Origin of the sequence: Streptomyces sp. NBC_00057 (assembly GCF_045041165.1) — a bacterium.
Lineage (GTDB): Bacteria > Actinomycetota > Actinomycetes > Streptomycetales > Streptomycetaceae > Streptomyces.
This window is the reverse complement of sequence record NZ_CP108256.1, coordinates 9044404-9101724: the sequence shown is the minus strand read 5'-3', so window position 1 is coordinate 9101724 and position 57321 is coordinate 9044404. Positions and strand designations below refer to the sequence as shown.

Here is a 57321-nt window from a genome sequence, read left to right as displayed (position 1 = left end):
ACGGCCACCTGCCCCACATCGACCCCGGCGTCGTCTTCGACGGCGACGACATCGGACGATGGCTCACGCGGCAAAAGCAGCCTGGCAACTGGGCGCAGCTCTCCACCGAACAGCAGGAACGACTGACCAAGCTGGGCGTACAGCCCACTGAGGCCCCCTCTCCCAGCCCAACGGCCACGCATGCGACGACGGGCCCGAGCAAGGCACAGCAGGCGTTCCGCCGCGGCCTGACGGCCCTCGCGCAGTGGGTGGAGCGGGAAGGCGTAGGCCAACCGGTACCCCGGAAGGCGGTGGAGACCTCGCCCGACGGAAGCGAGACCAAGCTCGGCATCTGGTACAGCAACACCAAGTCCAGGCGAGACAAACTCACCGCCGAACAACTCGACGCACTACGGAAGCTCGGGGTGGAGTGGGCCGTGTAGCGTCCGGTGCTGGTTTCCATAGCAAGTCGCTTCCGCATCGGCAGACAACACCCTCGGAGAGCAGGTGCACATGAGAGAAGTGCGCAAGAGAATCATGGCCCTATCCGGAATGCTGGCGGCTGTCGTCCAGGACGGCTTCAAGTTCCCGGCAGGAGTGGGCCCTCGGTGATACCTCAGATCCAGAGGGCGCGTTCGGGTGGACAGTGGCTCGGGACAAGGGCTGCCCTCCGCGTTCCCGTCGTACTGATAACTCTCGTCGCCGGCGCGGTGGGAACCGCCTCCTGTGGCCAGGACAGCCCCGGCGTGGCATCGCCACAAGCGCCGAGGACAGTGGCACCTCGTCCCAAGCCGTCCGCAACACAGACCCTGCCGCATGCCTCCGATCTGCCCAAGCATGCGGTGACCAGGGCCACGCTTAGCCCGGGCAGGACGATGGCCACGGGATACACCGGGAACGATTTCCTCACCGGACTGGCGAAGGACTGGAAGGTCCGCCTCGAAAAGCCCGTCGAGCAGGAGATGCCCGACGGGAAAATGAGGACGTACGTTCACGGGCGCGGCAAGAACGGGATGACCGTGTCGGCCGGCTACGCCGATCACAAGAACATGTCCTCCCTGCTGTGCGCCGCGGGTACGAAGGCACCAGGCGATTTCGAGTTCCTGGCTTCCTGCACAGGTCTCGACGTCGCCGGAATCGACCATGACAAGGCGTCCTCGTGGCTCGACCGGGCGAAGAAGGAGACCGACTCCCTGTACGAGAAGCAGGTGACCAAGACGGGAATCGAACGGGAGTACGTTGTCAGCGGAGTGTTGGTCTCGGGCCCCGTGAGGATGGTTCTGCACCGCACATACGAGAGGTACTCACTGAGGATCCTCGGAGGCGCAGCGGTGTAGAGGCATCAGCAGGATTCCAGGGTCAAGGCCCCTCGTCGACCTCGGATTGGAGTGGGCAGCGCAGGACCCGGAGCGCGCGGCGCAGCTCACCGCTATCGACCCGGACTGGAACTGCCCCTGGCCGCTGGACTGGCAGCGCCACCACCGCGTCCTCGCCGACCTGGCCGATGCCGATGGCCAGCTGCCCGGCATCACACCCGGCGTCCTCATGGCCGGAGACGACATCGGACTGTAACTGGAGCAGCAGAAGCGGCCGGGCACCTGGGCGCGGCTCCTGTCCGAGCAGCAGGAGCGGCTGACCGTGCTGGGCATCAAGCCCGCCCAGTCGCCGTCTCCTGGCCCTGCGGGCGGCCTTGCGACAAAGAGCCCGAACAAGGCGCAGCAGGCGTTCCAGTGCGGGCCGACGGCACTCGCGCAGTGGGTGCACGCACAACCATGGCATGCACCTCAGCACTTTGCTCGTTGCCCTGTTGCGTACCCAAAGACGCCCACGCAGCACTGACAATCGGCGGGTCGAACCGGGGCGCTCTGCCCTCGGTCCGTCACCGTCCCTGTCTCCCGTTCTGCGTCTATAGCCCAGGTTTGCCCATCGTGTGCCCTGTACGGCGGATCTCGATCGTGGGTGGCCGCGTCTGTGGGAGGTATGGCAGCTCAGATAGCCATAGGGGTCAAGCGCCGGGGAGAGAGTCGTGGGGGAGATCAGTGACGGAATTGAGCGAGCGCTGCTGACACGCCCGGTACCTACAGGCGCCTCGGCATTGCGTTTCCTTATGAGGTCCGAGAAGGGCTCCACGAGGAAGGTGGCACGCCTTCTGGGCGTTTCACAGCGCACCGTGCAGCGGTGGGTGACAAAGAAGTCCGGAGCACGTCGTCCGCCGGGTCCGCAGCATGTCCAGGCGATCGAGGAAGCGGTCCTGGCTCGGTGGCAGCCCCGGATACGGGCCCGTCGGCGTGCCCAGGCCGAGGCGGAAGGCTTCGTCTTCCATACCAGGGCGCGATTCGGGTTTGCCGCGCCGGCAGGGTCTTCGGACGATCCGCGGGTGCGATGGATCACCCAGGACCTGCCGGGAGAGGTAGCCCGGGAACTGTTCGCCGCTCGGGATGCCGGCGCGGGCGAGCAGCAGCAGACGGTCATTCTCGCCCGTGCGCTGGGGCACTCCTACTTTCGCGAATGGGGCCGCCGGGCCCACGGTCTGCATATCGCTTTCAGCGACATCGAGTTCGCCAACTTCTCGATCGGCTGAGCCTGCCTCGTCGCGTGACCGCGTCAGGGTGTTCAGCGTCGCGAGGACCTGACGCGACTGGTCGGCATCGCTTCGTACCTCTCGGCTTCCTGCCGCTCGCCCCAGTCCCACTCCACGCGGCCGGCCGGGCCTTGGCGGCGGGCTGCGGGCGGCTGGGGCGGGCGCAGTCTGGTCGTCTCCGCCATGCGCAGCAGGTGTCCGCGGTCGCCTGGCGCGGCGAGCAGTTCCTGGTCCTCGCCGGATCCGAGCCGGGTGAAGCAGGCCGCGGCCCGTAGGAAGACGCCCGCCCAGTCGGGTACGGGGTAGGCGGCGCAGCCGTCGGTGTAGCGGGCGCGGTCGTGCAGGGCGAGCGTGGCCGCGGCGTCGTCGTAGTCGCGGGGGCGGGCGGTGGCGAGTTGCTGGAGGGATGCGCCGGTGAACAGTGCGGCAGCGACGGCCGCAGCCAGGCGAGGATGCGCGGTCGCCGCGTGCAGCCGGTGGGCGACTCGCTGGGCGGTGTGCGTGGTGAGAGGCACGGGCGGTGGGCGGTGCCGCCAGGCAATCGGCGGCGGCATGCACGGGACGGAGCAGGGGCGCGGGCTGTCGTAGGAGACGAGGCGTTCCAGTGCGGGCAAGGTGAGCCATCGGCTGGCCGGCCCGGCGGGCTCGTCTGCAGGCGGGGGTTCGGCGATAGGTGTGCCGTAGTAGTGGCGGCGGGCTGCCTCGAAGTCGGCGGTGACGGAGTAGTCGGCCGTCCGCAGGGCCTGGTGCAGAGCAGCGGGAAGGTGAGGGCGGTGGCAGACCAGAGTCAGCTGGATACCGGTGAGGGCCTGTAGCTGCAGGAGGCGCATCACACGGCGGGCGGTGAGGCGGTGGGCGCGCAGGACGGTCAGCCGGGTGACGGGCAGGGCGGCCGTCCAGGAAGTGGCTGCTTCCCAGGCGGGCTGACGGCCGCCGGGAAAGCGGCCCGGGAGCAGAGGCGGTTTTCCCAAGGCGGCGAGAAGGTCGTGCGCGAGGCCGGTCTCGCTAGTGGTGCCTGGGCCGGGGTGCAGGGTGATCCGGCCGGACGGCAGGTGGTGGGCGGCCAGGGCGGTGTGGGTGTGAATCACGTCGTCGCCTGGATCGAGGACCACAGTGACGGACGGCGGTGGCACGGTGAGCGGCATGGCGGTGGGGTGGTCAGGCGAGGCGGCTGAAGGCCCAGCGCAGCAGTTCCTGGTCCACGCGGGGACGGCCGGTGCGTGCCAGGGCGGTGCGGGTATGGGCAGTCAGCTGGGCCCAGGCGCGGAAGTTGCCGTGTGCGGCGTGGCTGTCGGCGAAGGTGATGTCCTTGGGATCGGCGTCGGCCCAGATCGGATGGAATAGCGGGATGGCCTCGAGGACCTCGCTGGGAGTGAGGCGGGTGAAGTGCTGCCAGATGAAGATGCGGGAGGAGAGCATCGGTTCGCGGCGCAGCACGGTGTGGCAGCCCTCGCCGCCGACGAAGATGATCGCGAGCTGGGTTGAGGGTTCGTCCCACAGGTAGCGGAAGTATTCGAACGCCTCCCCGTTGAGCCACTGGGCCTCGTCGACAAGGAAGGTGCGGGGGCGTTCAGCCAGAGCGGTCTTCAGCAGGCGGTCGAACTCGCTGGGGTGGCGCGGTGGCTCGCCGGCCAGGTCGAGCGCGGTGAACAGCTCGTAGCGCACCGCGCGGGCGGTGGGCCGGGCCCGGAAAGTGATCTTGCGGACGTCCTCGTGCGGTTCGAGTTCCCGCAGGCAGGTGTTGACGGCGAGGGTCTTGCCGAAACCGGCGCCGCCGTGGATGCACATCATCGCGCGGGCGGCGACGGTGTCGGCGATGTTCTCCCGGGCGGTGAGCAGGGCGCGGGTGGTGACCACGGACGCATCAGGCAGGTCGACGTACTGGTAGGTGGCCGCGGTCACGAGGCATCTCCGTCTTCGTCGGTGGTGAGACGTGCGGCCCGCCCGCCCAGGCCATCGGGGGCGGGAGTGGAATCACGGCCGGGCAGGACCGGTGCGGGCCGGCCTGGCGTGGTCAGCGCGGCCAGGGAAGCAGGAGTGCGCCACCCGGCCGGAGGCGCAGCGGGCGGGATGAGGTCCGGCATCGCGAGATCCGACAGGTCGGTATCACTGGCTTGGGCGAGCTCGGCCTCAGCCTGCACAGCGGTCAGCGCGCCGAGCCGCTGCGGAGCCTCGGGCTGGGTGGCGGCGGCGTAGCGCTCGCGCTGGGAAGCCTCCAGGTCCTTCTTCAGGCGGCGGGTGCGGGCGGCCCGCACCCGCCGTACCGCTCTGACCTGTTCCTCGGTGGCCTGGTCGGCCAGGTCCGCAGGACCGAGGTAGCGGCCGGTGGCCGCGTGGTAGACCTCGATGCAGTGGTCGTGGTGAGGCATGAAGCGGATGCGGACGTGGATCCCGGCCTGGCCGGTCATCCACGCCCCGACGTAGTCGCGTTTACGGAAGCGGACTCCGCGGGTGGTCAGCGTGCGGGTACCGGCGTCCTCCAGGGTGAACGTCCACAGATCCGCCGCCGACACGTCCTGCAGCGGGGTGGGGTCGTCCTGCCACGCCTCAAGCGGAGTCCTACCCCGCAACGGCGCGGGGCGGTGCTCGGTGTTCCACCACCGTGTCCAGGCCAGCAGCCGGGCGGTGAAATCCTCGAAGCCGAGCAGCATCTCGTCCTTCGGGCGGGAAGGCCGTTTGCCGGGGCGGGGCTGGCGGGCGTAGCCGGGCAGCGCGGCCAGGAACATGCCCTCCACAGCACGGTTCAGGCCCTCCACAGTGCCCTTGAGGTGAGGGGTGTAGGCGGGCAGGTCCTCCACCGTCACATCCAGGAGATCGAACGCGGCCGTCACCGTCCTGGACAAGAAGTCCTTGCCCCGGTCCACCCGCACCGTCTCCGGCAGACCGCCGAACGGGCCGTAAGGGTCCTCACGCAGGACCGCGGAGCGCAGCGCCGCGAGCACCGACTCCCGCGACGGATGCACCGGCGTGACCACGACACCGGTAATCGCGTTCGTCGCGCAGTCGGTGAACCACGTGATCCACGGCCTGCGCGCGGTCCCCTCGACATCGACCAGCACAGGGGCCTGCACATGGTCGCTCTCCCACACCTGGTTCCGCCAGCCCCGCGGCCGGGCCAGGAACACATCATGCTTACGCGCCGCCCGCTCCCCACCCACAAGCCCCGCCCGCTCACCCGGCGACAGATCACGCCGAATCGCCCGGTGCAGCGTCGTCAGTGACGGCGCTGCACCGGGCGGGGACTGGCGAGCCGCCCGGACCGTCAATTCCCGGTGGACCGCCCGTACGTTCCCCTTCCACAACGCCAGCAGACCGCGCACCTCCGGGGTGATCGTGAACCTCACACCGACACGGCCACGGTCCGCCGGAGCGGCAGCCGCGGCCTCATCGCCCTCAGCAGCGACGGCCAGCCACCGCCACACCGTGCGCTCCGACACCCCCAGCGCTACCGCAGCCACCCGGACATGACCTGCAGTCAGCTCACCCCCCACCCGCAGCGCGAGCAGCCGCCGAACCGCCGGACCACGCAATGCCACCCGCGACGCCACAGGCAATCCGCCGCCCGCATCAACAACACCACCGTCCTCCATGCCAGCCCACGATGCCGCCACGCAGCCGCTCAAGGATCAGAAGTACCGTTCCCATGACAGCGGAGCACAGGGGGATGTACCGCTCCGTGTCAGCAGCATGACCCCCATGTACCACCCCATGTCAGTGACCCGATCCCCCAAACCGGGCCACCAACAGCACAAACCCCCCACATCTGACGTGCCGTCACTGACACCATTCCAGTGACACGAAACCGGCACATCGCACCGGGCACCTGGGCGCAGCTGTCGACCGAACAGCAGGAACGGCTGACAGCGCTGGGCATACGGGGCACTCAGGCCCCGTCTCCTGCCCCGGCGGCGGCCGGCGCGGCCAAGGGGCAGGGCAAGGCACAGCAAGCGTTCCAGCGGGGCCTGTCGGCTCTCGCCCAGTGGATCGAGCGGGAAGGCGCGGACCGACCCGTACCCCGGAAGGCGGTGGAGGTCCTGCCCGACGGAACCGAGACCAAGCTCGGCATCTGGTACAGCAACACCAAATCGAGACGGGACAAGCTCACCCCGGAACAGCGGGCAGCGCTGCGGGACCTGGGCATCGACTGGTTCTGACGGTCGTTGGCAGGCCCCTCTCGTTTGGCAATGGATCAGAAGCTTGGGTCAGGGGCGCGGCGGCGAGGTGGTGAGGTACGGAGCGAGTTGGGCTTCGAGGTCGGCGATGCGTTTGTCCATGAAGCGGTTGTTCTGGCGGGCGCTGGTCAGTCGTTCTTGCAGCGGGTCTGTACGGTGACTGGCTCTGTCCCGTAATCGGTGGTGACCGTACGTCACTGTGTGTCAGGCTGGGGCGTGCTTGAGGTCAATGCCCTTGTGGGTGTGGTGTTTTCGGGTCTGTCTGCCCTGGTCATCGAGGGTGTGGCGGATGAGGGTGAGCTGGTCCGGGTGGTGGCGCGTACCCGCGATGATCCGGTGCCGTGTCCGGTGTGCGGGACGCCGACCGGGCGGGTGCACGGCTTTCACGGCCGGACGGTGGCGGACGTGGCGGTGGACGGCAGGCGGGTGGTGGTGTCGGTGAGGGTGCGGCGCCTGGTGTGCCCGGTGCTGGGCTGTCCGCGGCAGACGTTTCGTGAGCAGGTGCCCGGCCTGCTGGGGCGCTACCAGCGCCGGACGAACCGGCTCACCGACCAACTCGGCAGCGTAGTCAGGGAGTTAGCGGGCCGGGCGGGCGCCCGCCTCTCCCGGGCTCTGGCCACCGCGGTGTCGCGCTCGACCGCCCTGCGGATGCTCATGCGACTGCCGCTGCCTCCGCGCCGGGTACCGCGGGTGCTGGGCGTGGACGACTTCGCGCTCAAGCGCCGCCACCGGTACGCCACCATCGTGATCAACGCCGAGACCGGCGAGCGGATCGACGTACTCCCCGACCGCAGCGCGGACACCCTTGAGGCGTGGCTGCGCGAACATCCCGGCGCTGAGATCGTCTGCCGGGACGGCTCAGGCGCCTACGGCGAGGCCATACGCCGGGCCCTGCCCGCCGCGGTGCAGGTCAGCGACCGGTGGCACCTGTGGCACAACCTCTGCGACAAGGCCCTGGCCGAGGTCCGCTCCCACAGCTCCTGCTGGGCCACCGTCAACCCACCCCGCCCCGAGGGAGCACGCGGGCAGACCACCCGCGAACGCTGGCACCAGGTCCACGACCTCCTTGGCAAGGGCGTCGGCCTGCTCGAATGCGCCCGCCGCCTGAACCTCGCCCTCAACACCGTCAAGCGCTACGCCCGCACCCAGGAGCCCAACGCCCTGCGCCGGGCCCCGCAGTACCGGCCCACCCTCGTCGACCCCTACCGCGACCACCTGCGCGCCCGCCGGGCCGCGGACCCCGCCGTCCCCGTGCTTCAGCTCTTCCGCGAGATCAAGGAACTGGGCTACACCGGCAGCCTCAATCTGCTCTACCGCTACATCACCCAGGGCCGGGCCGAGGGCGACCGGCCCGTCATCACCCCGCGCCGCCTCGCCCGCCTTCTCCTCACCCACCCCGACAACCTGCGGGACAAGGACGCCGAACTCCTGTGTGAACTCACCGCCGCCTGCCCCGAGATGACCGAACTCGCGCGTCTCGTCAAGGAGTTCGCTGAACTCCTCACCCCCGCCACCGGCAACGACACCAAGCTCACCGAGTGGATCACAGCCGTCCGCGCCTGCAACCTGCCCCACCTGCACACCTTCGCGAACGGCCTCGAACTCGACCGCGCCGCGGTCAACGCCGGCCTCACTCACCCCCACCACAACGGCCGCACCGAGGGCGTCAACACACGCACCAAGAGGATCACGAGACAGATGCACGGCCGAGCCGGATTCCCCTGCTCCGCCACCGCATCCTCCTCCAATGACCACCACATAGCGCTACCACCGATTACGGGACAGAGCCCGGTGACTGGTGTAACTCCCGAGTTGGAAACAACAGTTGATGGCTGACGTGATGAGTGATGCCAAGGCCGGGGAGGCCGCCGTGGATGCCGTTGATGACCATGCGCTGGAAGGCAGCGCTCAACGCCTTCGACGGCCGGCTCACCGCCGGATGCCGATAGCAATCAACCAACCGAGTTCTACCGCTCGCTACCCAGACCCATCTGTGGTGTTTTCGGGCGCCAGCCGCTCTTTTATTTCTCGGCTTCTGCATTCGGTCCTGCGAACCCGAGCATGGTGTCGTCGGCGTAACGCGAATATCGCAGTCGCCGGTAGCCAGGCAGGGCGATTGCAAAGCCCCGGGGATCTTGTGAGTGCGCAGGTCACAGTAGCGAGACGATGATGGATGGATGCGCAACCACACGCAACGAAGCTTCTCCGTTGCGGAGGTGACCTTCCCAAGTCCCCTTCGCGCAACGGAGTCATCCCCGGCCCTTCCAGTGCCCGCCCCGTACCGAACTGCGGATCGTCCTGCCCGAGCTCTTCCGGCACCTCCCGACCTGAAGATTGCCGTGCCACGGAGGGAGATCGACTTCAGGCAGGGCTCCATCGTCTACGGCGTCGAGTAAATACCCGTCATCTGGTGACGGGCCCCGCACAGAGAAACAGGGAAGAACCATGATGCGTGTTGAGGTCGACGTTCCCAGGTGTGTTGCCTCGGGCCAGTGCGTGATGGTCGCCCCGACGTCTTCGACCAGCGGGACGAGGACGGCATGGTCGAACTCCTCGATGACACTCCGCCCTCCGAACTCCACGACGCCGTACGCGAGTCGGCCACGATATGCCCCGCGGCTGCGATCCGGCTCGGGGAGTCGTCGTGACCGCCGCACCGATCGAGTCGTGTGTGCGGTTCAGCGTCCGCGCCGCCTCATATAGAGATCGAAGGCCCGGTAAACCATCGGTCGCAGCGGCAGGTCCCACTCGCCGATGTACCGCATCGCCTGGCCGCCGGTGCCGACTTTGAACTGGACAAGGCCGACGTGCGGGTCGTCGGCGTCGAGGGTGGGGGTGATGCCACGCAGATCGTAGACGTCGCAGCCGGCCGCGAGCGAGTCGCGGATCATCGCCCACTGGCAGGCGTTGGAGCCGCGCACCTCGCGCTTCGCGGTGGAGGAGGCGCCATAGGCGTACACGGCGTGGGTGCCGACGCGGACCAGGAGAGTAGCGGCGGCCAAGTCGCCCTGATGGCGGGCCAGGTAGAGCTTGATCCGCTCGGGGTCCTCGGCACTCAGCGCCGCGAACATGGTCTCGAAGTAGCGCAGCGGCCGGGGTGTGAAGTGGTCGCGCTCGGCGGTGTGGACGTAGAGGTCGTGAAACGCCTTGAGGTCCTCCGGGCCCCTGTCGCTGACCGTGACCTCGACGCCCTCCTTAGCCGCCTTCTTGATGTTGCGACGCCACTGCTGGTTCATGCCCCTGAGCAGCTCGTCCTCGGTCCTGCCTACCATCGGGATCTCGTACTTGAACTGTGGATGCCCGACCCCGAACCCGTCCTCCGGGCTCTGCGGCAGCCAGCCGGCGTCCCGGAACCAGCTGGCCACGCGGGCACCGACCGGGTCGGCCCAGTGGCCGGAGATGTCGGTGAGCCGTTTGCTGCCCGGGTCGGCGATGCCCTCCTTGACCTGGGCGGCGCTCCAGGTGTGTGTGCGCACCGGCGGGCCGAGCCGGATCGCGAACGCGCCGTGGGCCTTGAGATAGATCGCCAGCGGATCGAGCCAAGCACCGATCTCGCCGCTCCAGTCGATGACCGGGCCCTCGGGTAGATACGCCAGCGTGAAGCGGTCGAGCCGCGGCACCGGGCGGTGCAGTACGAGCCCAGCACCAACCAGGCGCCGACCCTCGAACCAGCCGAGGGACTCGCTGCGCCACTCGGTCTTGACGCGGCCCCACGCCGGGGTCTGCAGAAAGCTGACCGACCGCTGGGCCCGCACGAACGCCATATGCTCGGCGGCGCTGATCGGCCTGACGACCGGATTCCGGGCTGCAGGTCGCATTGGTTCGCTGGAGGGGTTGAAGGACATGCCACCAGTCAATGCAGCAGGGTGTTGCCCGGGCGTATGCGATTCTCGATACGCCGACGATATGTCACCACCCGGCGGCTCACTATCTGGTTCTGGCCGCCACCAGCCGGTGGCTGCCGGGATGTCCTCGGCCCGACCATGGGTCTGGACCTCCGGCGGGTACTTGCACATCAGTGCATGTCGGTTGTCGTCAGGGGGCGTGGTGCCGGCGCCGGAGTGGGCGCTTCGCTGCCGAGTGCATCTCCAGGTGTTTCGGGAGCGCCCGGCGGTACAGCGGCAGGGCCGCGGTGCTCGTGATGACGGCGACCATGACGAGAACGGAGAACACCGGCTTGGTGATCAGGCCCTGCGCCAAGCCGATGTTGATGAAGATGATGATCATCATGCCGCGGGCGTTCATACTTCCTCCCACAGCGAATGCCTCGCGCCAACTGAAGCGGAGTGTCTTCATGGCCAGGGTGCTGCCGAAGTATTTGCCCGCGAGTCCCGCCAGGAGCGCGGCGACGCCGAACAGCAGGGTGTCGGCCGAGATGCTCCGCAGGTCGGTGGTGAGGCCGGACAGGGCGAAGAAGACGGGCAGCAGTAGCGTGGAGACGGTATCCATCATCCGGCTGTGCAGCGCTTGGCGGAACTGCGGGTCACGGGGCATGGCCAGGCCGGCGATGAAGCCGCCGAAGACCGAGTAGATCCCGATCAGGTCGGTGAGGTATCCGCAGACGATCGGGACGATGACGACGACGTACATCACGCCGGGGCTCAGCGTGCCCTGTCGGCCGACGTGCCGCGCCAGCGGCCGCAGCAGCCGGGACACTCCGAGCAGCATCACGGCGGTGAACAGGATGCTGTAGCCGATCATGGGCAGAGCGTCGGCGGCCCCGGAACCGGTGTGCACGGCCGTCAGCGTGGCCAGGAAGCACCAGGCCGCCGCGTCGTCGATCGAGGCGGCGACCAGGGACAGCCGCCCCAGGCGGGAGTTCTGCGGTGAGGGTTCCGGCCTGCACGTGAAAACTCACGTCGCGCAGGACATCCGGCGTCGCTTTCCCGTGCTCGCGATCGGTCCGCAGATGCTCCAGAGACGCCAGTGAGACCTCCTCCGCGGTGGGATAGCGGAAGAGCGAGGCCATCAGCGTCATCATCACGAAGGCCATCCGGCCCCAGACGGCAAGGTTCACGCCGATCTTGCGGATCCTATTGGCACGATCCGCGTATTCGGCCATCTCCTCGTCCGGACGGCCGAAGAGCTTAAAGAGCATCGCCCCCTGTACGTTGAACCGCTCCTGCAGCCGTCCGCCGAGGCCGGCGTTCTCGTCCATCTGCCGTTGGGTGCGCCGCTGTATCACCCGCCCCACGTGAACCCAGGGCACGATGAATATCGGAACCAGCGCCAGCGTGATGACGCCGACAAGCCACGACAGGTAGAACAGCTCGGCCAGCACCACCACGACCATGACCGCACTGGTGGCCGCCATCAGCAAGCCGCTGAACTGCTGCTGTGCCATGATCAGTTCGGTGTGCAGCCGGCCGACCAGCACCCCCGTCTGGGTGCGGGTGAAGAACGCGAGCGGCAGCCGCCGGACGTGGTCGAGCGCCTGAACCCGGAGGTCGTAGCTGACCACCTGCCCGATCCGCCCGGAGATGTAGGCGGACACCAGCGACAACCCCGCGCCCAGCACGGCAAGGCCGACGGCCAGGCAGGCCGTCAAGATCACGACCCCGCGATCGTTCTTGACGATGCCGTTGTCGACGAGCTCCCTCAGCAGCAAGGGAGTTGCGGCGACGGTCAGCGCCTCCATCGTGGCGACTACGACGAAGAGCGCCACCATGCGGATGTGCGGGCGGAAGTAGGCGAGCACTCGGCGCACCGTCCCCGGGTGGATCGTGGTCCGCCAGGGATCGGGATCGTCATCGCTCTTCCTCACCCCCTGGTAGCGCAACACCATTTCCACGCAGGTGCCCCTCTCACACGGCTCACGAAGTCAGCGAATCTCAATCGTGCTGAACCAAGTCGATGTCCACGAGTGAGTCCAACTGAAGACTTCGGGCACTTGGACGCATCTGTCGGTGTCCGTGCCGCACGGCTGCCGCGGCGCGGGGGACCACCGCGATCACCCTCTCGCCCCGGGGCTCGTCGGCTTGCCGCCGTGACGTGATCCCGCTTTTGCCGACGGTGAGCCTCGAGGTGGCCGCGTCAAGTGACGGTCTGCGAGCCGCCACGAGCGAGGCCCCGGGGCTGTTGATCGAGATGTCTGATGTCTCCATCATGCTGCCCGGGGGGCCTCGTTGGTCATCTGTCCTGCCGTACTCGACCCTCTGCCGGGCGGCGCCCTCGCCGAGTGCGACCGGGTCGCAGTCTCACGCGCGGACTGCTCCCCCACGCGCCGCCGGCACGGGGTGCAGGTGCGGGCAGTCACCGGGCGGCCGGCTTTCACCTTCATGCCGGGCAGCCCGGAACAAGCCCTGGTCCTGATCCCGAGGGTCATGCAGCCCACCACCGAAGTGGTCGGCCCCGACTGCAGTGAGGCACCGCCGCGAACAGGGCCCCGATGATCGCCGTACCGCAGGGGTCGGACCGGTCCGGCAACGCGGACCGGCCGGTGGAGCTGGGTGTGGAGAAGGCTGTGTACGGGGGGCGTCCCGACCCCCGTGGTACATCTCAGCGACCGTCGTGGGGTATTCCGCCCGCACGCTGTCGGGCCGGGCTCACGACCTGACCGCGCCCGCACTCACCGGATCATCCGCATCTGTGAGGGCCAGGCCGTTTCCGTCCTGGCCGATCCCGCCGACCCAGGGCGCCGGCCCCTGGCTGAGCGCGGGCGTCACCGGGGCCCCCGGCGGGCCCGGGCACCGGTCGAGCGCGGCGCCGCCCGCCTGACGTCCTGGCGGGTCGTCCGCAGATACCGTGGCAGTCCCACCGCAGGACGTCAATCGCCGAAGCGGTCTCCAGCCCGCAGCGGCAGCGCCGAAGAAGCTCAACTGGAGCTCTTTCAGGCCGACCACGGCTCGGGGGACGGGCCGTGAGGGACCACACTCCTCCCGCGCCCGCCCGGGCCGGGCTGATGCCGGCTCAGCAGACCCTCAATCGTGCGCTCGCAGCGGCGCGCGGTGCCGGTTCGCCTGGCCTCACGGTGTCACACTGACCAGGATTCCTCGTCCTGCGTGGAAGCGCTCGAATACGCGCATGGGCAGCGATGCGGAGTCCGCATTGTGGGAGTAGCCCGACGGATTATGGAACCGCACCGTCCCGCCATGGACCTCATGAACCAGCACAAGATGCCCTCCCCGCCGCGGTTTATAGGTGCTTGGGTCGCGAATCTCAGGAGACACTGAAGCGATCAGGGCTTGCCCGGGGCGCACCGCTCGGGCGGATGCTTGAATCGGTGTGTTCTCGACCAGTTGGCATTTGAATCCGAAGTGTGAGCTGACCCAAGCCATGAATGGCCGGTATATCAGTCCTTGGACCTTGCCCTGGGGTTCCGCCACGTAGCAACCCCAGTCGAGGGCCAGCGCAAGGAGTTCACGCATCAGCAGTCGGGTGTCCGTCCAGCCGTGGAGCAGGGACTGCAGACATGCCAAGCCGCAGACTTTGCGGGACCAGAACAGGTACTCCTCGCGCGAGTGGTACCCGTCGGAGGTCCAGTCGTGCAGTTGCGATGGATCGGTGCGCCTCAGGAAGACGTCGATCCTGGATGGGGCGGCACGCCGCATGACGACCTCGTCGTTCCGGTCCAGGCTTCCCCACTGTGAGACGTAAGGGAGGCTTCCATCATGTGATGGGAAAGTCGAAATAGACATCTGAGTAAGGCTCGCTTTCCAGCGTGTAGTGCCACCACTCGCAGGCGTAGCGAGCAAATCCGCAGTCCTCCATTACGGAGCAAAGGTGCTCGCGGTTTTCCGCTTCGATGGGTCTTATTCCTGCTGCTCCATGATGTGAGATCGAGTCCATGAGGTCGTGGTCACCACCCATGCAAGCATTTTCTCCGGTGGCAAGGGTGTAGAGCGTCAAGTCGACGGAACTGCCGCGGCTGTGGCCTGACTTGGCAGCCACGTATCCCTTGTCGAAAAGCTCGGACCTGTCGATATTGGGGTAGTGCCGCTGCTTTGTCCGGCCGTCCTCCGACTGTTCGGACCAGCGCATGAAGCAGTCGACGGCGCGTTGCGGACGGTATCCGTCCCAGACAAGCAAGCCGAAGCCGCGGGACGCGGCTTTTTCCTGCGCTCGCCCCAGGGCTGCGCACAAGGCTCTGGTGCCGACTATCCGATTCACCAGGTATCCGTCTACCGGCTTTCCGGTGAAGTTGTCCCCGGTGGCGTACTTGGCATCCCAACGGATGCCGGGCACCAGCTCGTCCAGGTACCCGAAGTCGCCGTTCATCGCTTTTTCCGGTGCAGTGTCATTGACACGAGCCGGTCGATGACGTCGGAAAGCGGCATTCCTGCGGCGCCCATCATCCGGGGATAGCGGCTGTAGGAGGTCATGCCGGGAAAGGTGTTGACTTCGTTGAGTACCACCTGGCCGTCGTCCTGGAGGAACACGTCCACGCGGGCAAGCCCCTGGCAGCCCAGTGTGCGGTAGATGGTCTTGGCGCTCTCTTGGACGAGCCGACGCGATTCTTCGGAGATGTCGGCGGGAACGATGAACGTCGAGTTCTCCGAACCACTCTCGGGTGACTCCTCCTGGTGGATCCTGAAGAATCCGTGGGAGAGGGCTACGCGGTCCACCTCGCCCGCGATCGGGGTGGATGGGTCCCCCAGGATCGCGCAGCCGACCTCGCTCCCGGCCACGGCCTCTTCGATCAGGACCTTCGAGTCGTACTGCCGTGCGGCCTCCAGCGCACTCGGCAAGTCCTCTGCTCCGGCGACTTTGCTGACGCCGAAGGATGAGCCCGAACGGGCCGGCTTCACGAAGACGGGATAAGGAAGCTGTTCGGCGTCGACCTTCTCGTCTCCCGCGACCACCCGGAAATTTGGCGTGGCGATGCCCGCGCTCTTGGCGACGGCGTAGGTCAGGGATTTGTCCATGCAGATGGCAGAGCTCTGGATATCGCAGCCGGCATAGGGGACGCCAGAGAGCTCCAACAGGCCCTGGATCGCCCCGTCTTCGCCGAGTGTGCCGTGCAGGACGGGCAGCACGAGGTCCAGACGGATCACTTCGAATCGGTCCTGTTCCAGGACGAGCAGTCCGTGGACGCTTCGGTCGGGTGACAGCATGACCGGCCGAGCGTCGGTGTTCTCCCAGTCTGTGCCAGGGGAGTCACAGAGCTGCCAGGCACCGGACTGCGTGATGCCGATCCAGTACGGCTCGTATTTACCGGTGTCGAGGTTCTTTGCGACCTCTTGGGCGGACTTGACGGAGACGGGGTGTTCTTCGGAAGAGCCCCCGAAGATGACGCCGATCTTCAACCTGTCCATGTTTTCCCGCTTTCAAAGTTGAGGCAGTTGATGAGGCTGTTTCTGATGGTGTCGCTCAGCGCGTGGTCGGTGTAATAGGCCGTGTGCGGGCTGATGAGCACATTCGGCAGATCCTGTAGTCGCAACAGCTGGCGGTTCTCTATGGGCTTGTTCCGGCAGTCGGTGTAGAAGATTCCTTCTTCGCCGTCGAGGACGTCCAGCGCCGCGCCGCCCAATCTGCCGCTCTCCAATGCCGATAGAAGGGCTTCGGTATCGATGAGTGGCCCGCGTCCGGTGTTGACGATGAACGCGCCGTGTTTCATCTGGTCGATACGTCGGCGATCGACGAGATGGCGGGTTTCTGCGGTGAGCGGGGTGTGGAGCGTGACAATGTCGCTGTGCTGAAGCAGCTCGTCGATCGGCGTGTAATCGGCGGGGGTCTTGGGGCGATTGTCGTAGGCCAGCACGCGGCAGCCGAAGCCTCGCAATCGGTCGATGACTGCTGTGCCGATACGCCCCGTGCCGACCACTCCGACAGTCAGGTCGCGCAGCTCTTTGCCGCGTATCTCACTCAGCCGGTAGTCATGAGCATCGGTGCGGCGGACGGTGGCCTTCGCGTGGCGCACGGCCATCAGCATCAGCATGAGCGTGTAGTCGGCAACGCTGTCGGGAGAATACGCCACGTTTCCGACGGAGATACCGACGCTGTCCGCGTAGCTCACGTCGATGTGGTTGCATCCGACGCTTCGTGTGGAGAGATACTCCACACCGGCGCGGCTCAGTGCGCTGAGTGTGGCACGGGTGACGTGCGTCTTGTGGCCGATGCTGATGCATCGGTTCCCGACTGCCAGGTCGATATTGGCTTCAGATACCGCTTCCTTTGTGATGGTTGGCGCCATGCCAAAGCGAGGCGCCATTTCTCGGAATAGAAGGGCCTCGTCCTGCTCGCACCCATAGACTGTGATTCCCGTTGCCGAGACAGCCCGTGAGGGCGACGCTGGCGCTCGGGTGCGGCACGCCGCTGCTCGTGTTGGTCCGCTGGAACTCATGCCTGCCAGTCAAGAGAGCGTGGTGTTGCCAGCGCGTATGCATTTTTTGATACGCCGACGATACGTTGCCGGCCAACACCCTGCGCGAGCATGGATGCGGCTGGTCGGCCGCGCTGGCTTCGCCCGTGGGATCGACCGGAGCTCTGCGGGCGACACGCAACGTGTTGTGCATTCGCCTCGCCGGCACCTCTACGGGCTGGGGACTCGTCCTTGAAGATCAGGACGAGCATCGTCCTGCGCCTGTAGCGGCCGGCAACATACATATCGTCGACGTATCGAAAACTGCATACGCGCCGGCAACACCACGCTCTCTTGACTGGAAGGCATGAGTTCCAGCGAATCAGCCTCTGCCATCCTCTACTTCGCCAGCCCGCCCCCGATCGCCAGCACAGCGACCGGACGGTTGTTGATGTGCTTCGCCGATCCTTGCGTGGTCCGGGCATGATCCCGCTCAGCCTCGGTGAGATCGCCACAGTTGTCGGCGGGACGGTCGAGGGCGACGGCGCCGTGACAGTGACCGCGCCGGCCGTGCTCGACGGCCGGCAGGCCGAGCCGGGCGGCCTCTTCGTGGCCTTCGCCGGCGAACACGTCGACGGCCACGACTACGCCATCCAGGCCGGCCGGGCCGGCGCGGTGGCCGTGCTCGGCTCCCGGCCCACGGCGCTACCGACCGTCGTGGTCGAGGACGCCAAGGCCGCGTTGCAGGCGCTCGCCACCCACGTCGTGGCACGGCTGCGCGACGGGCTGACTGTCGTCGGGGTGACCGGATCCCGCGGCAAGACCAGCACCAAGGACCTGCTGGCGGCCGTGCTGTCGAGCGCCGCGCCGACGATCGCCACGATCGGCTCGCTCAACAACGACCTCGGCGTGCCGCTCACCATGCTGCGTTCCAACGCGGCCACCCGGTTCCTCGTCCTTGAGATGGGAGTCCGCCGCATCGGCGACATCTCCAAACTCACCGGCCTGGTCGCGCCCGACGTCGGTGTCGTCCTCAACGTCGGCCAGGCCCACCTCAGCCATCTCGGGTCGCGCGAGGCAACCGCCCAGGCCAAGGGTGAGCTGGTGCAGGGTCTGGCGCCCGGCGGCACCGCGGTCCTGAGCGCCGACGATCCCCGGGTGGTCGCGATGCGCTCGCTCACCGACTGCCCGGTGCTGACGTTCGGCCAGGCGGAACACGCCGACGTTCGCGTACTCGACGTAGTCCTTGACCGGCTCGCCCGGCCGTCCTTCACACTGCGGACCGCCGCCACCTCGGCTCGCGTCGGGCTGCCGCTCGTGGGCACTCACCAGACGCTCAACGCGTCGGCTGCCGCGGCGGCAGGGCTGGCGGCCGGCGTTCCCCTCGATGGGGCCGCGGCAGCGCTGCCCACGGTCTCGCTGTCGAAGTGGCGCTTGGAACTACGTGACCTCGTCGGCGGCGCAACGCTGCTCAACGACTCCTTCAACGCCGACCCCGACTCGACCCGCGCCGCCCTGGACGCGCTGGCGGCAATCGAGGGCGGGCGCCGCATCGCCGTCCTCGGCGAAATGCTCGAACTCGGCGACGACAACGAGGCCGAGCACCGCGCCATCGGGGAGTACGCCGCCTCCCGGGCCGACGTGGTGGTCGCGGTCGGCACCCGGCCGCTCGCCGACGGTGCCGGAGAGCGGGCGGTGGCGCTGGCCGACAACGCCGCGGCCGTCGAGTGGCTGCGCGGTCGGCTCACTGCCGGCGATGTGGTGCTCGTCAAGGCCTCCCGCGGGGCGCGCCTCGACAAGGTCGCCGCCGCGCTCGCGTCCGGACCCCACGATGTGCTGGTAGGTCGACCGATGGACGACAGGTAGGAGCGGCTGTGGCTTTTCGGGTACGTGCCATCACGGTGAGCGATCACGCCTCGTCCAACGCGACCCAACCTGCGGTGGCGGCTGCCCGGGTTCAAGACATCGCTGGCGTACCTGCCCGAAGGGCCGGTGATCGACTGGGCCTCGGATGATCTGGCCGGCTGGCTCGACCCATTGGTGGACCACCTGAAGCACTCTGGCACCTTCGCCCTACGCATCGGGTCGACGGCGGTGGCCCGCATCTGGAGTGCTGCGAGCTGCGGGCCGGGTCGGAGAACACGCCTGGTACAGCTACGGCGCCTCCGCCACGGCCGAACGGGAGGTATGTGGGTCGAACGCCGTGCAGCGGAAGATGATCACTGATGCTCTGGCTGCCGGATGTACGGTCCACGACCTGCGCGGCATCACCGGCGCCGTGGACGACAACTTCCTGCACCTGGGCCTGATCCAGTTCAAGGTCGGCACCGGCGGCGAAGCCTTGGAGTATCTCGGCGAATGGGATCTGCCGCTGAATCGCCTGCTTTGTAAGGCATTCGACGTCTCCATATCCCATCGAGGCTGAGGCGGCCTGTCGGTGGCGGAACTCGGCGGGCGAGACGCGAAGTGGGCGTGGAAGCAGCGACCGGCGTAGTTCGGGCGTGAGCAGGCAGCGGGTTTCCCCTGTGAGATTCGGACGTTCTTCAGGCCTGATCGCCATCTGTTTGTGTGTGCGCTGACGCGGCGGGCAGTTGCACCGTGACGCGGAGCCCGCCGGCGGGGCGGGGGGTGAGGGTGAGGGTTCCGTCGTGTGCCTGGGTGATGGTCTTGACGATGGCCAGGCCGAGGCCGACACCTGCGTGGCTGCTGTGTATGCGTTCGGTGCCGCGCTGGAATGGCTCGGTGAGTGTCGAGACCAGCTGTGAGGTGAGCTTCTCGCCAGTGTTCTCGACAGTGAGCACAACAGTGTCGGGGCGGACGCTGGTATGCACCCATACGGTGCCCTGTTCAGGCAGGTTGTGGCCGATCGCGTTGTGCAGGAGGTTCATGACCATCTGCAGCAGGAGCGCCTGTGAGCCGATGGTGGTGCTCATGTCGCCGGAGGTTTCGATGGTGACGCCATGCTTTTCTGCCAAGGGGAGGAGCGTTTCAGTGGCTTCTTCCGCCAGGAGGGACAGGTCGACGTCTTCCCTGGTGAATGACCGCTGGTTGGCGCGGTTGAGCAGGAGCAGTGCTTCAGTGAGGTCGATGGCTCGGGTGTTGACCACGCGGAGGCGCTCGACAAGCTCACAGGTGTCGCGGTTCGGATCGTTGCGGGTCGCGTCGAGAAGCGTCTGCGTGACCGCCAGCGGGGTGCGCAGTTCGTGAGAGGCATTGGCCGCGAATCGCTGCTGTTCGGCGACGTGGGCTTCGAGCTGCGCGAGCATGGTGTCGAAGGAGTCGGCGAGTTCGCGGAACTCATCTCGGCGGCCCGGTAGGCGGATCCGGTGGGAGAGCGGTCCGTTCGCCACCCTGTGTGTGGCGTCGGTGATGCGTATCAGCGGGGCGAGCATCCGGCCGGCCAGAATCCACCCGCCCACGAGACCGAACACCAGCAGGAACCCCAGCGCCAGGATTCCCGCCGGGACGAAGACGACTGGGCCGAAATTGCTTGGCTTGAAGACGCGTAGGAAGTCGGACCAATCGGGGACGGCCAGGCTGTTCGACCTTCCCCGCAGAAGGAACACCCACACGGCGGCGAGCAGCAATGCGCCCGCGATCACGAGGAACCCGGCATAGCTGAGGGTGAACTTGAGGCGGACGCTCAACCCTTGACGCCTATCCACGCACCGCTCCCCGGTCATCGGCGTCCGGTCCTGCGTCGATGCGGTAACCGACCCCGGGCACGGTGGCGATCAGCCAGGGCTTGCCAAGGCGTTTGCGCAGGGCCGAGACCGTGATGCGCACGGCGTTGGTGAACGGATCGGCGTTCTCATCCCACGCTCGCTCCAGCAACTCTTCTGCGCTGACGGCACCGCCTTCGGCAGCGACGAGGACTTCGAGCACAGCGAACTGCTTCCTGGTCAGCGCGATGTAGCGGCCCTCGCGGTAGACCTCGCGGCGGAACGGATCCACACGTAAGCCTGCGATCTCTCGCACAGGTGGTCTGTTGTGGGCTCGCCTGCGGTCGAGTGCTCTGAGCCTGAGCACGAGTTCGCGGAGTTCGAAGGGCTTGGTGAGGTAGTCGTCGGCGCCGATCTCGAACCCGGTGGCCTTGTCGTCGAGCCGGTCGGCAGCGGTCAGCATGAGGATCGGCATGCCGCTGCCGGAGGCGACGATGTGTTTGGCGATCTCGTCACCGGTAGGTCCGGGGATGTCCCGGTCGAGGACGGCGATGTCGTAAGCGTTGGTGCTCAGCAGTTCCAGAGCGGTATCACCGTCACCGGCGGTGTCGGCCGCGATCGCTTCCAGGCGCAGCCCATCGCGGATCGCCTCTGCCATGTAGGGTTCGTCCTCGACGACTAATACACGCATAGTCCGATGTTACGAGCCGGTACGTATCGTCGGTATATCGAAAACTGGATACGGGCTGGCAACATCACGCCCCCTTGACTGGAGGCATGAACGAGCCACACGTTATCCCGCTTCGGCCCCGTGACCGGCTGTTCACCGTACTTGCGGTGGTGCTCGCCGTGCTCCTGCTCCCCGTTGCGTTCGTCCGCGATCCCGGCCGCGCCCGTGAACTGGCCTGCCACTGGGCGTTGGGGATCCGATTTCCTGCCGAGGATCTCACCGGGCTCACCGACGGTGCCAGGGCGGCGTTCACCGCTGCACGCGCTGAGGCGCTCTGGCGTCATGGGCAGCTCGTCGGCCTCACCTCGGGATACCGCGATCCCCTCGTCCAGCAGCGGTTGTTCGACGAGGAGGTGCGCCGCGTCGGCTCACCGGCCGCGGCCCGGATGCTCGTACTGCCACCGGCGGAATCCAGGCACGTCAAGGGCACCGCGCTGGATGTACGCCCGTTCGAAGGCGCGCGCTGGCTTGAGGAACACGGTGCCCGCTACGACCTCTACCGCATCTACGACAACGAGTGGTGGCACTTCGAGTACCGCCCGGACGCCGACGTGCCACCAACGACCCAGGAGATCCGCGATGCCCTGCAAGCTCGTTGACGAGGGGCAGCATGCCGGGCGCCTGGAGGGGCGTCTCCAGGCCGCGAGGCAACGTGCCTTCGTCGGACGAAAGGAAGAGCTCGCTGCCTTCGAGGAGGCGCTGTGCACCGGCGGCCGAGTGCTGTTCATTCATGGCCCCGGCGGTGTCGGCAAGTCGGCGCTGCTGGGACGCTTCGCCCAGCGGGCCGCAGCAGCGGATCGCACCGTACTGATGCTGGACGGGCGGAGTCTCGAGGAGTCCCCCGCAGCCTTCGTGGCCGAGGCCAGGGCGGTGCAGCGCCTGCGCGCAGGCCACCGCACACAGCGCCATCGTCCCCGAACCCACGACGCGCGCGACGGCACCCCACCCCCGGCGCTTCGCAGCCTGTCGGCCTCAGAACAGCTCGCCGGACTCGCGCTGGCCACCTACCTCTCCCCCGGCCACGTGCACGGCATCATCGAGGCAGACCGACTCGGGCGCGTGTGCGCAGCAGACACACCTGGCGCCCTGACTGCCACCCTCGACCGGCTGGTTGCCGCCCGGGTAGCGGACGGGTGGTCGTACGACCCGGGATCCGACGACATCACGTGGGTTCTAGGGCCCGCGTTGGCCAGGCGGTACCAGAGCATGACCGCCGGGAATGACTCTGCGGTCACGTGACGAACTCTCGCAGCATGCGCGTGCAACTCGCCCCCGCCACCAGGTGACCAACCCGCCCCGCCAGCGCTGCCCTCACCCACCAGACCAGCATTCAGGAATCGGGCGTGCGAGCCCCGGGTCCGACCCGTCGAGCCTCGCGACAGCGATCGTGCAGCAGCTCAGAGAGCCATGAGGCGGTGATAGTCCTGGACCTGCTGGGCCAGGTCGTCTTCAGGAATACCGGTCCAAGCGCTCATCTGGGCATAGGGCAGGCCGCTTCCGCGTCCGACCAGCGCGGATCCAGCGGCACGGACCGGGCCGGCCATGAGGTTTCCCCGGTGTGCGGGAGGTGCCGATCAGCTGGTCAGGGCGGGTTGACGGGGTTTCAGGTTCAGTTGTTCGACCGTCACCTGGCCGACGCAATACTTCTCCTCAAACTCGACGGGACTGAGAAGTTGTTGTCTTTCCGTGCTTGAGGACTGCGTTTCCGCTGGTCAGGCATAGGAGCGGCGGTTCTGTGGCAGTGGTGACCTGTCGTGTCGTCGCTCCGGTGGAGGCCAGGGATGCCGTCGGTCGTGGGACTGCTGGAACAGCGTGAGTGCGCCGCTCGCCGCCGTGTGGACGAACTGCGGGAGGAGGCCGATCGGATCCAGGCCGAGCTGGCCATTGCCGAGCGGGATTGGAACGAGTGGGTCATTGCTTGCTCGCGTGTCGGCGAGGTACTGGCCCCAGGCGACGGTGGCGTCGCCGGTCGTGATGTCGCTGTGGACCTGCCGGATGGCGGTGAACAGCCGGCGCCGGCCGGGGCTTCGGAATCGGTGAAGCCGAAGTCGGTAGTGCCGATGTGGCACTCGGGGCTGGCCTGGTCGGCGCTGTCGGTGGACTACCAACGCATCCTGCGAATCCTTGCCGACCGCGACCGAGGTGGCCAAGGTCCGCTTTCCTGCCAGGAGATGGCCGTCTGCTTCGGCCTGGAGGTGGTGCCGGCAAAGGTGGAGGCGCTGCGGTCGAAGGCGAAGCGGATGGTGGCCCGGGGGTGGCTGGTCGAGCCGGTGCCGGGTCGGTTCTCGCTCTCGCAGGGCGTGGCCGGACAAGGCGAGGGATGGTGAACGGCGACCCTCAGACCCGCAGGGTTTCTCCCTGGGGGTCGTAGCAGACGAGCCCGTGCTCGCGTGCCAGGGCGGCCGCATACTCGGAGACCTCCTCCGCTCTGCTGTAGGACATGAGCAGATAGACGATCGGGCCCGAGGCCTCGTCAATGACGGGCGGTGACGCCCAGGGGCTGCCGGCGACATCGTCTGGATACCGCTCGACGAGTGCCTCGACATAGGCCTCGATGCGCGGCGACGGCTCGGCGATCACGTCTTCCGAATCGAAGTAGCGGTCGTAAAGCTCGTCAAAGACAGCGCTGGCTTCGTCGTCACGCGGTCGCTCTCCGTGCCAGACGGCCAGGTCGTAGCTCATGTGCGAATGATCGCAGGTGCCAACCCGGCGTGGGTCACAAGCCCCAGCGCCGGCCCCGTTCACGCTCGCGAAGGGCGTGGCCGGGCAAGGCGGCGGGTCATGAGGAGGGTCATCGACCAGTAGATCATCGCCTCGGCGCTGCTGGTGGATCGCTCGAAGTCGCGCACCAGGCGTCGGGTGCGCATCAGGTGGGCGAAGAATCGCTCGACGATCCACCGCTTGGGCAGCACCACGAAGCCGCGCATGTCGTCGCTGCGTTTGACGATCGCCAGGACTAGGGCCAATGCCGTTCGGTTAGGGGTTCGATCGGCGGCGCAACTCTCGGCGTTTCGGCTGGTGATACGGGTGCAGCCCTTGTAGTGGTTCTCGGGTCCGCCAAGACTCGTGTTCCTCCACAAGGGCTGCAGTGTCCGATTCTGTCATTACGCATGCTCCCGGCGCGTTGGCCGTGGGGCACCTGGGCGAGTTGACCCAGGTTGTTCCGTTCGATCTCGTCGACGAGGCGCTCGCATCCGCGGGTGGTCTGCAGCATCGGGTGCGGCGACTGCCGTCGCGGGTGGTGGTCTACCTCCTCCTCGCCGGCGCGCTGTTCACCGGGCTGGGCTGGGCGCAAATCTGGTCCCGGCTGACCGCCTCGCTACCCGTGCCGCTGCCCGCACCGGCGCCTTCTGTCGGCGTACGGGCTGTAGTGCAGAGGTATGTACGGGCTGATGTACAGAGCTTGAGACTGTGTCAGCTGACGGCGGCGATGCCGCCTTCGATGGCAGTGAGGCGGTTCTTCAGGCGGTAGCTGGCGCCGTTGATGGCGAGGATTTCGCAGTGGTGGAGGAGGCGGTCGATGATGGCGGTGGCCAGAACGTCGTCGCCGAAGACCTGGCCCCACTCGCTGAAACTTTTGTTCGAGGTCAGCAAGGTGGAGCCCTTTTCGTAGCGCTTGGAGAGCATCTGGAAGACGAGGTTCGCCTCGTCACGTTCCAGTGGGAGGTATCCGACCTCATCGACCACGAGGACGTTGGGCCGTAGGTAGGTGCGGAGTTTGCTGGCCAGGCGGCCGATGGAGTCGGCGGCTTTGAGCTGGCGGACCATGTCGTCGAGGGTCGTGAAGTAGATCGTGTAGCCGGCCCGGCAGGCGGCGACCGCCAGGGCGACCGCGAGGTGTGTTTTCCCTACTCCCGGCGGGCCCAACAGAGCAACGTTGGCCCTGGCCTCGACGAACGCGAGGGTGGCCAGATCCTTGACCTTCCTGGGGTCGAGTTCGGGCTGGTAGGAGAAGTCGTACTCCTCGATCGTCTTGTAGTGCGGCAGCCGGGAGACCCGCAGGGCATGGCGGAAGCGGCGCTCTTCACGGACGGCGAGTTCTTCTTCCAGGACGAGGTCGAGGAAGTCGAGGTAGGCCATCTGACCGGCATCGGCCCGCCCGACGTACTCGGCCAGCGACTGGGTCAGATGGGGCAGGCCGAGCTTGGTGGCGGTGGCGCGGATCCGGGCGGTGACCAGCTCGCTCAACGCATGTCCCTGGGGTCGATGGGGGCGGGGGTGAAGGGGTGGGTGCCGGTGATCTGGTCGTAGAGCGCCAGCGGCCGGGTGCCGACGTGGACTTGCGCGGCTCTGGCCCGGGTCAGCAAGGAAACAAGCCCGCCGGGCTCGGCGTCCGTGCGGGCCGGCCTGGCCGCAGGCGTGCCGGGATCGGTGGTGGTGGCGCGGGTATGTCCGTCGGGCAGGCCCTGCCAGTGCGCTTCGTCCACGATGCGGGCGCCGCGGCCGACCGCGCGCGGATGGACGGCCAGCAGCGTGATGCCCTGGGCGTCGGGCACGGTGGAATGCAGTGCGACCGTGGCAGCCGAGGCCCTGACCTCGACCAACTGTCGGTGGCGGACCTTGATGGCGGGCACCGAGTACAAGTTGGCGTCGAAAGCGACCAGGCAGTCCTTGCCGACGTGCCGCAAGAATCGGTCGGCGACGATGTAGGGGCGGGCCGGCAGCGGCCGCAGCGCGGCGTGATCTCGTGTGGCTCGCACGCCGATCACTTCGCCGTGGGTGCGGTGGGTGCGGGCCCGGCGCTGGGGGACCCAGGCCATGAACGCCCCGTCCAGGTCATCCAGCCCGGAGAAGGCCCGGCCGGCCAGTACGTGATCACGGACGATGGTCACCTGGCGTTCGACCCGGCCCTTGCCGGTGGGCCGGTAGGCGGCCAGCACATCGATGTCGAAGTCGTAGTGCCCGGCGAATGCGACGGCCTCCGGATGCAGCGGGACCGCCTCGCCGGGTGCGACATGACGGCGGACCACGGTCTTGGTCCGGTCGTAGACGATCACGCCGGGCACCCCGCCGTAATGCGCGAACGCCCGGCGGTGGCACTCCCAGAACGCCGCCAGGTTCTGGCTGGTGGTGAAACAGCAGAACGGATCCCGGGAGTAGGACAGGACCATGTGGAAGGAGTAGACCTTCGGGATCCCGACATGGGCCAGAATGCCGCCCTCGTCACCCCAGTCGACCTGGGCCTGAGCGCCGGGCACCACCTCGAAACGACGGTGGAGGCGGGCCAGCTCCCGCGGGGTGTATCCGAGCTCCTCCGCGATCCTGGGGCGGGCCTGCTGCACATACATCTTGACGCGCTGGTAGTGGTGCGGGAAGCCGTACTGCTCGACGAGACGCTCATGGATCACCGCGGCTTTCAGCAGCACCTCGGCCCGCAGCCAGGCATCGATCACATGCGCCCATGGCTTGATCACCTGGTTGCCCAGATCCGACCGCGGCGCCGGAGCCGGAGGCTCGGGCGGCCCGTCGCTCTCCAGGTACTTCTTGACCGTGCGCCAGTTCAGGCCGGTCTCCCGGGCGATCTCCGAGATGCTCGCGCCAGCCTCATGCAGAGACCGGAAGCGCCGCAACTCCAGCCACCGCTCCGGTTCCAGCAGCATGCCCCGAGCCTCCCTCATCGCCGCACAACGTCAGCGACAGACTCCACTCACCGCCCCGGCCCCGGCCAGACACGCCGGAGCACCTCTGCAGATCAACCCGTACGCACCTCTGCACCAGAGCCCGTACGCCGACACCTTCATCGATCACGGCTGCGATGCGACGGGTCGGCCCCAAGCCATTGCAAGCACTGTTCGACCTGGTCAAAGGCCCCGCAGCAGTGACCGCGACACAGGTGACACGGTTCGCGGGCAGGCTGGTGGTCGCGATCGACGGCACCCAGATCGCGCTACCGGACACACCCGCGAACCTGTCGGCGTTCCCCAAGGCGAAGGCCGGGCCGAACGGGCCGGCCGGATACCCGATGCTGCGCATGGTCGCGCTGGTGGCCTGCGGGACCCGAACACTCCTGGACGCGGCCTTCGGCACCGATAAGACCGGCGAGCTGACCTACGCCGGTGACCTGGTCACCACCGCGGGCACGACCGGAGCACTCCGGCCCGGGATGCTGCTGCTGGGTGACCGGAACTTCTCGGCCACCGGGTTCGTGGGCACCGTCGCGTCCACGGGCGCGGACTTCCTCATCCGCGCCAAGACCCACAGCACAGCGCTCAAGCTGCCGATCCTGCATCGTCTGCCCGACGGCACGTTCCTGTCCCGCATCGGCGAGGTCACCGTCCGCGTCATCGAGGCCGCCATCACCGTCACCCCCGCCGACGGCGCCGACGAGCGCGCCGTCACCCACAGCACCTACCGGCTCGTCACCAGCCTGCTTGATCCCGACGAGGCACCCGCGACCGGCCTGGTCAGGCTCTACCACGAACGCTGGGAGATCGAGACCAGCTACTGCGAACTGAAATCGACCATCCTCAGTGGCAGAGTCCTCCGCGGCCGCCACCCAGCAGCCGTCACCCAGGAAACCTGGGCACTCCTGGTCGCCTACCAGGTGCTTCGCACCGCGATGAGCGACGCTGTCCTGCACCGGCCCGACATCGACCCCGACCGCGCCGCATTCACCATCGCGCTGAACACGGCACGTGACCAGATCGTCCGTGCCGCCGGCATCATCCCCCACACGCAGATCGACCTCGTCGGCCGGATCGGCACCGCCATCCTCGACGACCTCCTACCCGCCCGCCGTAACCGGACCCGGCCCCGCGTGAAGAAACGAGCGATCAGCTCCAAGTACCGCGCCGTCGGCCGCCACATCGACCACCGAACCCACAAGACCACCGTCCAGATCGCGATCAACACATTGCCAAGCACGCCAGACGGCTAACCGAACGGCGTTGGGACTAGGGCGAGAGCGGTGAGGCAGTGGGTGATGAGGCTGCCGGTGTAGCCGCCGTCGGCCCAGACCAGTTCCAGCCGGTGGTGTGCGTCGGCGACCTGTGCGAGGAGTGTCTGCGCGGCGGTGCGGTCGCCGGTGTCCGCGGGGGTGACCATCACGGCGAGCAGCAGGCCGAGCGTGTCGACTACGGCGTGGCGCTTGCGTCCGTTGATCAGCTTGCCGCCGTCGAAGCCCCGGCTGTCGGAGCCGACGACGGCGTCGGCCTTGACCGACTGGGAGTCGATCACCCCGGCGCTGGGCTCCGGGTCCCGGCCCGCCTTCTCGCGGACCTTCCCGCGCAGCCGGTCATGGAACTCGGTGACCAGGCCATGGTCGCGCCAGCGGCGGAAGAAGGCGTAGACCCGGTCCCACGGCGGGAAGTCCGCGGGCAGGGCCCGCCATTTGGTTCCGTTGTCGACCAGGTAGTGGACCGCGTCCAGTATCGCCCGGTGGCAGTACGCCTCCGGCTGCCCGCCCCGTCCCTGCAGCCAGCCCGGCACCGGTAGCAGCGGACGGATCGCTGCCCACTGGGCGTCCGTCATGTCGGTGGGGTAGCGGCGCTCGTGCGTTCCGTTGTCGGTGGCGTTCCCGAACCGGTGCGCGAGGCAGTCACACGACGGAGTGGCCGGGCTGGACCCGGCCGCAGCCAGGGCGTAGAACTGCGACAACAGGGCCTCCTGGATCGGTAGTTGTCAAGCCAAATGAGACGTTCGCGGTGCTATGAACCTTGTGGTTCGGGTGCCCTGCGTTTCGTCGGGTCGTTGATCCAGACCTGGCCGGGTATCTCGGGTGGCTTCGGTCGGCGGGCGAAGCGTTCGGGGTGGCGCTCGTATGCCTCGGCGAGTGCGACGTCCCGCTGGTCGCGGACCTCCTCTGAAGTGCCGAAGTGGACGGAGGCGGGGGTGTGCAGGCCGATCCCGGAGTGTCTGTGGTCGTGGTTGTAGTAGGTGGTGAAGGCGTCCATCCACTCCCGGGCATGGGCCAGCGAATCGAACCGTTCCGGGTAGTCGGCGTACTTCGTGGTCCTGAACTGGCTTTCCGAGTAGGGATTGTCGTTGCTGACCCTGGGGCGCGAGTGACTCCTGGTGATGCCGAGGTCGAGCAGCAGTTGGGAGACCTTCTTGCTGGTCATCGAGGTGCCGCGGTCCGCGTGCACCGTCTCGGGCACGATGCCGTTGCGCTCGATCGTCTCGCGGATCAACTCCTCCGCCCGCTCAGCCGTTTCGGCCCGCTCGACGGTGTGGCCGACGATGTAGCGGCTGAAGATGTCGATGACGACGTAGGCGTGGTACCAGATGCCCTTGTCCGGGCCGGGCAGCTTGGTGATGTCCCAGGTGAAGACCTGCGACGGCCCGGTCGCCACCAGCTCGGGGATCGTCCTGGCCGGGTGGGTGGCCTGGCGGCGGCGTTCGCCGTTCTGCCCGGCGGCGGACAGGATCCGGTACATCGTGCGCTCCGAGCACCAGTAGTTCCCCGCGTCCAGCTCACGCGCCCAGACCTGCGCGGGCGGCAGGTCGGCGTACTCCGGCCGGTTCAACAGCGCCAGGATCTCTGCCCGTTCGGCCGGTGAGAGGGCCGAGGCGGGCGCGGGTCTCGGGGACGGTGCGGGCTTCGGCCTGGGGTTGATGCGGCGGTAGTGGGTGGCGCGTGCCCGTGCAGCGGCGCGGGGCTCGGGCCAGAGGTTGGCCGGGTCGGTCGGGTGCCCGCCCAATTCCAGCGGCACCAGCATGTCCTCCTCATAGGAGGACATGCTGGTGTCCGCGTATCCGTAGTCGATGATGCCCTGCGCCTTGAGCTTGTTGGTGTACGACGTCGACGGGCGAACCGTCGCGGTCCAGCCGGACACGCAGATCGTGGAGTTGATGGTCGACTGGGTGACGTCCGGGTTGTAGCTGCCGGGGGTGCACTTGGAGTCAGGTAGCGGCAGGTAGGCCTGGGAGCAGGTGGCGGCGTGGGCGGTGCCTGCGGTGGAGCCGATGATGAGGGTGCTGACGGCGAGGGTGAGAGCGGAGCTGGTGGCGGCAATGCGTATGCGGGCGCGCATCGTCTCTCCTGGGTGAAGTGGCTCGGGTGGGCGGCGATTGATGCGCTCTCATGTCACCCCGCCAGTAGCTACGCGGGTAGAACCTGGTGGGTGAAATGTTTGCGCCAACACCGTGATCACCACGCCTGACATGACGTTCCGCGCCTCCGGACACGCGGAAGAGGCTCCGCTCTCTGACGACCTCCCTCCGAAAGTGCGCCCGTGCGCCCACCCCCTCGCGGTGGACGGCAGGCCGACCTCGGGCCGACCCGGAGGCGCCCGTGACCGCCAACGGATACGTGGCACCGAACCGACCGACCAACTCGTCGTCCAACACCTGCAACAAGGTTGCCTGCCACACGCGGGAGCGGCCATCGTGACGGTCCCTTGGCTCTTCCCCGGGATGAAGGCGGGCCAGCCACTCAGTCACGCCCGAGCCATGGTTCGCCTGCGCCGACTGGGACTTCATCCTGGGCTGGCACGGTCACGGGCTTTGCTCCATCTGGCCGCACGCATCGAAGCCCCCTCCTCGCACAGGCTCTCGGCATCACCCCGGGTACGGCAGTCCGCTGGTCGGATCTCGCCGGCCGCACCTACAGCGGATACGTCGCCCGAGTCGTGGAGACGACGCCCGGTAGCCAGAAGACTGAGGTCAGCAGCAGCGCCCGTTCGCCTCGGCGTTGCTGAAGTCGCCAGCCGCGAACGCCTTCGCCGGAATCGTGAAGTACATGGTCCCGGCATCGCCCCAGCCCCATCCGAGCTCTGCGTTCACCGGCGAGGGACCTCGCCTCGGCAAGGTGGAGAAGACTGGTATCTGGGTGACCCTTGTTGCGCTTCTGTACCTCGTACTGTTCCTGCTGGTAGAAGCTTTCACGCCTCTCGATGAGACGCCTTGGCCGAGGCCTTCGCCGGGTGTCAGGTCCCGGTGTCCGCGCAGTTCGAGCGGCAGGCCGTTCACGGGGTCGGTCAGCGCCTGCACCAGCTCCGCGCGGCGCAGGCCGGTGTCGGAAAAGTGGTCCATCTCCAGGACCCAGAACTCCCCCAGCCTCGCCTCGTGCCCGGTGACGACCTGGGGAATGGCGACCGTGTGCAGAAGGCCAAGGCGGCGCAGGAGCCCGCTGGGCAGCCAGGCGGCGGCGCGCCAGGTGGAGTCGTAGGAGATCGGCTGGCGCTCGTCGTCCCACTGCCGCTCGTAGGCCTTCGGCCAGCCAGCAGGCTTCCCCGCCGTTGTCCTCGACGCGCTGGGCAATGGCAGCTCCTCGGCGACGCTGCGCCCGAGCATGGTGTCGCCTGCCAGTGCCACCGTGAGCGCCATGATCCTTTCCCTTCCCCCGCCCTGCACTCAGACGTCGAGGGTCACCCGGCAGGTCCAGCCGCCAGGCCCGCCCCGCAGCTGCAGGTCGTGCAGCGAAACGGCCTTCGGCACCGCACCGACCGCCACGGCGGTGTCGGCATCGGCCATGCGGAAGCGGACGCACAGGCCCCGGCCGTCCCCCGCCGACCGGATCGCCCCCACCTCCACATCGAGCGGGATCTCACCGTCGGCATCCATCCGGTAGACGACCTCCTCCAGGACGGACACCAGCAGAGCCTCGTCGGACTCGGCTGTGACCGCGTATTCGCGTTCCCCGACAACTGTGGCCCTGGACGTGTCGGCGAAGCCTTCCAGCACCCCGCGTACGGCCTCGCCGATGCAGCCCTCGGCCGTCGGTGACCACGCCTCCACCTGTACGTCCGCGGTGTGCGGCACAGCCCAGTGGCCACTCGCGCCGGGCTGCTTTCCCACAGGTTCCCGACCATCCACGGTCGGCGCCTCTCCGCCGTCTCCGGACGCACAGCCTGATGCCGAGTTCCCTGAGCCTCAGGCCATGCCTCCTCCAGAGTCGTCCCGTACACCGCTCCAGGGCAACCTGCACGACGCGCGACCACGCGTTGGCGTGGCCATATTCGCCAGTCTTTCCCCGCCTGTTGACCGCAGGCAATCGAAAGGGGACATACGGTAGTTGTCTCGCCGTCCCCGTAAAGGTGCGCACGCCTGCCGGTCTCGCTCGGTCTCGGCCTTCCGCCGCTGAAGCAGCACGCCACCGGCCGCGACGTGGCCACGGTGGCATGGTGGAGGGCGCCGCCGGTCACACTGCGTGGAGAGGGAGAACTACGGCGTCACAACGGGTCCCGTTCCGAGTCGGCCGGCGCGACATTGGTGATGACCACCGCGGGGCGTAGAGCTTTTGCCAGTCGCACAGCGTCACCTACGGCCCAGAGATGAATGTAGAACAGGCGCGGCTTCTCGCGCAGCCCATGATTGTGCAGTTCTACGAGGTCGATACCACCCCGCCGCAGTACCTTCAGAACGCCTTGAACCTCGTCGGCGATCATGGCAAAGTCGCCGCTGAGCGCTGCCCGGCCGCCACCAAGTGGTTGAAAGTTGAAGGCTGTGGTCGAGCCCAGGCCCGGAGGAAGCACCATGCCGTTGTCTGTAATGGTCTCGCGTCGCATGAATGCGGATTTGTACGTTCCGCCGTCGTTGGAGCCCTTGACGCCCAGCGCGGCATCGATCCCGGCAGTGTCCAGATCCAACGGAGCAGGCTGTGTCGGGGGCGTGGCGGGCGGGCTCGCGGTCAGGTCCATTGCCGTGCGCAGCCCGCGAGCGAGACTCACCGGATCATGTCCATGGCCGTGGAAGTGGGTCCACCAGATGTCGGGGCTGTGCGCGAGCAGGTGTTTATGCAGAGCGGTCTGCTCGATTCCGTGTGCCTGCAGGGCATCGCTCACGTGTTGCAGTTCGCGCTCGGCGAGAGTCAAATCGCCCATGGTCATCACGCTGCCGTCGGAATAGCGGAGAAAGGCAATGTGGGAACCCAGAGCGAGGCCGGGTGAGACGGTCACGTGGTGGGAGACGACATGTAGGTCGCCCCGGGGGAATCGGGTGCGGTACACGGTTTTGCGCAGCAGGCTGCCGGGTCGGCCCAGAACTTTTGCGACCGGCTGCCAGAACGCCTCGGTAGTGGGGACAGGTTGGACTAACTCATGCTGGGGCGCATTGGCCGGCCTTACCGTCCCGGCCTGCGCACCATGTGCTCCCAGCCCGGTCAGCACGGGCGCCAGCACAGCAGCTTTCAGCATGCGTCGCCGTGCCGGCGCCGATGACAGCCTGTTGTATGTGTCGCCCTGGGGGAGTTCGTTCATCAGGTCTGCACCTCCGTGGATAATAAGACCACGGAGGTTTACAGGAAGTGCCTCTACTGAGAAGCATGGCTCGCGTGTTGCTTCAAAAGGGCTATTCCGGGTTCTGGATTCTTCACACCCCGCTGAATCGTGCGGGTAAACAGGTCGGGCCCCATACGATCGCGCCGTGCTGAATGTGACAGCCATACTCAAAGGGCTGGTCATCGGCGTGGACGGAGCCCGCCCGGACATCCTCCTGCAGAGCCGCCGGGACAAGGCCGCGGCAGGACGCTTCTTCCGCCGCCTGATGAAGAAGACCCGTACGGTGCCGCGGGTGGTCGTCACCGACAAGCTCCGTTCCTACGGCGCGGCGCACCGCGAGGTCATGCCCTCGGTGGAACACCGTTCCCACAAGGGCCTGAACAACCGGGCCGAGAACAGTCATCAGCCCACCCGGCAGCGTGAACGCGCCATGAAGGGATTCCGTTCCGTCGGCGGGGCCCAGCGGTTCCTGTCCGCGTTCAGCGGCATCTCGCCCCACTTCCGCCCTCACCGCCACCTGATGACAGCCTCCCACCACCGAGCCGAGATGACCGTCCGCTTCGCGATCTGGGACCAGATCACCGGCACTGCCGGCCGGCCCACCACGGCCTGACCACAGGCCCGGACCGCGGGCCCCACCAGGCCCCAACGCACCGTCAGGCACCTGCAACTCAACAACGTGACAGCACCTGACGCCGCGCTCGAGCATCAGCTCCTCGACCTCGCGGAAGGACAGCGGGAAGCGGAAGTACAGCCATACCGCGTGCGCGATCACCTCCACCGGGTACCGGTGGCCCTTGTACGACGGCGACGCGGACGACACGAACGAATCCCTCCCCGGCACGACCAACCAGAAGATCATCCCACCCGGCCAGTCAACGCGACAGTGCCGCCTGCAGCGCTCGGCGCTCGACCCGCGGGGGGCTGTCGCTTTCCACGCTGACCACGCGCGAGGCGGACATGCTGCGCCTTGTCTCGGAGGGCCTGGACACCGCGGAGATCGCCCGCAAGGCCTCGTACTCGGAACGGACCGTCAAGAACGTCCTGCACGAGATCAACACGCGGCTGCAACTGCGCAACCGGGCCCACGCGGTGGGCTACGCATTACGCAACGGGCTGATCTGACACCTGCGCTGACGTCGTACGGGAAACAGGCACTGCCCGAAAGCACACCGGGCGCCTCCCCCGGGTAGGGCCCCGCCGCCCTGCCGTGCCGCGCACGGCTGGTGCAGGGTGGCGGGGGCGATCCGGATGGGTGCATCGGGATGCCGCACCAGACTGCGAAGGGGACCGTGATGGGAACGGCTGACCGCGGCGGCCGGCACCGGCTGGGGAGAATCGGAACGTCGTTGCTGCTGTTGATCCCGCTGCTCGGAGTGACGGCGGCCTCCGGACAGGGCGGCGCCGAATCCGCCCCGCGGGCGGCCGACGCCACGGACACGCGGGTCGCCTACGCGGGCACCAGGCACCGCAGCCTCGGCATGGTCGCTTCCACCACCTCCAGCACACCACTATTCGGTGACGGCCCCGCCCACAACGACGTCCAGCCGGCCGCCCTCGGGGACCAGATGGTCTTCGCGAGCCGCCGCGACGAGAAGAACCCACAGGTTTACCTGCGCTCCGCGGACGGTTCGGTACTCCGTCTGACCAGCGGCCGGGACGTGGCGCACCCCCGGCTGACGCCGGACGGCCAGGCCGTGGTGTTCGACTCGGCCGAACCCGGCGGCACGGACGGGGGGACGCAGCGCGACCTGTGGCTGGTACGCACCGACGGCACCGGCCTGACGCGGCTCACCGACACACCCTCCGACGAGAAGTACCCGACGGTCTCCCCCGACGGGCAGCGGCTGGCGTACTCCAGCGACAGCAGTCCGCTGATCGGAGCGCAGATCTACGTACGGCCCCTGAACGGCGGCACCGCCACCCGGATCACCTCCCCGGCCAACGGCAGGGCGTCCGAGCCGGTGTGGAACCCGGTGAACGACGACGAGAACCGGGACTGGATCGCGTACACCGCCACGACCACCGAGAACGGGCAGAGCGTGCCCCGGCTGCGGGTGACGAACGCGGCAGGGACCTCTGACGAGCCACTGCTCGGGGGCGCGTACGCACAGTGGCGTGGCCACGGGGCATCGTGGTTGCCCGACGGGGACCAGTTGGTGTTCCTGAGCCCCGAGACCACCTGCACGTGCCGGGGCGACTATGACCACGTGTTCAAGTCGGTGGCGCACTCGGACCAGGAGCCCGGGCTGGTGCTCAACGAGGACCGGGAAGTCCTGTCGCCCACCTGGCGGGGACCGCTCGACGGCGGCGGCGTGGTGGTGGAGCGCACCACGGCGGATGACCCCAATGACGACCCCAACGACGACCTCTCCGGCGCGCACGTGGTGACGCTGCAGGATGCCCGCATGGACGGGTCCGACCCCCGCGACCTGGGTCTGACGATTCTCAACGAGGATCCGGCGGCCGACACCAACACCGATCCCGCCAAGGACCCGCTGTTCCAGCCCGCGGCCAAGCACGACCCGTGGACCGAGCGGCAGACCTACACGCCCGACGGCCGCCGGATCGCCGTCACCCGCTTCGAGGACAGTCCCAACGGCCGGATCGAGCGGATCTGGATGGTGGACGCCGACGGCTCCAACGCGGCGCCCATGCCGCTCGCGGGGCGCGGCGCGAACGACTGGGACACCGACCCGACGTTCTCCCCGGACGGCAAGTTCCTCGCCTTCACCCGGACCTCGCCGGGCGGCGTCGGGGAGGCCGCGGGCCCTAGCCGTATCCTCATCGCGGACGCGGCCACGGGTGCGATCACCGGCCGGATCACTCCGCCGGCCGGGCAGCTCCAAGGCGAGGACGCCCAGCCCACCTGGTCCTCCGACGGCGCCACCCTGGCCTTCACCCGCAACGAGGTGATCGACGGGAACGGCGGTAACAAGCACATCTGGGCCGTGCCCGTGAACGATCTGAGCCGGCAGCGCGATCTGAGCGCCACGATCTGCCCGGGCGACTGCGCGATTATCGACGACAGCCCGGCGTTCTCCCCGGACGGGCTCAGCCTCGCCTTCAACCGCAAGAGCGGTGGCGGCGCCGTCGACAAACGCAACGGCATCCTCCTGACGTCCCTGTCGGGGGACGACTGCAAGGTGCTTGTGCCCACGGCCGCGCGCGACGTCCCCGACGGCTGCCACGCGGAGCTCCCGGACACCTCGGTCACCGGACCGTTCCAGCCGCGGGACGCCGCCTGGACGGCCGACGGCAAGGGCCTGGTGGTCAGCTCCCGCGCCGAAGTCGCCGCCAACAGCCCCGAGAAGCTGCGCCTGTTGGACGTCGAGTCCGGCGACCTCACCCCGCTCACCGCGGAACTCCCGGGCCGACAGAAGGAACCCAGCGTCCAGCAGTCCGTGGACCTCGCGCTCCAGGCGCCCGGCACCGTCCCGGAGGTCACCGTTGGCAAGACCACCACCATCCGCGTCGACGTGGTGAACAACGGCCCCGCCGCCTCCCCGGGCACCAAGCTGACCGCCGCGCCGCCGTCCGGCGTGCAGATCACCAAGCTGACGTATCCCGGAGGCCCCTGCAACGCCGCCTCCCTCCAGTGCGACGTCGGCGTGGTCCAACCCGACACCACCGTGCCGGTGACCGTCACCGTCACAGGTGTCATCCCCGGCGACGCGCCGACCGACTGGTCGGTCACCAGCAGCGTCCTCGATCCGCGGCCCAGCGACAACGCCAGCCGCACCGTGGTGCCGGTCGTCGAGGCCCCGCCCCCGACGACCCCCGCGCCCACGCCCCCCACGCCCACGCCTTCGACGCCCACGCCACCGCCCACGGTGCCCCCGACTCCGGGTGAGCCCGACGCCGGGCCGGGGCTTCGCCTCACGGCCCAGCCGAACCCCGGCTACGTCGGCGGGCGCGTCGTGGTGACGTACACCGTGCGCAACGGCCGCAACGCGCTGGCGACCGGGCTGCGGCTGCACATCAGCCTGCCCAAGGGCATCCCGAACAACGGGCCGCCAGAGGGCTGCGACAAGTCCTGGGTGTGCGCGCTGCCGGACCTGGACCAGGGTGCGAGCACTGTCGTGCGGGTTGTCCTCAGCCCCGACAAGGCGCTGACCGCCCAGGTCACCGGCAAGCTCACCACCATCGGGACGGACGCCGACAAGAGCGACAACACCGCCCGGAAGCGGCTGCGCATCCTCCAGCCGCGCATCGTCGCGGTGCCGGAGGTCGGCAAGCCCGGCTTCGTCACCTCGGTGCGCGGCAAGGACTTCCCGCCGGGCGTGCCGGTGCGGTTCACCTGGAAGCCGGGGATCACCGCGGCAGCAGCGCCGACGGTTCCGCTGCCGGACGGCACCTTCATCGGCCAGCTGCTCATCCTCGCCAAGGACGAGACCGGGCCCCGGATCATCACCGCCAAGGGCCCTGGGTTCTCCCCGGTGACGACCGACTTCCTGGTGGTCAGCGGCAGCGTGCAGCCGCCGGACGAGGTGACCCGCCGGTGATCCACGAGGTCGACGAGGGGCTGCGCCGCCTGCTCGACGAGTCCGGCCTGGAGGCGTCGGGCGTCGAGGTCGTCTCGACGCCCCCACCCGGGACTGGGCCGCGCAGCGCCCCCGACGGTCTGCGTGTTCCTGTGCGACATCCGCGAGGACGCCATCCGGCGCGGGAGTGGCTCCGGGGAGGTGTACGACGAGGATGGCCACCTCGTGGCGCGGCGCTCCCCGCCGCGCTGGTTCGAGCTGACGTACCTGGTCACGGCTTGGGCGAGCCGCCCGCAGGACGAACACCGGCTGCTGTCGCAGGTGCTCGCCACGCTGGTGGCCACCGATACACTGCTCACCGGCACGCTCGCCGAACTCGGCCTGACCGTGGGGCTGGACACCGCCAAAACCGGGTTCGACGCACCGGCAGCCTCCGACGTGTGGTCGGCCATGGGCGGCGAGCTGAAAGCTTCCCTCTCGCTCCGGGTGCGGGCGCCGCTCGCCGGCATCACCAAGGCCGTGGCGGAAATCCGACGGCTCCTGGACACTCTCCTGCCCCACCCCAGACCCGAACTCAACCAGCGTCAGCATGCCCTGAGATGGTCCCACTGGCGCAGACGCCACCAAGCCATCGCCCAACGACGCCACTACCTGAAAAGAGCCGGCTCACCGCGTCCCGGGCGAGTCGGCAGGCTGCGCGGTGGGCGCAGCGTGGATCGGAAACGCTCATTCTTCCTCGGAGGAGTCGGACATTGCCTCCAACGTGGCTAGCGTCTGCGGCGTCAGCTCGGGATCCCCTCGGAACGACCCTGCGCCACCGGGCTTCGCCATCGGGAAATTCTCGTAGAATTCATCTACGGAGTAGCGTCCGCCGTTCTTCCTCAACGCCGCGCGCAATACCTTGCCCGCTCCGGGGAATCGGAGCTCCTCGGAGTTGTGTGCCACGCCGTACAATACGGCGGCGGCACGTTTTGCTTCGCTGTCTTGCTCGAAGAGGCGCGCGTTGCCGGGAGTCGGCGAGTCCGCCTTCATCGTGTCTGCGAGGGCCACTCTCTGTGCAGGGCTCAGGTGCGGCAGGAGGTGGGCGTACTTCTCCCACTCCCGCCCCTGCGTCCCGGGGTAGTCATCCTTTCTGCTCTTGACTACGGTCCCCAGGTCTCCCTTGTATCCCTGGTTCAGGGAAACCGTTCCGAACGGCGTCTCTGGCTTGCTCCCGACAAGGTCGCCCTTCGCTGGCACTCCGCGCTTCGTACTGCGATCGTTGGCGCGCTTCAGGCGGGACGCGCCGACCGTGGGCTCCTCGACGGGCTCTTCGACGGGTTCCTCCGTCCCAGTTCCGGGAGGGGCGAAACGCAACGCCTCCTCGAACGCGAATTCGTAATCCATTTCGTCGTCCGATGCGTCGGTGTCTCTTTCATTCATCAGTTCATCAAAATCATCGTCCCTCATCCGCTGGATCGTGGTGGACTGCGCGAGGGGTTTGCCGGCGATCCGCTGGACCGGGGTGTGGTCCGCCAGCACCCGGCGAGCGTTCGCTTCGGCTTCTCGTTCGAAGGGATCGGAAGGGTCGGAGATCCTCAGGCCGCTGCCGTTGTCGGTGCCAGCGACCGGGCCCTGCCGCTGCTGGATGACGTGGGTGAGCTCGTGAGCCAAGGTGTGTTTGTCACCACCGCTGTCGCCGATGACGATATGACTGCCGGAGGTGTAGGCGCGGGCGCCGATCTCCGCGGCCGAGGCGTGTGCCGCAGAATCGTCATGGATGCGGACGTCGGAGAAATCCGCACCAAAGCGAGCTTCCATTTCCTCGCGCGTCCCGTCGTCCAGGGGGCGGCCCGGGGCGCGCAGGACGCCATGGACGGCGGAGCGTTGCACGGCTGGCTGCTCAACTTGGTCGTGGCCGCATTCGGCGGAGTGCTGGTGTGCCTCCTCGGCCCAGCGGTGTCCGGCCTGGCGGAGCATCTGGACCACGGCGGCGTTTCCCATGGTGGCCTGCAGCGGGAAGAGCCCCGACGGTAAGGGACGTGGTGCGGTTTCGGGGCTCCGGACCGACCAGCGGGCGTCGTCGTTCCCGACCTTCCTGACATTCTCGTGTTCACGCAAGGGAGCCTCTTCCAGCGCAGGAGATTCGACTCTTCCTGCCTACACGCCAAGGGGGCGGCCGGTCCAGGTATTCCAGGGCAACATCGATCGACCACCAGGCAGCGGGCGAGGTACGCACGGGGCAGCAGGACAGACACGCAACGGCCGCCCGCACCGCGCCGTACCGGCCCGCGTCCGCGTCCGCGTCCGCGATCAGCATCGCCCCGGCCGCCCCGCTCTCCCCGACCCCAGCCCGTCACATCCAGCACCTGCCCATCCAGCGGACCACCGACCAGCTCCACGTAGTCACAACCGGCCTGCTCACAGACACCCGGACCATCCCCCTCGACCCCATACACCCGACGCCCGCGCACACCACACCGGGCACCGGATTGGCTCTGTACACGACATCTCTGCCGCGTCAGCTCGCCTTGCGCGGGTGGGTCTATCAGGAATCAGGCTCTGACAAGATTTTCGTAGCCGTTGATCGACTTTGCGGTATCGGCCTCGGCAAGTGCCTTGGTGGGGAAGGCTGGTGGCATGTGATGTCGAGTTGACGGCGCTGCTTCCCCACCTGGCTTCGGTGCTGGTCGAGGCGGTGGAGGCAGGCGAGGGCCTGGTCAGGATCACGGTGCGGACTACCGCCGGGGTCTCGGTGATCTGCCCGGGCTGCGGGCAGGAATCGGCGTGGGAGCACAGCCGGTACGTGCGGCATGTCGCCGACGAGGCGATCGGCGGGAGACCGGTGGTGATCGACGTGTCGGTGCGCCGCTTGTACTGCGAGAACCCGGACTGTTCCAAGACCACGTTCGTCGAGCAGGTCCCCGGGCTGACGGTGCGCTACCAGCGGCGGACCCCCGCCCTGCAGAAGGTGATCGCGTCGGTCGCGACGGCCCTGGCCGGGAGAGCCGGGGCCCGGTTGCTGGTCCATCTGCACCAGACCCTGTCGTGGGCGAGCATGCTGACCTGCCTGTTACGCATCCCCCTGCCCACCTCGGCGGTGCCCGCGGTTCTCGGTGTGGACGACTTCGCACTGCGGCGCGGCCACCGCTACGCCACGATCCTGATCAACGCCGAGACCCGCGAACGCGTGGAGGGGCGCTGTCACGTTGTTGGGTTGCAGGTGCCTGACGGTGCGTTGCGGCCTGGTGGGGCCCGCGGTCCGGGCCTGTGGTCAGGCTGTGGTGGGCCGGCCGGCAGTGCCGGTGATCTGGTCCCAGATCGCGAAGCGGACGGTCATCTCGGCTCGGTGGTGGGAGGCTGTCATCAGGTGGCGGTGAGGGCGGAAGTGGGGTGAGATGCCGCTGAACGCGGACAGGAACCGCTGGGCCCCGCCGACGGAACGGAATCCCTTCATGGCGCGTTCGCGCTGCCGGGTGGGCTGATGACTGTTCTCGGCCCGGTTGTTCAGGCCCTTGTGGGAACGGTGTTCCACCGAGGGCATGACCTCGCGGTGCGCCGCGCCGTAGGAACGGAGCTTGTCGGTGACGACCACCCGCGGCACCGTACGGGTCTTCTTCATCAGGCGGCGGAAGAAGCGTCCTGCCGCGGCCTTGTCCCGGCGGCTCTGCAGGAGGATGTCGAGCACGTTGCCGTCCTGGTCGACGGCCCGCCACAGGTACTTCTGCTCTCCGCTGATCTTCACGAAGACCTCGTCCAGGTGCCACTTGTCCCCGGGCCGTGGCCGACGGCGGCGCAGTCCGTCCGCGTAGGCCTGGCCGAACTTGGCGGACCAGCGGCGGATGGTCTCGTAGAAAACGATGACGCCGCGCTCGAGCATCAGCTCCTCGACCTCGCGGAAGGACAGCGGGAAGCGGAAGTACAGCCATACCGCGTGCGCGATCACCTCCACCGGGTACCGGTGGCCCCTGTACGACGGCGACGCGGACGACACGAACGAATCCCTCCCCGGCACGACCAACCAGAAAATCATCCCACCCGGCCAGTCAACGTGACAGTGCCCCGGCCGCACTTGACGTTGTCCCAGTCCGGCTCGGGGTATCGCCCGTCGTCGCGGAGGTGGATCTTGCCGTCGCTTCCCTTCTGCCCGCCGATAGGTTGGCGGGATGAGCGATGAACAAGATGTAGGCGACGACGCTGGACGGGCCGTGGCGCTGTGGCGGGAGCTGACCGCCTGGCTTGTCGACCGTGCCCCCGTTTCAGCGACCTGTCTTCGGCCTGGTGCTGGCGAAGAGGCGCTGGCCCGGGTGGAGGCGCGCATGGGGTTCGCTTTGGATCCTGGGCTGCGCGCGGTGTGGGCTGTCAACGACGGCATAGTTGATGACGCCGACTCCGGCGCGGGTCTGTTCTTGGATCAGCACGCGTTGCTGCCGGTGGCGACGGCTGCCGACATTCGCGATGACCTGTGCGATTCGTTCGATGAGGACTGGGGCCGGTTGTGGCTTCCGCTGACCACGAACGAGGTGAACGAGCCTTGGATGGGCTCCACCATCGACTGCGGCAGTGGACGGTTGGGCGCCTGGTCTATGGAGGACGCCCCGGGGGAGCCGGGGGGGATGTCCTTCGCCGACCTGCTGGCGGCGGTGGTGGAGGCGGTCAAGGACGGCAGGGGGGCGTTGATGCCCTCCCCGGGCCGTTCGGGGACGGTTCCCGGCCTGGCTGACGGGGCCCTGGTCTGGCAGGACCCGAGGGAGCTCCTCGTGGCGAACTGGGCGCCGCTGCACTAAAGCCCTGCCGGGCATGTGGCGCCCCGATGTCCCAGGGGGTTCGGGGCGCCACACAGCTTTTGTCGAGCGTCGAGCGCCGACTAGGGGATGAGGTCCGGGTCCAGGTCAGTGATCTCGCACTCCACGACCTCCTTGAGGACTGCCTCGTCGCAGCCGATGTCGGCCAGGGGCGCGTACACGTAGTACGGGTCCTTGTCGAGCATGCGGTAGGCCTTGGCGAAAGCGGAGAACGGCCGCATCGCGCCGGAGTTCACCGACAGGGCCATCGACGAGCGCCCGCAGGAGACGTTCTGCCAGTCCGGCTCGGGGTAGCGGCCGTCGTCTCGCAGGTAGATCTTCCCGTCGGCGGCCTTGCCCTCGTAGGTCTGCACGCAGGCTGCCCCGTTGGCCACCTCGTTGGAGGTCGCCCCGGACGGCATCATGGACGCGGGCATGCCGGCGGATTCGTAGGTGGCGTTGAAGGAGTACTCGTCACACGAGGCGACGTCCCTCTTGGGGTGGGCGTACTGCTTGATGGCGCCCTTGGTCAGCCCGTGCGGTTGGAAGCCGTACTGCCCGGAGCGGCCGCAGATCTTGTTGCGGTTCTGGTTGGCTCCCCGGTCCCAGGTGTTGCGCTGGTTGTCCTTGTATTCCGCCTTGTCGGACATGGGCAGATAGTGCAGGGGGTGGAACGGGTTGGTGCCCGGCCCGGTGTTGCCGTCGCCGTTGTTCTTCAGGCCCATCTTTGCGCGGATCAGGTAGATGTGCGCGGCGGCGGCCGGGAACTCGTTGGACTTGATGGTATAGCCGGGTGCGTACTCCTGGAACACGCAGCCGGGCGGCAGGCCGATGTCGGCGAAGTCGCAGCGCGACTTGGACTGGAACAGGTTGTCGCCGGTCACCGCGTGGTCGCTGTCGTCGTCGGTGGAGGCGCCGGAGAAGTTCGGGCCGATGAAGCCGACGGGGAAGTTCCGCGAGCGGATGGAGTCCTTGCGGGACTTGCCGTCCCAGCCGGAGCCGTTGGCGCCGCCGGTCATGTCGTTTTGCACATCGTAGGTGAGGGTGGCCTGCCCGGTGACTTCGTGGGCGTCGTACTCCTTGGCGCCCTTCCACGTCATCGCGCCGTCCCAGGTGAAGTTGGTGTCGGCGGCCGTGCAGCCGAAGTCACACCGAGGATCGAAATCGATCTTGATGTCGTTCGTCATCGCCGGGGTGGGCGGAGGCGAGCTCTTCGGCTGGATCCGCGCCCAGTACTTCATGTCCGGGCTCTTGGTGTCGAGCTTGATCTGCACGTCGATGAAGAAATCGGCCTGCGAAAGGCGCTGCTTCGTCTTCTTGTCGTAGGTGTAGTACTCGTAGTAGGCGGCCATGCACATTTCGGTGCGGGTGAACCAGCCCCACAGCGCCTCGTCGGGGTTCGGTGTGCCGTCGGGGTTGAGCCCCGAGCACGCCGGGATGAGTTCCGTGGTGGCCCGGCTGCCCTTCGGCTGCGGGGTGTCGGAGAGCTGTTCGGTGACGATGGACGGCTTAGTGGCCTTGCCGCCCTTGGCGCGCACGGGTTTGATCTTCGCGCACATCACTGTGCCGTCTGCCTGGTCGGTGCAGTTGTCCTCGTCGGCGCGGCCCAGCTTTGTGGCGCGGGCGTCGTAGCCGGGGATCAGCTGCCACTCACCGGTGGACTTAAACTTGCCGTCGTTGTAGGCCGGCTTGTCCGGCAGCTTGATGTTCACCACGTGGTTGGTGCGGACCTGCCCGCCGGCGAGGAAGCCGTAGGTGCCGGCGGTACCGACGTTGTCGGCCCGGTCCACGGTGGCGACCTCCACGTGGTGGGCGCCGACCCGGTCCGGGGTGGCCGAGAACGATCCGGTGGCGCCGGTCGTGGGCGCGGACTGCCACTCAGCGGCCGCCGCACGCGGTGCGCCAGTGCCGCCGTTGTCCTCGCCGCCTTCGGTGCCGTCCAGCAGAGCGGAGTCGGCGTTTTCGACGAGTTCGGCGTCAAGCCGGTAGCGGATCTCACGGGCACCGGCATCACCGGTGTCGACGTTGAAGGTTCCCGCTACGCCCGTGCCGCCGCCGTTGCCGTCGTCCGGGTAGGTCGTGGAGGAGATGTCCGTCGGCTCGCCGGGGGCGGTGGTATCGACAACGAACTGGGTCCAGGGGGACCAGCTGAGGTTGTAGTGCGTGCCGTCGTAGGCGTTGGTGCGGAACTTGTACGTCTTGCCGTCCTGGAGCTGTCCGGCCGGGACGGTGACGGAGGCCGGCTTGCCCGAGGCGACGAAGGCGGACACGAGTAGGCCCTCGCCGGCCGGGGTGGTGATGGGGGTGTTGGTGGCGGCGTCGTAGACCTGGAAGGTGCCGTTGACGGTGTCGCCGTCCGGGTCGGTGAAGGTGTCACGCAGGGTCGGGGTGGTGGTGTTCACCGCCCACACGCCCGCGTACGACTTGAACGGCGCGCCGGCCTGCCGGTTCGTGCCGTCGGAGGGGCGGTAGTTGTAGGTGACGGACAGCTTGGGCTGGTTGGCCGCGTTGTTCGCGGAGTTGACCCGCTTCCACGCCTTGGTGTCGTCGGTGGCGGCGCGCAGACCCATGTGGCCGCGGGTGGCCTTGGCGGACGCCCAGGACTGGACGAGCGTGTCGACGTCGGCGTTGATCCACCCGTCGGGCTGGGTGGCGGCGCAGTCCGGGTTGCCCTTGGTCTGCGTGGAGGAGTGGTACTCCTGCTTCCAGGTGGGCTGCGAGGACCAGCGCGAGGACGTGGAGGGGGCGCTGGTGTCCCAGATGGTCCAGGACTAGGCGGCGCAGTCGGTGTTGCCGGAGTGGAAGTTCCACAGCGCCAGGTTGGTGTCGACGATGAGCGCGTCCTGGATCGGTGTGGTGTTCCAGGTGATGAACGAGCGTGCGGTGCGCGGGGTGCCGTCGGCGTTCTTGGTGCCGGGGTTGCCGAGGTCGAGTTCGGTGTCGGTGGACCAGTCGACGGTCTCGCCCTGCTGCACGTAGGTGTCGAAGGTGTTCGACAGTGCGGAGGTGGACGGGTCGACGGTGACCGGGTACTGCGTATCGGGGTCGGCCAGGTAGTTGGCATCCGGGGTGACGACCAGGTCGACCTCACCGGCGCCCTTGTCGACGACCTGCATGTCGACGCGGACCCTGTTGGTGTGCTCTCCGGAGGTCTTGTCGACGGCCGCGTCCCACATGACCGGGGCGGGCATCGTGGCCCGCACGGCATTGGTCTTCACGTCGGTGAAGGTGACCGAACCGTCTCGGTTCGCCTTGGCTTTGAGGCCCTTGGCCTTGACCGGGAGGGTGTAGGAGTAGCCGCCGGCACTCGGCCGCTCTGCGATCTCGACGAACTGCTCGAAGCCGGTGCGGGTCGCCTCCACGATGACGTCCGCCCCGGGCACCGCGTTCTTGTAGCGGGCGCGCGTGCCCTCCAGATCGGGCTCCGGAAGACCGCCCTTCCACTGCAGCGTCACGCTCTCGTCGCCCTGGCCGAGGGTGACCAGGTTGCGGGGCGCGGCGTCCTTCGCGGCACGCACGGAGGCGGCTTTGGTGCCGCCCTTGCCGGCCAGGCGCAGGCCCTTGGGGTGGTTCTTCGCGCCCACGGAGCCGTCGGCCGCGCGGGCGAGGGAGACGTCGACCTGCTGCCACTTCCCGCCGCGCCAGACGCGTTCGGGACCGGAGGTGAGCTCCGTGGTCAGGGTGCCGTCGGGGTTGGCGACGGTGTACGTCGTCTCGGTCGTCTCGTCGGTGACGACGACCTTCTTGCCGGTCTTCTTCGCCTCCAGGATCGCCCACGCCTTGGAGCCCTTGGCGTGTGCGGCGGCCCAGGCCATGTCGGAGGCGAGGATCTCGCCCTCGGACGGCTGCTGGGCCTTCGTCGGGGCCGACTTCGGCTCGGGGGTTGCCGCGACGGCCGTACCGCCGGCGACGAAAGCGGCCTCGGCGACCAGCAGCAGGGCTGCTGCCGTCGCCCTACGGGACATCCGTCTGCCCCGTTTCGGCCCGGAGAACTGTGTGTCAGGAGACACGAAGTGATGCCTTCCTCTTGGGAATTCGATCGTCTGTGCGAAGCGCACAGGCGAACGACGGTATGCGCGCCAAGCGGAGGGCAGTAGTCCGGTTCCGGCCGTACGGAGGGCTTCGGATTGTGCAGGCCGTGATGGAGTTGATCTTGCAAAGGAGAGGCGTCTCAAACATCGGATTAGTCACACACAGGCGCAGGGTGAGGGGCGTACGCGGCTACTCGCCAGTCACCGATTCGCGGACATTCCGCGAGCGATCCGCGGATATTTCGCGAGCAAACCGTGGATGTCGGACGAACCGACGTCAAAGCCTCAGGTGGTTTCTAAATTGTCGTGCCGAGTGGTGAATTCTGGCTGGAAATAAGCGTCCGGGCCCTCGACGCCGAGGAGGGATGTGGGCGACCACCCGGTGCAGGCGAAGTCACGCAGCGCTGCACGCCACCTGGCCGTAGCTATACGAGAACAGCGCCGAGAGTCCCGTGGGTTCACGCAAACTGAAGGTCTTTCCACGGGAACCCGAGGATGGCTGTCGTGTTTTCGTTGGTTCGGCCTTCGGGTTCAGGCGAACACGCGGGGTGAGTACCGAGCGGACCGCCCCTTCGGCAACCTCCTTGGGACGGTGCTGGCATCGTACGAGTCATGAGAACAGCAGGAACGACACCGGAACCGGAGTCCTCAACGCGGAGCATCCTCACGTCTCTGGGTGAGGTGGCGTGCCGTTATCAGGCTGATGAGATCCGCCCGGAGGACCTGCCGATGATTGCTGCCGAGGCGCTCGCGGCCGGGCTGGACACCCCGACGTTGCGCGAGCTCGCCGGATTGCCCCGCAACGCGGATGCCCGAGATATCCGCGACGCGTTTGAGCAAGCGCTCTCCGAGGCCGGACTCGAGTTGCCTGATCCGGGCCTGGCAAGGCGCCACGCGCTGCGTCGGCTGGCGGCGAGGCTGATCAACGGGGAAATCACTCTCGCCGACCTGGCGACGGACGACTGGTGGGAGACGGAGGTCGAAACCGTTGAGGAACGATCATTCGTATCGCTGATCCCGCAATGCGGGTGCTGCATCGAGTACACGTTGGGGCTTGACCAGCGGACGTGGGCGGCCGAGCTGCGGATCGCCGCGCTCGCCCTGACATCGTCTCCACCGATCGGCCCCGGTTGCTGACTCTGCCCTGACGGCATGTTCCCCCCATCAAAGGCGTGTACCGGTCGAGCAGACTTCACCGAAATGGCTGTTCAGCGGCCTGGTCCAGCAAGGCCCGTGCGGAGTCCGCGTAGCGGATGGCGGTCTTCTCGTCGATGCCGAAAACGAGGGCGAGGTGAAGGGGGTCGGCGCCGTGGGTCAGGGCTTCTTCGAGCTGGCGGTCGACGCGGAGTCGCTCCAGGGTCGCGGTGAGGTTGCGGGTGGCCCGGGTGGTCCAGAGCTTGCCCGCCGGCCCGAGTTCGACGGCCGTCTTCTGGGTGATCAGCAGGTGTGGGTTGGCGGGGCACTGTCACGTTGACTGGCCGGGAGGATGATTTTCTGGTTGGTCGTGCCGGGGAGGGATTCGTTCGTGTCGTCCGCGTCGCCGTCGTACAAGGGCCACCGGTACCCGGTGGAGGTGATCGCGCACGCGGTATGGCTGTACTTCCGCTTCCCGCTGTCCTTCCGCGAGGTCGAGGAGCTGATGCTCGAGCGCGGCGTCATTGTCTCCTACGAGACCATCCGCCGCTGGTCCGCCAAGTTCGGCCAGGCCTACGCGGACGGACTGCGCCGCCGTCGGCCACGGCCCGGGGACAAGTGGCACCTGGACGAGGTCTTCGTGAAGATCAACGGAGAGCAGAAGTACCTGTGGCGGGCCGTCGACCAGGACAGCAACGTGCTCGACATCCTCCTGCAGAGCCGCCGGGACAAGGACGCGGCAGGACGCTTCTTCCGCCGCCTGATGAAGAAGACCCGTACGGTGCCGCGAGTGGTCGTCACCGACAAGCTCCGTTCCTACGGCGCGGCGCACCGCGAGGTCATGCCCTCGGTGGAGCACCGTTCCCACAAGGGCCTGAACAACCGGGCCGAGAACAGTCATCAGCCCACGCGGCAGCGCGAACGCGCGATGAAGGGATTCCGTTCCGTCGGCGGGGCCCAGCGGTTCCTGTCCGCGTTCAGCGGCATCTCACCCCACTTCCGCCCTCACCGCCACCTGATGACAGCCTCCGACCACCGAGCCGAGATGACCGTCCGCTTCGCGATCTGGGACCAGATCACCGGCGCTGCCGGCCGGCCCACCACGGCCTGACCACAGGCCCGGACCGCAAGCCCACCAGGCCACGACGCACCGTCAGGCACCTGCAACCCAACAACGTGACAGCACCCCTCGCAAGCATCAGGCGCCGGCAGGCCGCCCGCGACCCGGCCCGGCGGCGATGACGCCTCCTGCGCGGGGCGATGGCCGGGCGGGACCGGCAGCCGTCGACCTCGTCCGTGGGCCGACCAATCGCCGCACAGAGGTGACTGGTCTTGTGCTCGGCGACACCGGGCCCGCGCAGATGAACGTAGTTTCTGCCGCTCCTGGGGAAGCTATTTGATCTTCGCGGCGATGGTCCGGACGAACTCAGGGAGCACATCGTCCCGCCAGACGAAAGGTGCTGGGGCTGGCGTGCCCTTGAAAGTCACGGTGGTCTGCCCGCCTACGGTGAACAGCAGCGGGCCTTTGCGACAGTTCCAACTGCCCTCTTGGAGCCCGGTGATGACACAGCGATCCGCACCCCCCGCACCCTGGTTGGTATTGATTCCCAGCGCGGCACGATCGACGTAGCTGACAATCAACATGGGGTCGGCCACGGCCTCGATCCGGAACCAGAACAGGGTAGCGGCGTAGGTCTCGCCCGGAAGGCGCATGCTGTAGAGGCACTGGCCGGACTCGGACCTGTCACTCTCCTTCCACGAGGAGTCCGCAGCAAATTCCTTGATCGACAAGGAGTTGATCGGACGGCTCTCCTGTTTGATGTCCTTGGCGCCAGGGAGGATCGCCTTGATCTCCTCCTGGTCCACGAACGAGCACGCGTCCGGCCACTGATTCGCGGCCAGGATTGCCCCACCCTTGAGTTCAGGAAGGTTGACAGTCGCATCTCGGGGGACGGCCTTGCCTATTGCAACATCACCCTCGGACGGCATGTACGTAGCGACCAGGAGCGTCAGCAGCACGACATTTGACATCAGCAGGGTGAGCACCATGGCTCTGTTCTTCCACATGGCGGCCGATTCTCCCCGAGGAGCGAGCTGATCGTCGACCGCAACCGCTGCGCCGAGGCATCCCGCTGCCGGGAGATCCCGGACACAGCCGCAGAGCAAGACCGGCCGTCGGTTCCCGTGAACCCAAGGGCCAGAGCCGCCGGACAAGGCTGAAGACCAATGAGTTCGTCCCAAAGCCCCTTCAGTTCGCGCGAACTCATGGGCCTTTTGGGGTGTGACCGAGATACGCGCCAAAGGGGCAACGAGATGATCTCGAAGCCCTGATGCGCTCGGACTCACCTGCGACGGCGGGCGGCAGGGTCGCGTTCGGCGACGTGCCGGGCGACCGCGTCGACGCCGGGGCGGGCGTACCGCTCCAGGGAGCGGACGGAGGCGTGGCGGGAGCGGGCCAGCAGCATCGGGGTGGATGTGCCGCCCTCGGCGTCGTGTAGGGTGCGGCCGGGCCGGGCGGCCGATATCCACACCAGACGGCCTCGCTCGTCGGTCAGCGCGAGGACGTGCAGGCCGTGGCGGCGATGCTTGCCGGAGTAATTCGGGCGGTTCGCCTCTCCGGTACGGCGCTGGGTGGGGATGAGGGTGCCGTCGATCAGGACGACCTCGCCGCCCCGCCGGGCGATCTTCTTCAGGGCGCGGTCCAGGCGAGGGGCCTTCGCGGCCAGCAGGTGGATCAGCTCGTCGCGCCAGCGCCGGATGGTGGTGGCGGAGATGTCGTTGCCGCCGGCCATGTCGGCCAGGCGCTGATCGTGCCGCAGCACAGCCAAGACAATCACCGCGATCCTCCCGGGCGGCAGCGCCCGCCACCTCGACCGTATCGCTTTGAGATGGCGTCGCAGCAGGTCGGTGAGGTAGTGCAGGGTGTGCGTGGACAGCGGCAGGCGGCACTGGTAGACCAGGGACACGGTGTCTCCGGCGTGCTCTTCGGTTTTCGTCACACAATTCCAACAGCCGCCGGGGGTACCTTGGTTACGCCCCGATCGCCGTGCGGACCGGTCACGGGCGGGTGGTGAACTTCCCGTCGGGTCGTTTGTGCAGCCAGCCGCGGTCGGCCAGCTTCGTGAGCTTCCCGCGCAACGGCTCCAGCTTGCCCCGTACCCCGGTGTCCAAGCCCAGCACCTCGCCGATCTGCCGGGTGGCGACCGGGCCGGCGGCCTGCCGCACCGCGGTCAGGATGCGCTGGTACTCCGCCGGCAGTGCGGACTCAGCCACCCCCGGCCCACGGTCCGGGGGTGGCCGTACCGCCCGACCTGCCACCTGGACCACCGGCGACCCGGCCTCCGTGCGCTCGTCGGCGAGCTGCTCGCTCATCCGCTGCCACACCCGCTCGGCCACGGCCAGCTCATCGCGCTCAGCTCGTACCTCCGACAGCTGCTTGACCAGCTGCTCTTCGTCCAGCTCCGCACGCCGCGCGGCGATCCGCTCCAACACCTCGAGATCCATCATGGGCCCGAGCGTAGGAGCGGCACCCGCGACGACGGACGGGAATCCACAAACCCACTCCCGCCAGACGATCTACACCCCAGACTGCCGCCCACGACCAGCACGAGCACCCCGAAACGACATCACACCAGCACCCTGACCAGCCACTTCAAGATGGCGCAGCTTCGGTGATGGCCAGCCAGCCAGCGCGGCGGACCATCTCGGGGAGCGGGTCTTCAGCAGGGCGGCGCAGCGGTGCGGGGACAGCGCCGAGAATCAAGTGGGCACCGTCCCCGCCGTCGGCGGCGCTGGTTCGCAGCTCTTCGATGTCGCGGGTGGCCGAGCCGTGGTCGCGGCGGCGGATCTCCCGGGCGAGGGACCAGCACAGCCGGGCGGCCGGAGAGTCGTCCGGCTCCTCAGCGGCGAGTTCTACCAGCGCGCCAATGGGGTTGGTGACGTGGCAGGCCGGGACCACGGCAGGTGGTGTGCCGGGCCGCCAGGCAGCGATGCTGTCCTGGTCTCGGAGAGTGGAGAACCAGTAGGGGGCCTTGGTGCCCAGAGCGGCGGCCAGTTGCTGCCATGTGGGTTTGTACAGCTCCGAGAGTTCCATGTCGCTGAGGACATCCTGCGCCGCCAGTTCGGGTACGTATGGTTCGGAGACCTGTGTGCGAGCCTGGGCGACCACCACAACCGCGTACCTGGAGGCCATGCGGTCTGCATGGTGTCCGTATAAGGCGTCGATGACTGCCCGGGGGCTGGTGTTGCCGTCCTGGAGCGAGTAGGCCACTCCAATACCGCCGACTGCGCTCTCCCATCGCAGGACCGCGTAGCCGTCGACGAATTCGGATTCGTCGAACTCCGCCTTGCCGCCAGCAGGCGCGTGCAGCAGCAACGGCGCATGCCCGGTGTCTGTACGGAGACGAGTACCGCCCCAGGCCTGAGTGCGGCCTCGAACACCGAGAGCACTACTTCGTCGAGGAGCTGACCTTCGCCGACGCGGATTCGATCCTCGCCATGCTGCGTGAGCTGTGCCCGCACATAGTTGATGGCCGCCTGCCGGTCTGGGTCCGCAACCTGTCCTATCGGCTGGTGCTCTTGCAGCGACCCGACGAACCGGCGTTGATGCGAGAGGCTGCCGAGAACCTGTGGCTGCACGGACCGGACTGGGACGACATCGCCACAGACCTGACGGGGCGGGCAGACGCTCTTGGAACGGGCTGATCACGGCTTGAGCCAGAGGCGGATCGAGGCCACGGTGACCGTGCCGTGGAAAACATACGCGCAAAGCGCGTGGCCACGGCTCGGGAGTGCTTCAGTCGGTTGATCGTGCGCTCGACCTCGTTCCGGCGTTTGTACATCTCCTTGTCGAAGTCGGCCGGCCTACCTCCTCGGCTGCCGCGGCGCTGGCGGTTGGCCCGCTGGTCCTTCGGTTCCGGGATGGTGTGCTTGATCTGGCGCCTGCGCAGGTAGCGGCGGTTGCGGCGAGAGCTGTAGGCCTTGTCGCCGCCCAGGTGCTCAGGGCGGGTGCGCGGATGACCACCGCCGGGGCGCTTGACCCGGATGCGTTCGAGGACGGGGACCAGCTGCGGGCTGTCACCCCACTGGCCCGGTGTGACCAGAAAGGCCAGCGGCCGACAGCCACCCTCCCCGGCAAGGTGAATCTTGCAGGTCAGACCGCCCCGAGAACGGCCGAGTCCTTCGTCTGGGCGGTGCTGACGAGGCGTTGATCTTCTCTTCGGAACCCGTGGCGCTCTGCGCGGCGCTCCAGCAGCGTGCTGGTGGGCCTGGCACGAGGTGGAGTCCACGCTCACCATGCTCCAGTCGACCCGCCCCTGAGAGTCGGCGTTGGACTGGACGGCCTGGAGGATCCTCTCCCAGGTGCCGTCCGCTGACCACCGGCGGTGGCGCTCATACACGGTCTTCCAGCTTCCGAACCACTCCGGCAGGTCCCGCCACGGGACACCCGTGCGGATCCGGAACAAGATCCCGTTGATCACCATCCGGAGATCAACCCAACGCCCTCCCCGGTGTCCGGACTTCGGTAGATGCGGCGCAAGTCGCGCCCACTCGTCGTTCGTAGGATCGCCCCGCCCCACAACCGAAACAATGGTCTAATACTGCAACCGCATCTGGAGAATGTGGCCTCGGCGTTTGTAGTGGGAGCGGCGGGCTCGTGCCTGGCTGCGTCGTCGGAAGCGTGACCAGTGCAGATAGTGCTCGTTGCTGTGGCAGTGGCGCGTGACGACGACGTGGCCCATCAACCGGCGGATTTCCGGGACGCTGAGGGGTATGAGGTCCTGCTCGTCGTCGAGAGTGCCCCTTTTGCGGCTTCTGCGGCGCGGACGGCAGTCAGGTAGGCGAGGGCGGCCATGGCCAGGGTGATATGGCGGTACCAGGCCCGGTAGAGCCGCACCTGGTAGTGGTCCAGACCGCACTCTCCCTTCGCGGTCTGGAAGCACTCCTCCACCGCCCACCTCGCAGCAGCCACTTTGACCAGGTCTTTCAGTCGGGAGGCGACCGGGCCGTAGCAGACGTAGTAGGCGATCTCGCTCGGGTCGCTGACGCTGCGTCGAGCCAGTACCCAGTGCCCGAAACCGTTCTCCCAGTACGGGCGGATCGCGACACGCGCCCAGTCGTAAATCCGCTCACCGTGCGCGCCGGCCCCGCCGGAGATCCGTTTCCACCGCTGGCGGGGCAGCGCGGCGACCAGCTGGTCCACCCGCGCGTCCGCCCCGCGCGCGGCGATCACGGTGTCGTTGACCTTCGTGGCCAGCACGTGCGCGACCCGACGTTCCTCCAGCCACACTCGCAGGTGCTTGACCTGCCCGTATGCCTCGTCAGCGGTGACCCACGCGAACGGGACACCCGCGTCGATGGCGCGTTGCAGCATCCACTTGAAGTGCTCGTTCTTGGTCGCGAAGGGAACTCCGTCATCGATCCCGGCCGCGCGGCAGCGCTCACGGTCATCCGTCCAGGAGACAGGGATGTAGAGCTCGCGGTCGATCAACGCCCGCCCCCTGGAGGAGGCGTAGGCCAGGAATGTTCCGATCTGGCTGTTCTCCGTGCGGCCGGCCGTGCCGGTGTACTGACGCTGGACGCCGGCGGACTTGGTGCCCTTCTTCAGGAAGCCGGTGTCGTCGCCGATCAGCACCGCATCCTTGGCACCGATGGTCTCCACGACGAAGTCCCGCACATCGTCGCGGACCGCGTTCTCGTCCCAGCCGGAGTGGTTGAGCAGGCGCTGGACGCCGTCGGGGCGCAACTGCCCGACCTGCTCCGACAGCGTCCACCCGTTCTTTTTCTCAAGCGGCGCGAGCAACCCGTTCAGGTAGTCCGACGCCCGCTCGCGGGGCTCCGACCTGCCGAAACGGTCGGCGAACCGGGCATGGAACCCGGCTATCCCCTCGGACCACGACTCGACCTGCTCAACCGTCAACGATTCATCGCACAGTCGGAACAACGAGCCAATCCGGCACCTGTCACGGCAGATGCGGTTGCAGTACTAACCCGAGGCGGTCACGTGATCCGCCGGACAGAACCTAGGCCGCCCCGAAACGGGGGCGGCCTTCTCGGCCTTCTTGGCGCGGCGACTCACCGTACGTCCTTTGCGGCGCGGTTCCAGGCGGCGTCGCGCAGCAGCCGCAGCCCGTTGAGGCCGACGATGACGGTCGAGCCCTCGTGGCCGAGCACGCCGAGGGGCAGCGGCAGGTGACCCACCAGGTCCCAGATAACCAGGCCGGAGATGAACACTGCGGCGATGACCAGGTTCTGCACCACCAGGCGGCGGGCCGCCCGCGACAGGCTCACGACCGTGGGGACAGTGGCGAGTTCATCGCGGACGATGACGGCGTCGGCGGCTCCTACGACCGCAGCCCGGACGCGGCCGCGTGGACCGCGCACACCCTCCACGGGCGGCGCGATGTCCTCGCCCGCCGGGGATGGTCGCCGCAGTGGGCCGCCGCCCGCTCCACCGCGACCGCTCTGGCCCGGCTCGGTGACCCGCAGCCGCTGCTCGACTTCATCGACCGTGCCCTGGCCGACGACGACACCGCCGAGGCGGCGAACCTGAACTACTGGGCGCTGTGGCTGGGTGCGCTGCCCGTCCCGCAGAGCGACGACACGTTCATGCGCGACCGCGGCCTGGCCGGCTGGGACGCGCTGACCCTGCTGCGCGGCCTCGCCACGGGTCTGGTCGAAGCACCCGGCTTCGTCGACCTGTACGCACACTCCCTGCACGTGCTCCTTGCCGTGGCGCCGTGGCTGCCGCAGGCGGCCGGCCCGCTCGCCTCCCCGCTGCGCGAGCGCACGGCCCAACTACTGGACGGCGTTCACCTTTCAGCACGATCACGCCGGGAACTGGGCAGGGTCCATTACGTTCTCGACAACAACCGCACCTGAGCAATCGGAGGCATGGCATGTCGGACGACACCACCAAGGGCACCGCGGGCTTCATCTTCGAGATGGGCGTGCTCAAGCGCTCCGCCCGCACCGGCTGGTGGTTCACCGGCAACAAGCACCCCGAGTCGGTTGCCGAACACTCCTTCCGCGTCGGAATCATCGGCTCGGTCCTCGCCATGATGGAAGGCGCCGACCCGGCCCGGGTCTCGCTGATGTGCCTGTTCCACGACAGCCAGGAAACCCGCGTCGGCGACATCCCGCACATCGGCCGCCGCTACCTGCGGGCCGCCCCGAACGGCGAGGTGACCGCGGACCAGGTCTCAAACGCTCACCCGGCCATCCGTACCGGGGTGCAGAGCGCGGTCGACGAGTACGAGGCCGGCGAAACCCCCGAGGCGGTCGTCGCCCGCGACGCGGACAAGCTCGAGTGCCTGGTGCAAGCGGTGGAGTACCGGGAACAGGGCTACACCCTCACCCAGAACTGGATCGACACCAGCCTCGCGTCGCTCAAGACACCGTCCGCGAAGGCCCTCGCCGAGGCCGCGCTGTCCATGCCGTCGCTGGAGTGGCAGCAGAACTACCTCCGATAACCCGACCGGCAACCGACCGGTTCAGCCCACCCAGCCCTTCGGGCCTGGCACCACCGTCGGCTCTCCGCCGAGTGTCGCCGGGGCCCGCACCCTCTGGGGTGGCGCGGGCCCCGGCGTGAGGGGCAGCAGACCAGGTCGTCCTGTCACAGACCGCCGACTGCACCTTCTCTGTCTACGGACCCGGTGGCACCCCCGCGACCTGCGAAGAGCAGCGTGACTACGGCCGTCACCCGTCCGGGCGGTCACGGAGCCGCCGGCGAACCGGGCCGCCGTACCGCGTCGTCATCGGGGGCATGCGTATCGACGAGCAGCACATCACCGAGCCGGGCCTCGTGGTCCTGGACGTCACCGCCGCCGACGAGGACACCATCCGTGCGGTGATGGACAGCCTGCAGCAGTGGTGGGCCACCTCCGGGATCACTCTGGTGTGGCGTGCCGCAGGAGAGGCGGGCGTGAGGGCGCGGGTGTACGCGGACAGCCGACGCCGTGCCACCACGGAGTAGATGCGGCCGGCCGATGCCGGGCGGGCCACGATCGTCGGGGCGGCGGCTACGCGCGGTCTCAGCGCATCGATCCTCTTTCGCCGTCGGCCCAGGCGCGGTGTCCAGCGCGGGCCACACCCAGGCCGACGCCGCCCCACAGCCTGGGTGAGCCGCCGCGGGGGGCATACCCAAGGCTGCGTCGGGCGGTCAGCGGCCGACCGGTTCGAGGTAGCGCTCTCGGCGCCGGTGCGGGTCATCGACGCCGATCTCGTACCAGGGCTCACCGCGCTGGAGCCGGTGCAGGGTGTTCCCGCCTTGCCCGCCAGGACGACGTGCAGCGTCGGGAAGCGCTCGCTGCGGGTGTAGCGGCCGGAGCTGGTGATGTTCTTTCAGTCGGCGAACCATCCGTTCTGGGACGGCTCGGCCATGCCGAG

Annotated in this window: 44 protein-coding genes and 16 pseudogenes (2 of these 60 cut by a window edge); 27 read left to right on the top strand and 33 right to left on the bottom strand. The window is 67.9% G+C overall.

Annotated features, from left to right (window positions below):
• The 4 genes and pseudogenes from OG953_RS43195 to tpg form a co-directional block, all read left to right on the top strand.
• A pseudogene (locus tag OG953_RS43195) lies at positions 1-422 on the top strand (Helicase associated domain protein); its annotated part reaches 1219 nt to the left of the window's first position; the annotation flags it as partial.
• 432 nt (positions 423-854) lie between these two features.
• Positions 855-1316 (top strand): hypothetical protein, encoded by a 462-nt coding sequence (locus tag OG953_RS43190; protein WP_405681778.1) that lies wholly within the window; start codon positions 855-857, stop codon positions 1314-1316.
• 46 nt (positions 1317-1362) lie between these two features.
• A complete protein-coding gene (locus OG953_RS43185; protein ID WP_405681779.1) occupies positions 1363-1551 on the top strand; it encodes a hypothetical protein in 189 nt (62 codons plus the stop codon).
• A gap of 454 nt (positions 1552-2005) precedes the next feature.
• Positions 2006-2560 (top strand): telomere-protecting terminal protein Tpg, encoded by a 555-nt coding sequence (gene tpg, locus OG953_RS43180; RefSeq protein WP_405681780.1) that lies wholly within the window; start codon positions 2006-2008, stop codon positions 2558-2560.
• A 32-nt stretch (positions 2561-2592) separates the two neighbouring features.
• On the opposite strand, the gene OG953_RS43175 is transcribed toward tpg, so the two are convergent.
• From OG953_RS43175 to OG953_RS43165, 3 genes are read right to left on the bottom strand one after another with little or no spacing between them, the layout of a single operon-like run.
• Positions 2593-3705: a hypothetical protein gene (locus tag OG953_RS43175; RefSeq protein ID WP_405681781.1), complete on the bottom strand. Its 1113-nt coding sequence runs from the start codon at positions 3703-3705 to the stop codon at positions 2593-2595.
• Between the two features lie 13 nt (positions 3706-3718).
• Positions 3719-4462: an AAA family ATPase gene (locus tag OG953_RS43170; RefSeq protein ID WP_405681782.1), complete on the bottom strand. Its 744-nt coding sequence runs from the start codon at positions 4460-4462 to the stop codon at positions 3719-3721.
• Positions 4459-6150: a Mu transposase C-terminal domain-containing protein gene (locus OG953_RS43165; protein ID WP_405681783.1), complete on the bottom strand. Its 1692-nt coding sequence runs from the start codon at positions 6148-6150 to the stop codon at positions 4459-4461. The genes OG953_RS43170 and OG953_RS43165 overlap by 4 nt, the downstream gene beginning before the upstream one ends.
• A gap of 225 nt (positions 6151-6375) precedes the next feature.
• Here OG953_RS43165 and OG953_RS43160 point away from each other — a divergent pair.
• The 3 pseudogenes from OG953_RS43160 to OG953_RS43150 all read left to right on the top strand — a co-directional run.
• A pseudogene (locus OG953_RS43160) lies at positions 6376-6714 on the top strand (helicase associated domain-containing protein); the annotation flags it as partial.
• 264 nt (positions 6715-6978) lie between these two features.
• Positions 6979-8483: pseudogene (locus OG953_RS43155) on the top strand (ISL3 family transposase).
• Between the two features lie 697 nt (positions 8484-9180).
• A pseudogene (locus OG953_RS43150) lies at positions 9181-9380 on the top strand (ferredoxin).
• A gap of 30 nt (positions 9381-9410) precedes the next feature.
• Here the strand turns inward: OG953_RS43150 and OG953_RS43145 are convergent.
• From OG953_RS43145 to OG953_RS43135, 3 genes and pseudogenes are all read right to left on the bottom strand, one after another.
• Positions 9411-10550, bottom strand: a complete 1140-nt coding sequence (locus OG953_RS43145) for a lipid II:glycine glycyltransferase FemX (RefSeq protein WP_405681784.1) — start codon at positions 10548-10550, stop codon at positions 9411-9413.
• 217 nt (positions 10551-10767) lie between these two features.
• Positions 10768-11514, bottom strand: coding sequence for a cation:proton antiporter (locus OG953_RS43140; RefSeq protein WP_405692428.1), 747 nt, complete (start codon positions 11512-11514; stop codon positions 10768-10770).
• Between the two features lie 187 nt (positions 11515-11701).
• A pseudogene (locus tag OG953_RS43135) lies at positions 11702-12400 on the bottom strand (ABC transporter transmembrane domain-containing protein); the annotation flags it as partial.
• An 863-nt stretch (positions 12401-13263) separates the two neighbouring features.
• Between OG953_RS43135 and OG953_RS43130 the strand changes: the two are divergent.
• Positions 13264-13537: pseudogene (locus OG953_RS43130) on the top strand (IS5/IS1182 family transposase); the annotation flags it as partial.
• Positions 13538-13697: 160 nt separating this feature from the next.
• Here OG953_RS43130 and OG953_RS43125 read toward each other — a convergent pair.
• Genes OG953_RS43125 through vanH form a run of 4 tightly spaced genes read right to left on the bottom strand, consistent with a single transcriptional unit; the run spans position 13698 to position 17014 of the window.
• Positions 13698-14282 carry a hypothetical protein gene (locus OG953_RS43125; RefSeq protein ID WP_405681785.1) on the bottom strand — a complete coding sequence of 195 codons (585 nt, stop codon included), beginning with the start codon at positions 14280-14282 and terminating at the stop codon, positions 13698-13700.
• A gap of 58 nt (positions 14283-14340) precedes the next feature.
• Positions 14341-14949: a D-Ala-D-Ala dipeptidase VanX gene (gene vanX / locus OG953_RS43120; RefSeq protein ID WP_148841722.1), complete on the bottom strand. Its 609-nt coding sequence runs from the start codon at positions 14947-14949 to the stop codon at positions 14341-14343.
• The gene (gene vanA / locus OG953_RS43115) at positions 14946-15986 is read right to left on the bottom strand and encodes a D-alanine--(R)-lactate ligase (protein WP_326763361.1); all 1041 of its coding nucleotides are present in this window, start codon (positions 15984-15986) and stop codon (positions 14946-14948) included. Before vanA ends, vanX begins: the two co-directional genes overlap by 4 nt.
• A complete protein-coding gene (gene vanH, locus OG953_RS43110) occupies positions 15974-17014 on the bottom strand; it encodes a D-lactate dehydrogenase VanH (RefSeq protein ID WP_405681786.1) in 1041 nt (346 codons plus the stop codon). The genes vanA and vanH overlap by 13 nt, the downstream gene beginning before the upstream one ends.
• Before the next feature lie 441 nt (positions 17015-17455).
• Here vanH and murF point away from each other — a divergent pair, with 441 nt between their 5' ends.
• Together murF and OG953_RS43100 are read left to right on the top strand one after the other, a co-directional pair.
• Positions 17456-18838 carry a UDP-N-acetylmuramoyl-tripeptide--D-alanyl-D-alanine ligase gene (gene murF, locus OG953_RS43105; RefSeq protein WP_317865730.1) on the top strand — a complete coding sequence of 461 codons (1383 nt, stop codon included), beginning with the start codon at positions 17456-17458 and terminating at the stop codon, positions 18836-18838.
• 265 nt (positions 18839-19103) lie between these two features.
• Positions 19104-19397 (top strand): annotated as a pseudogene (locus tag OG953_RS43100) (peptidoglycan bridge formation glycyltransferase FemA/FemB family protein); the annotation flags it as partial.
• Between the two features lie 118 nt (positions 19398-19515).
• On the opposite strand, the gene OG953_RS43095 reads toward OG953_RS43100, so the two are convergent.
• Both OG953_RS43095 and OG953_RS43090 read right to left on the bottom strand, forming a co-directional pair.
• Positions 19516-20637 carry a HAMP domain-containing sensor histidine kinase gene (locus OG953_RS43095; protein WP_326769889.1) on the bottom strand — a complete coding sequence of 374 codons (1122 nt, stop codon included), beginning with the start codon at positions 20635-20637 and terminating at the stop codon, positions 19516-19518.
• Positions 20630-21325 (bottom strand): response regulator transcription factor, encoded by a 696-nt coding sequence (locus OG953_RS43090; RefSeq protein ID WP_405681787.1) that lies wholly within the window; start codon positions 21323-21325, stop codon positions 20630-20632. Before OG953_RS43090 ends, OG953_RS43095 begins: the two co-directional genes overlap by 8 nt.
• A gap of 86 nt (positions 21326-21411) precedes the next feature.
• On the opposite strand from OG953_RS43090, the gene vanY-N reads away from it, so the two are divergent.
• The 3 genes from vanY-N to OG953_RS43075 all read left to right on the top strand — a co-directional run bounded on the left by vanY-N (position 21412) and on the right by OG953_RS43075 (position 23691).
• Positions 21412-21963, top strand: coding sequence for a D,D-peptidase/D,D-carboxypeptidase VanY-N (gene vanY-N / locus OG953_RS43085; RefSeq protein ID WP_266694172.1), 552 nt, complete (start codon positions 21412-21414; stop codon positions 21961-21963).
• Positions 21944-22603, top strand: a complete 660-nt coding sequence (locus OG953_RS43080) for an ATP-binding protein (RefSeq protein ID WP_405681788.1) — start codon at positions 21944-21946, stop codon at positions 22601-22603. Before vanY-N ends, OG953_RS43080 begins: the two co-directional genes overlap by 20 nt.
• A gap of 542 nt (positions 22604-23145) precedes the next feature.
• Entirely contained in the window at positions 23146-23691 is a 546-nt protein-coding gene (locus tag OG953_RS43075; RefSeq protein WP_405681789.1) for a hypothetical protein, read from the top strand.
• A 10-nt stretch (positions 23692-23701) separates the two neighbouring features.
• Here OG953_RS43075 and OG953_RS43070 read toward each other — a convergent pair whose 3' ends face one another.
• Together OG953_RS43070 and OG953_RS43065 are read right to left on the bottom strand one after the other, a co-directional pair.
• Positions 23702-24046, bottom strand: a complete 345-nt coding sequence (locus OG953_RS43070) for a hypothetical protein (RefSeq protein WP_405681790.1) — start codon at positions 24044-24046, stop codon at positions 23702-23704.
• A gap of 59 nt (positions 24047-24105) precedes the next feature.
• Positions 24106-24330: a hypothetical protein gene (locus OG953_RS43065; RefSeq protein ID WP_405681791.1), complete on the bottom strand. Its 225-nt coding sequence runs from the start codon at positions 24328-24330 to the stop codon at positions 24106-24108.
• A gap of 122 nt (positions 24331-24452) precedes the next feature.
• On the opposite strand from OG953_RS43065, the gene OG953_RS43060 reads away from it, so the two are divergent.
• On the top strand, positions 24453-24836 hold the full coding sequence (locus tag OG953_RS43060) for a transposase domain-containing protein (RefSeq protein ID WP_405691523.1): 384 nt from the start codon (positions 24453-24455) through the stop codon (positions 24834-24836).
• Here OG953_RS43060 and istB read toward each other — a convergent pair.
• Complete coding sequence (gene istB, locus OG953_RS43055) at positions 24779-25552, bottom strand: IS21-like element helper ATPase IstB (RefSeq protein ID WP_405681793.1); 774 nt, start codon at positions 25550-25552, stop codon at positions 24779-24781. The genes OG953_RS43060 and istB overlap by 58 nt on opposite strands.
• Positions 25549-26964 (bottom strand): IS21 family transposase, encoded by a 1416-nt coding sequence (istA, locus tag OG953_RS43050; RefSeq protein WP_405681794.1) that lies wholly within the window; start codon positions 26962-26964, stop codon positions 25549-25551. The genes istB and istA overlap by 4 nt, the downstream gene beginning before the upstream one ends.
• A gap of 89 nt (positions 26965-27053) precedes the next feature.
• On the opposite strand from istA, the pseudogene OG953_RS43045 reads away from it, so the two are divergent.
• Positions 27054-28241: pseudogene (locus OG953_RS43045) on the top strand (IS4 family transposase); the annotation flags it as partial.
• On the opposite strand, the gene OG953_RS43040 reads toward OG953_RS43045, so the two are convergent.
• From OG953_RS43040 to OG953_RS43020, 5 genes are all read right to left on the bottom strand, one after another.
• Complete coding sequence (locus OG953_RS43040) at positions 28238-28960, bottom strand: IS5 family transposase (protein ID WP_405681795.1); 723 nt, start codon at positions 28958-28960, stop codon at positions 28238-28240. The pseudogene OG953_RS43045 and the gene OG953_RS43040 overlap by 4 nt on opposite strands.
• A 50-nt stretch (positions 28961-29010) precedes the next feature.
• Complete coding sequence (locus OG953_RS43035; protein ID WP_405681796.1) at positions 29011-30336, bottom strand: transposase; 1326 nt, start codon at positions 30334-30336, stop codon at positions 29011-29013.
• Positions 30337-30967: 631 nt separating this feature from the next.
• Positions 30968-31630 carry a DUF1963 domain-containing protein gene (locus OG953_RS43030; protein WP_405681797.1) on the bottom strand — a complete coding sequence of 221 codons (663 nt, stop codon included), beginning with the start codon at positions 31628-31630 and terminating at the stop codon, positions 30968-30970.
• 27 nt (positions 31631-31657) lie between these two features.
• Positions 31658-32101 (bottom strand): archease, encoded by a 444-nt coding sequence (locus OG953_RS43025; protein ID WP_405681798.1) that lies wholly within the window; start codon positions 32099-32101, stop codon positions 31658-31660.
• Between the two features lie 374 nt (positions 32102-32475).
• Positions 32476-33501 (bottom strand): DUF1259 domain-containing protein, encoded by a 1026-nt coding sequence (locus tag OG953_RS43020; RefSeq protein ID WP_405681799.1) that lies wholly within the window; start codon positions 33499-33501, stop codon positions 32476-32478.
• A gap of 211 nt (positions 33502-33712) precedes the next feature.
• On the opposite strand from OG953_RS43020, the pseudogene OG953_RS43015 reads away from it, so the two are divergent.
• A pseudogene (locus tag OG953_RS43015) lies at positions 33713-34135 on the top strand (transposase); the annotation flags it as partial.
• A gap of 78 nt (positions 34136-34213) precedes the next feature.
• On the opposite strand, the pseudogene OG953_RS43010 reads toward OG953_RS43015, so the two are convergent.
• Positions 34214-34384: pseudogene (locus OG953_RS43010) on the bottom strand (IS6 family transposase); the annotation flags it as partial.
• 31 nt (positions 34385-34415) lie between these two features.
• Here OG953_RS43010 and OG953_RS43005 point away from each other — a divergent pair.
• The 3 genes and pseudogenes from OG953_RS43005 to OG953_RS42995 form a co-directional block, all read left to right on the top strand.
• Positions 34416-34647 (top strand): annotated as a pseudogene (locus OG953_RS43005) (response regulator transcription factor); the annotation flags it as partial.
• A gap of 170 nt (positions 34648-34817) precedes the next feature.
• Positions 34818-38027, top strand: a complete 3210-nt coding sequence (locus OG953_RS43000; protein ID WP_405681801.1) for a hypothetical protein — start codon at positions 34818-34820, stop codon at positions 38025-38027.
• Positions 38024-38777: pseudogene (locus OG953_RS42995) on the top strand (DUF4255 domain-containing protein). The gene OG953_RS43000 and the pseudogene OG953_RS42995 overlap by 4 nt, the downstream one beginning before the upstream one ends.
• On the opposite strand, the gene OG953_RS42990 reads toward OG953_RS42995, so the two are convergent.
• Positions 38733-40106 (bottom strand): DUF4157 domain-containing protein, encoded by a 1374-nt coding sequence (locus OG953_RS42990; RefSeq protein ID WP_405681802.1) that lies wholly within the window; start codon positions 40104-40106, stop codon positions 38733-38735. The pseudogene OG953_RS42995 and the gene OG953_RS42990 overlap by 45 nt on opposite strands.
• A gap of 493 nt (positions 40107-40599) precedes the next feature.
• Between OG953_RS42990 and OG953_RS42985 the strand changes: the two are divergent.
• A pseudogene (locus tag OG953_RS42985) lies at positions 40600-40860 on the top strand (transposase family protein); the annotation flags it as partial.
• A gap of 399 nt (positions 40861-41259) precedes the next feature.
• Here OG953_RS42985 and OG953_RS42980 read toward each other — a convergent pair.
• Positions 41260-42018, bottom strand: a complete 759-nt coding sequence (locus OG953_RS42980) for an IS6 family transposase (RefSeq protein ID WP_405691522.1) — start codon at positions 42016-42018, stop codon at positions 41260-41262.
• Between the two features lie 133 nt (positions 42019-42151).
• On the opposite strand from OG953_RS42980, the gene OG953_RS42975 reads away from it, so the two are divergent.
• On the top strand, positions 42152-42772 hold the full coding sequence (locus OG953_RS42975) for a hypothetical protein (RefSeq protein ID WP_405691520.1): 621 nt from the start codon (positions 42152-42154) through the stop codon (positions 42770-42772).
• 1733 nt (positions 42773-44505) lie between these two features.
• Here the strand turns inward: OG953_RS42975 and OG953_RS42970 are convergent.
• Positions 44506-46584: pseudogene (locus OG953_RS42970) on the bottom strand (DNRLRE domain-containing protein); the annotation flags it as partial.
• A gap of 828 nt (positions 46585-47412) precedes the next feature.
• Between OG953_RS42970 and OG953_RS42965 the strand changes: the two are divergent.
• Together OG953_RS42965 and OG953_RS42960 are read left to right on the top strand one after the other, a co-directional pair.
• Positions 47413-47937 (top strand): hypothetical protein, encoded by a 525-nt coding sequence (locus tag OG953_RS42965; protein WP_405691518.1) that lies wholly within the window; start codon positions 47413-47415, stop codon positions 47935-47937.
• Positions 47938-48286: 349 nt separating this feature from the next.
• Positions 48287-49045 (top strand): IS6 family transposase, encoded by a 759-nt coding sequence (locus tag OG953_RS42960; RefSeq protein WP_405691516.1) that lies wholly within the window; start codon positions 48287-48289, stop codon positions 49043-49045.
• A gap of 281 nt (positions 49046-49326) precedes the next feature.
• Here OG953_RS42960 and OG953_RS42955 read toward each other — a convergent pair whose 3' ends face one another.
• From OG953_RS42955 to OG953_RS42940, 4 genes are all read right to left on the bottom strand, one after another.
• Complete coding sequence (locus tag OG953_RS42955) at positions 49327-49983, bottom strand: hypothetical protein (RefSeq protein ID WP_405691514.1); 657 nt, start codon at positions 49981-49983, stop codon at positions 49327-49329.
• A 293-nt stretch (positions 49984-50276) separates the two neighbouring features.
• Complete coding sequence (locus tag OG953_RS42950) at positions 50277-50933, bottom strand: transposase family protein (RefSeq protein ID WP_405691512.1); 657 nt, start codon at positions 50931-50933, stop codon at positions 50277-50279.
• A 58-nt stretch (positions 50934-50991) separates the two neighbouring features.
• Entirely contained in the window at positions 50992-51441 is a 450-nt protein-coding gene (locus OG953_RS42945) for a hypothetical protein (protein WP_405691510.1), read from the bottom strand.
• A gap of 145 nt (positions 51442-51586) precedes the next feature.
• Positions 51587-52309, bottom strand: a complete 723-nt coding sequence (locus OG953_RS42940) for a hypothetical protein (RefSeq protein WP_405691508.1) — start codon at positions 52307-52309, stop codon at positions 51587-51589.
• Positions 52310-52326: 17 nt separating this feature from the next.
• On the opposite strand from OG953_RS42940, the gene OG953_RS42935 reads away from it, so the two are divergent.
• Positions 52327-52638: a hypothetical protein gene (locus OG953_RS42935; protein WP_405692426.1), complete on the top strand. Its 312-nt coding sequence runs from the start codon at positions 52327-52329 to the stop codon at positions 52636-52638.
• Here OG953_RS42935 and OG953_RS42930 read toward each other — a convergent pair.
• The 3 genes and pseudogenes from OG953_RS42930 to OG953_RS42920 all read right to left on the bottom strand — a co-directional run.
• Positions 52639-53513: pseudogene (locus OG953_RS42930) on the bottom strand (IS5 family transposase).
• 161 nt (positions 53514-53674) lie between these two features.
• Entirely contained in the window at positions 53675-54853 is a 1179-nt protein-coding gene (locus tag OG953_RS42925) for an IS701 family transposase (RefSeq protein WP_405691506.1), read from the bottom strand.
• Between the two features lie 155 nt (positions 54854-55008).
• Positions 55009-55272: pseudogene (locus OG953_RS42920) on the bottom strand (heavy metal translocating P-type ATPase); the annotation flags it as partial.
• Positions 55273-55542: 270 nt separating this feature from the next.
• On the opposite strand from OG953_RS42920, the gene OG953_RS42915 reads away from it, so the two are divergent.
• The 3 genes from OG953_RS42915 (at position 55543) to OG953_RS42905 (ending at position 56908) form a co-directional block, all read left to right on the top strand.
• Positions 55543-55815 (top strand): hypothetical protein, encoded by a 273-nt coding sequence (locus tag OG953_RS42915; protein WP_405691505.1) that lies wholly within the window; start codon positions 55543-55545, stop codon positions 55813-55815.
• Between the two features lie 17 nt (positions 55816-55832).
• Positions 55833-56405 carry an HD family hydrolase gene (locus tag OG953_RS42910; protein WP_405691503.1) on the top strand — a complete coding sequence of 191 codons (573 nt, stop codon included), beginning with the start codon at positions 55833-55835 and terminating at the stop codon, positions 56403-56405.
• A gap of 293 nt (positions 56406-56698) precedes the next feature.
• Positions 56699-56908 (top strand): DUF6207 family protein, encoded by a 210-nt coding sequence (locus OG953_RS42905; RefSeq protein WP_405691501.1) that lies wholly within the window; start codon positions 56699-56701, stop codon positions 56906-56908.
• 368 nt (positions 56909-57276) lie between these two features.
• Here OG953_RS42905 and OG953_RS42900 read toward each other — a convergent pair whose 3' ends face one another.
• Positions 57277-57321, bottom strand: the 3' portion of a protein-coding gene (locus OG953_RS42900; RefSeq protein ID WP_405691499.1) for a hypothetical protein. Its footprint extends 231 nt past the window's final position; the window shows 45 of its 276 coding nt (coding positions 232-276); its start codon lies off the right edge, out of view; the stop codon is at positions 57277-57279.

What these genes read in the sequence shown, in the direction of transcription:
- vanY-N (WP_266694172.1), top strand. Translation starts at nt 21,412, where the DNA reads ATGAACGAGCCACACGTTATCCCGCTTCGGCCCCGTGACCGGCTGTTC.
- OG953_RS42955 (WP_405691514.1), bottom strand. Translation starts at nt 49,983, where the DNA reads ATGGTGCTCACCCTGCTGATGTCAAATGTCGTGCTGCTGACGCTCCTG.
- OG953_RS43125 (WP_405681785.1), bottom strand. Translation starts at nt 14,282, where the DNA reads ATGCGGCGTGCCGCCCCATCCAGGATCGACGTCTTCCTGAGGCGCACC.
- OG953_RS43075 (WP_405681789.1), top strand. Translation starts at nt 23,146, where the DNA reads ATGCCGTCGGTCGTGGGACTGCTGGAACAGCGTGAGTGCGCCGCTCGC.
- OG953_RS43145 (WP_405681784.1), bottom strand. Translation starts at nt 10,550, where the DNA reads ATGCGACCTGCAGCCCGGAATCCGGTCGTCAGGCCGATCAGCGCCGCC.
- OG953_RS42910 (WP_405691503.1), top strand. Translation starts at nt 55,833, where the DNA reads ATGTCGGACGACACCACCAAGGGCACCGCGGGCTTCATCTTCGAGATG.
- murF (WP_317865730.1), top strand. Translation starts at nt 17,456, where the DNA reads ATGATCCCGCTCAGCCTCGGTGAGATCGCCACAGTTGTCGGCGGGACG.
- vanH (WP_405681786.1), bottom strand. Translation starts at nt 17,014, where the DNA reads ATGAGTTCCAGCGGACCAACACGAGCAGCGGCGTGCCGCACCCGAGCG.
- OG953_RS42960 (WP_405691516.1), top strand. Translation starts at nt 48,287, where the DNA reads ATGATTTTCTGGTTGGTCGTGCCGGGGAGGGATTCGTTCGTGTCGTCC.
- OG953_RS43090 (WP_405681787.1), bottom strand. Translation starts at nt 21,325, where the DNA reads ATGCGTGTATTAGTCGTCGAGGACGAACCCTACATGGCAGAGGCGATC.
- OG953_RS43020 (WP_405681799.1), bottom strand. Translation starts at nt 33,501, where the DNA reads ATGAACGAACTCCCCCAGGGCGACACATACAACAGGCTGTCATCGGCG.
- istA (WP_405681794.1), bottom strand. Translation starts at nt 26,964, where the DNA reads ATGCTGCTGGAACCGGAGCGGTGGCTGGAGTTGCGGCGCTTCCGGTCT.
- OG953_RS42975 (WP_405691520.1), top strand. Translation starts at nt 42,152, where the DNA reads ATGAGCGATGAACAAGATGTAGGCGACGACGCTGGACGGGCCGTGGCG.
- OG953_RS42980 (WP_405691522.1), bottom strand. Translation starts at nt 42,018, where the DNA reads ATGATTTTCTGGTTGGTCGTGCCGGGGAGGGATTCGTTCGTGTCGTCC.
- OG953_RS43175 (WP_405681781.1), bottom strand. Translation starts at nt 3,705, where the DNA reads ATGCCGCTCACCGTGCCACCGCCGTCCGTCACTGTGGTCCTCGATCCA.
- OG953_RS43030 (WP_405681797.1), bottom strand. Translation starts at nt 31,630, where the DNA reads ATGGCGCTCACGGTGGCACTGGCAGGCGACACCATGCTCGGGCGCAGC.
- OG953_RS43035 (WP_405681796.1), bottom strand. Translation starts at nt 30,336, where the DNA reads ATGCGCGCCCGCATACGCATTGCCGCCACCAGCTCCGCTCTCACCCTC.
- OG953_RS42945 (WP_405691510.1), bottom strand. Translation starts at nt 51,441, where the DNA reads ATGATGGATCTCGAGGTGTTGGAGCGGATCGCCGCGCGGCGTGCGGAG.
- OG953_RS43070 (WP_405681790.1), bottom strand. Translation starts at nt 24,046, where the DNA reads ATGAGCTACGACCTGGCCGTCTGGCACGGAGAGCGACCGCGTGACGAC.
- OG953_RS43165 (WP_405681783.1), bottom strand. Translation starts at nt 6,150, where the DNA reads ATGGAGGACGGTGGTGTTGTTGATGCGGGCGGCGGATTGCCTGTGGCG.
- vanX (WP_148841722.1), bottom strand. Translation starts at nt 14,949, where the DNA reads ATGAACGGCGACTTCGGGTACCTGGACGAGCTGGTGCCCGGCATCCGT.
- OG953_RS43080 (WP_405681788.1), top strand. Translation starts at nt 21,944, where the DNA reads ATGCCCTGCAAGCTCGTTGACGAGGGGCAGCATGCCGGGCGCCTGGAG.
- OG953_RS43000 (WP_405681801.1), top strand. Translation starts at nt 34,818, where the DNA reads ATGGGAACGGCTGACCGCGGCGGCCGGCACCGGCTGGGGAGAATCGGA.
- OG953_RS42905 (WP_405691501.1), top strand. Translation starts at nt 56,699, where the DNA reads ATGCGTATCGACGAGCAGCACATCACCGAGCCGGGCCTCGTGGTCCTG.
- OG953_RS42915 (WP_405691505.1), top strand. Translation starts at nt 55,543, where the DNA reads ATGCGCGACCGCGGCCTGGCCGGCTGGGACGCGCTGACCCTGCTGCGC.
- OG953_RS43190 (WP_405681778.1), top strand. Translation starts at nt 855, where the DNA reads ATGGCCACGGGATACACCGGGAACGATTTCCTCACCGGACTGGCGAAG.
- OG953_RS42965 (WP_405691518.1), top strand. Translation starts at nt 47,413, where the DNA reads ATGAGAACAGCAGGAACGACACCGGAACCGGAGTCCTCAACGCGGAGC.
- vanA (WP_326763361.1), bottom strand. Translation starts at nt 15,986, where the DNA reads ATGGACAGGTTGAAGATCGGCGTCATCTTCGGGGGCTCTTCCGAAGAA.